Below are 55311 nucleotides of genomic sequence, written 5' to 3' on the forward strand. Positions count from 1 at the left end.
GGCCGCCGAGCTGAACGGCCGCCCACGCAAAACGCTCGGCTGGGAAACCCCAGCCGAGCGCCTGCATAAACTGCTCGCGGCCTGATCAACACGACCACGTGTTGCAACGACCCCTAGAAAGCGCCGAACGGGCGGGGCCTTCGTGCGGGTGCGAGGCCTAGGCCAGCAGCGCCGGGATGGTGTCCTCGTGGGCCTCGCGCAGCTCGGTCAGGGAGAGCGCGAACTCGCCCTGGACCTCCACCGAGTCGCCGTCGACGACACCGATACGGGCGACCGGAAGACCGCGCGCACCGCACATGTCGTTGAACCGGACCTCCTCCGAGCGCGGCACGGCGACGACCGCACGCCCCGCCGACTCGGAGAACAGGAAGGTGAAAGCGTCGAGCCCGTCCGGTACGACCAGCCGCGCGCCCTTGCCGCCGAGCAGCGCCGACTCGACGACCGCCTGGATCAGACCGCCGTCGGACAGGTCGTGCGCGGAGTCGATCATGCCGTCGCGGGAGGCGGAGATCAGGATCTCGCCGAGCAGCCGCTCGCGCTCCAGGTCGACCTTCGGGGGCAGGCCGCCGAGGTGGTCGTGGACGACCTGGGACCAGGCCGAGCCGCCGAACTCCTCACGGGTGTCGCCGAGGAGGTAGAGCAGCTGCCCCTCCTCCTGGAAGGCGACCGGCGTGCGGCGCGCCACGTCGTCGATGACGCCGAGGACCGCGACGACCGGGGTCGGGTGGATGGCCACCTCGCCCGTCTGGTTGTAGAGCGAGACGTTGCCGCCGGTCACCGGGGTGCCCAGCTGCCGGCAGGCGTCCGCCAGGCCGCGGACGGCCTCCGCGAACTGCCACATGACGGCCGGGTCCTCGGGCGAGCCGAAGTTCAGGCAGTCGGAGACGGCCAGCGGCTTGGCACCGGTCGTCGCCACGTTGCGGTAGGCCTCGGCGAGGGCCAACTGCGCGCCCGCGTACGGGTCGAGCTTGGCGTACCGGCCGTTGCCGTCCGTGGCGATCGCGACGCCGAGGCCGGTCTCCTCGTCGACACGGATCATGCCGGAGTCCTCGGGCTGGGCGAGGACGGTGTTCCCCTGCACGAAGTGGTCGTACTGCGAGGTGATCCACTTCTTGGAGGCCTGGTTGGGGGAGCCCACCAGCTTCAGGACCTGGTCCTTCAGCTCCTCGGGGGTCACCGGGCGCGGCAGCTTGTTCGCGTCGTCCGCCTGGAGCTCGTCCTGCCAGGACGGGCGGGCGTACGGGCGCTCGTACACCGGGCCCTCGTGGGCCACGGTCCGCGGGTCGACGTCGACGATCTTGCCGCCGTGCCAGTAGATCTCCAGGCGGTCGCCGTCGGTCACCTCACCGATGACGGTGGCGATGACGTCCCACTTCTCGCAGATCTCGAGGAAGCGGTCGACCTTCTGCGGCTCCACGACCGCGCACATGCGCTCCTGCGACTCGCTCATGAGGATCTCCTCGGGCGAGAGCGTGGAGTCGCGCAGCGGCACGTCGTCCAGCGTGACGCGCATGCCGCCGGAGCCGTTGGAGGCGAGCTCGGACGTGGCACAGGACAGGCCGGCCGCGCCGAGGTCCTGGATGCCGACGACCAGCTTCTCCTTGAAGGCCTCCAGGGTGCACTCGATGAGGAGCTTCTCCTGGAAGGGGTCGCCGACCTGGACGGCCGGGCGCTTGGAGGGCTTGGCGTCGTCGAAGGTCTCGGAGGCGAGGATCGAGGCGCCGCCGATGCCGTCGCCGCCGGTCCGGGCGCCGTACAGGACGACCTTGTTGCCCGCGCCGGACGCCTTCGCGAGGTGGATGTCCTCGTGCCGCATGACGCCGATGGCACCGGCGTTGACCAGCGGGTTGCCCTGGTAGCAGGAGTCGAAGACGACCTCGCCGCCGATGTTGGGCAGGCCCAGGCAGTTGCCGTAGCCGCCGATGCCGGCGACGACGCCCGGCAGGACGCGCTTGGTGTCGGGGTGGTCGGCGGCGCCGAAGCGCAGCGGGTCGACGACCGCGACCGGGCGGGCGCCCATCGCGATGATGTCGCGGACGATGCCGCCGACACCGGTGGCCGCGCCCTGGTAGGGCTCAACGTACGACGGGTGGTTGTGCGACTCGACCTTGAAGGTGACCGCGTAGCCCTGGCCGACGTCGACGACACCGGCGTTCTCACCGATACCGACGAGCAGCGCGTCGCTCTGCGGGGCCTTCTCGCCGAACTGGCGCAGATGCACCTTCGACGACTTGTACGAGCAGTGCTCGGACCACATGACCGAGTACATGGCGAGCTCGGCGCCGGTCGGGCGGCGGCCCAGGATCTCCACGATCCGCTCGTACTCGTCCTTCTTCAGACCGAGTTCGGCCCAGGGCAGCTCGACGTCGGGGGTCGCGGTCGCGTGCTCGACCGTGTCCAGAGGCGTCCGGCTCATGCGCCCACCAGCTTCTTGAGGATCGAGGTGAAGAACGGGAGGCCGTCGGTACGGCCCGTACCGATCAGCGGCTCGACGGCGTGCTCGGGGTGTGGCATCAGGCCGACGACGTTTCCGGCCTCGTTGGTGATGCCGGCGATGTCCCGCAGCGAGCCGTTGGGGTTGAAGTCCAGGTAACGGAAGGCGACCCGCCCCTCGGCCTCCAGCTTGTCGAGCGTGTACTCGTCGGCGACGTACCGGCCGTCCATGTTCTTCAGCGGGATGTGGATCTCCTGGCCGGCGCTGTAGTCGCTCGTCCAGGAGGTCTCCGCGTTCTCCACCCGCAGCTTCTGGTCGCGGCAGATGAAGTGGAGGTGATTGTTGCCGAGCATCGCGCCCGGGAGGAGATGGGCCTCGGTGAGTACCTGGAAGCCGTTGCAGATACCGAGGACCGGAAGTCCGGCCTTCGCCTGCTCGATGACGGTCTCCATCACCGGCGAGAAGCGGGAGATCGCTCCGGCCCGCAGATAGTCGCCGTAGGAGAAACCACCCGGCAGAACCACGGCGTCGACCTGCTTGAGGTCCTTGTCCTTGTGCCAGAGGGCAACCGGTTCGGCGCCCGCGAGGCGGATCGCGCGCTGGGTGTCCCGGTCGTCGAGACTCCCCGGGAAAGTGACGACGCCAATACGAGCGGTCACTTCGCGGCCTCCGCGACTTCCTCCACCTTGACGGTGAAGTCCTCGATCACGGTGTTGGCGAGGAAGGATTCCGCAAGATCGTGGATGCGGGCGAGCGCGGCCTCGTCGACCGGGCCGTCAACTTCCAGTTCGAATCGCTTTCCCTGACGTACATCGGAGACGCCTTCGAAACCCAGCCGCGGCAGTGCGCGCTGCACCGCCTGGCCCTGGGGGTCGAGGATCTCCGGCTTGAGCATGACGTCGACTACGACGCGTGCCACTGGCACTCCCGGTGTGTGGTGCTGAGCAGGTTCCTTCAGACTACCCGCACAAAATTTCTACGCGAGTAGAGTTGTAGGAAACTACGTGACGGGCATCACGATCAGGTGTCGAACGGGTGCCTTCACCAAAAAATCTGGGAAAGTTCGGCGGTCCACCCGTGGCAGCTATTGCGCCCGGACACGCGGGCGGATTTAGTCGGGCTTCACTTTGCATTGCCGGGCACTGTACAAATGAATTGGCAATAGCCGATACTTTGCCCAATAACAGGCGGACAGTCGACATCTCCCGGGCGTCTTGGCACGTCACCGCAGAGGGGTGTCGCACGAAGGGACCGATATTCGTGGCGCAGAAGGTCGTGGTCACTCTCTTTGACGACATCGACGGCTCGGAAGCGGCGGAAACGATCGCCTTCGGACTCGACGGCAAGTCGTACGAGATCGACCTCAATCAAGCCAATGCCAAGAAACTGCGTAAGGCTCTTGAGCCGTACGTGGCGGCCGGCCGCAAGAGGGCGAAGTCGGGCAAGACCTACCGGCAGACCGAGGTCGCTCCCGATCCCGCGGCCGTCCGCGCCTGGGCCCAGGCGAACAAGATGGACGTGCCCGCGCGCGGCCGGATCCCCAAGAAGGTCTACGAGGCGTTCAGCGCCGCGCAGTGACGCCCGCGAGGGGTGAGTCCTCAGGGTCCGTCACCGGACCCTGAGGACAGCCGACTTGGACGCCGTGAGCAACCGACTTGCGCTACCCCCCTGCTGATCAGCTAATGTCTGGAGCACGCCGAGGGGCGAGGCCGAAAGGCCGGATCCCACGGAGTACACGCGGGTGTAGTTCAGTAGCAGAACATCCCCCTTCCAGGGGGAAGGCGCAGTGTGCGATCCCTGTCACCCGCTCTGGCACCACTACCGTCCCAAGGAGTCTTGAGGATCAGGTAGGCTGGTGTTCGCACCGATCGGTGGGAGCCGGTCGGGAGCAGTGCGGACGTAGCTCAGTTGGTAGAGCGCAACCTTGCCAAGGTTGAGGTCGCGAGTTCGAGCCTCGTCGTCCGCTCCAGAGAAGCCCCGGTCTTCAGACCGGGGTTTTTTCGTGTGCCTTCCGCGAGCGTCCGTCTGACATTTGTCATGCCGAGTGATGACACCGCGCACTGCTGCCCGGCCCCGCCCGCCGGGACGCTGACTTCATGGACATCAACGAGCACGAGCACGTGATCGAGGTCACCGACCTCCGGCGTGTCTACGGGGGCGGGTTCGAGGCGGTGCGCGGAATCAATTTCTCCGTGGCCCGCGGCGAGATCTTCGCGCTGCTGGGCACCAATGGCGCGGGCAAGACGTCGACGGTCGAGCTGCTGGAGGGCCTCGCGGCACCGGCGGGCGGGCAGGTGCGGGTCCTCGGCCACGACCCCTACCTGGAGCGGGCCGCCGTACGGCCGCGCACCGGAGTGATGCTCCAGGAAGGCGGCTTCCCCTCCGAGCTGACCGTCGCCGAGACCGCGCGAATGTGGGCGGGCTGCACCAGCGGGGCCCGGCCGGAAGGCGAGGCGCTGGCGCTGGTCGGGCTGGCCGGGAAGGCCGATGTGCGGGTGAAGCAGCTGTCCGGGGGTGAGCGGCGGCGCCTGGATCTGGCGCTCGCGCTGCTGGGCGAGCCCGAGGTGCTGTTCCTCGACGAACCGACGGCCGGGCTCGACGTCGAAGGGCGCCGGGACACCTGGGAGTTGGTACGGGCGCTGCGCGAGACCGGCACCACCGTGCTGCTCACCACGCACTACCTGGAGGAGGCGGAGGGCCTCGCCGACCGGCTCGCGATCCTGCACGAGGGCCGCATCGCCGCCTCCGGCACGCCCGCCGAGGTCACCGCCGGCCGGCCCGCCCGCATCTCCTTCGAACTGCCCGAGGGCTACTTCCTCGGCGACCTGCCGCCGCTCGCCGCGCTGGCGGTGTGCGGGCACGAAGTGGCGGGCAGGACCGTCCGGCTGCGGACCCGGGAACTCCAGCGGACGGCCACCGGGCTGCTGGTGTGGGCCGAGCGGGCCGGGGTCGAACTGCGCGGCCTCGACATGCGGTCGGCCTCGCTGGAGGAGGCGTTCCTCGGGATCGCGCGGGAGCAGGAGCCCACGGCAGGAGCGGCGGCATGAGCACCCTGGCATCCGCACCGATGGCCCGGCGGCTGCGCGCCCTGGCCCGGGCCGAACTCACCCTGCTCGGCCGCAACCGCAGTGTCGTCCTCACCGCGCTGCTCATGCCGCTCGCGCTGCCGTTCAGCGTGCGGCCCGCGGTCGACCAGATCGACCTCAAGGCCGAGGGACTGACCATCGGCACGGTGATGCTGACGGCCGCGATCGGCTTCTCCTTCCTCTTCGCCGTGTACACCTCCCTGGTGAGCGCCTTCGTCGCCCGCCGCGAGGAACTGGTCCTCAAACGGCTGCGCACCGGCGAACTCGGCGACCTCGAGATCCTCGTCGGCACGTCCCTGCCGGCGGTGTCCGTCGGGCTCGCACAGGCGCTGGTGCTGTCCGTGGGCTGTGCGGTGCTCTTCGACGCGGGGACCCCCAAGGCGCCGTTCCTGACCGTGCTCGGCCTGCTGACCGGCCTCGTGCTGTGCGCCGTGCTCGCCGCCCTCACCTCGGCCTTCACCAGGACGCCGGAGAGCGCCCAGGTCCCCGCGTCGCCGCTGGCGATCGTGTCGATGATCGGCTCGGGCATCGCGATCCCCACCGAGCTCCTGCCCGACCGGTTCGCCTCCGTCTGCGAACTCCTCCCGCTCTCCCCCGCCATCCGTCTGGTCCAGGCCGGCTGGACCGGTCGGTTGAGCGCGTACGAGGCGCTGGGCGCCGTGGCGACCGCGCTGGCCTGGACCGTTCTGGCGGTGTTTGCTGTACGGCGGTGGTTCCGGTGGGAGCCGCGGCGCTGAGTACCGGGGAGCACATGGTGGGGCGGATACGGCGGTTGCATCAGCGTCACTGGCGGGAGCGCAGCAAGGCGGAGCGCGTCGAGCTGCAGAGCCTGGTCACCTGGCACGCCACCCTCTGGGGCCTCCCGCTCAGCTGGCTGATGCTGCCGCTGGTGGGCGGGCTCGACCGGCGGCCCGTGCCGATGGTGCTCGGCGTGCTGCTGGTCGCCGTGGACCTGCTGCAGTGCGCGGCCGCGAGCCGGCTCGTCCGGCCCGCGCTCGACCACTACCTGGGGCGCGCCGCACTGCCGCCCCGCTCCCAACGCGCCCCCGCCGTCCTGCTCGGCGTGGCGCTCGCCCTGATCACGGCGCTTGCCGCGGTCGACGGGACCGATCCGTTCACGGCCCGGCTGGCGATCGCGGCGGTGCTCATGCCGTTCGGGCTGCCGTACGCGCTCATCGTGCCCGTCCCGGTGTTCCTGCGCCGGTCCGGGGTCCTCACGGCGCTGATCGTGGGCGCCTTCGCGATCGTGCGCCTGGACGGTCTCGGTGTCCTCGCGACAACGGTGGTGTGCGGCTTCGCCACCGGCTTCGCCCTGATCGCCGCGCGCTGCGGCGCCTGGACCCTGTCCGTGCTCTGGGAGGCCGAACACGCCCGCGAGATCGAGGCCCGGCTCGCCGTCGCCGAAGAGCGGCTGCGCTTCGGGCGGGATCTGCACGACGTGCTGGGGCGGAACCTGTCCGTGATCGCTCTCAAGAGCGAGCTGGCCGTGCAACTGGCCCGGCGGGGGCGGCCGGAGGCGGTGGAGCAGATGATCGAGGTGCAGCGCATCGCGCAGGAGTCGCAGCGGGAGGTGCGCGATGTCGTACGGGGCTATCGGGAGGCCGATCTCGATGTCGAACTCGTCGGCGCGCAGGGTGTGTTGACGGCAGCCGGGATCGCCTGCGAGATCACCGGTGCCGCCGACGGGCTGCCCGCCGACGTGCAGTCCGCGCTCGGCTGGGTGGTGCGGGAGGCCGCCACCAACGTGCTGCGGCACGGGGACGCCGGGCGGTGTGCGGTGAGTCTGCGGGTGCTGGAGGGACGTGTGGTGCTGACGGTGGAGAACGACGGAGCGTCCGGAGCCCCCGACGGGAGTGGGGGTTCCGGACTCGCGGGGCTGCGGGAGCGGCTGGCCGTGGTGGACGGGACCCTGAAAGCGGGAACCGTCGGCGAGGACGGGTTCCGGTTGGTGGCCGAGGTGCCCTTGGCGAATGTGAGTGGAGTCACGTCATGAGTTCCCCGGTACGGCTGTTGCTCGCCGACGACGAGCATCTGATCCGCGGGGCGCTGGCCGCGCTGCTCTCCCTGGAGGACGATCTCGTGGTGGTTGCCGAAGCGGCGACCGGGCCCGAGGCGCTGGCCATGGCGCGGGCCCACGAACCGGACGTCGCGGTCCTGGATCTTCAGATGCCGGGCGCCGACGGTGTGAAGGTCGCCACATCCCTGCGGGCCGAACTGCCCGGCTGCCAGGTACTGATCGTCACCGGACACGGACGGCCCGGCCATCTGAAACGAGCCCTTGCGGCAGGTGTGCGCGGTTTCGTCCCGAAGACCGTCAGTGCCCAGCGGCTCGCGGAGATCATCCGTACCGTGCACGCCGGAAACCGCTACGTCGACCCGGAGTTGGCCGCCGACGCGATCTCCGCCGGGGACTCGCCGCTGACCGCGCGCGAGGCCGAGGTCCTGGAGCTGGCCGCCGACGGGGCACCGGTCGCGGAGATCGCCGAGCGGGCCGCGCTGTCGCCGGGGACCGTGCGGAACTACCTCTCCTCGGCCGTGATGAAACTCGGGGCCGAGAACCGCCATGCGGCGGTGCGTCTCGCACGGGAGCGAGGTTGGGTATAGTTGCTTTCGCGCGCAGCGCAATGCGGACGTAGCTCAGTTGGTAGAGCGCAACCTTGCCAAGGTTGAGGTCGCGAGTTCGAGCCTCGTCGTCCGCTCCAGCAGGGCCCCCGGTTTCCCGGGGGCCTTTTGCGTTACGCCCAGCTCGTGCCCGTCAGGCGCTCGTACGCCTCGACGTACTTCGCCCGGGTGGCGTCCACGACCTGCTGCGGCAGCGGCGGCGGGGGCTGCTCGCTCTTGCGGTCCCAGCCGGACTCGGCGGAGGTCAGCCAGTCGCGCACGAACTGCTTGTCGTACGACGCCTGCGCCCGGCCCGGCTGCCACTGGTCGGCCGGCCAGAAGCGGGAGGAGTCCGGGGTGAGGACCTCGTCGGCGAGGACGAGGGTGTCTCCCTCGAAGCCGAACTCGAACTTGGTGTCGGCGAGGATGATCCCGCGGTCACGGGCGATGTCCCGGGCACGGTTGTAGACGGCGAGGGTGGTCTGGCGCAGCTGGGCGGCGGTGTCGGCGCCGACCTGCCGGGCGACCTCCTCGTACGACACGTTCTCGTCGTGCTCCCCGACCTCGGCCTTGGTGGCCGGGGTGAAGATCGGGGCGGGCAGCTCGGAGCCGTCGACGAGCCCCTCGGGGAGGGCGAGGCCGCAGACCGTACGGGACTGCTGATACTCGGCGAGGCCGGAGCCGGTGAGATAGCCGCGGGCCACTGCCTCGACCGGGATCATCCGCAGGGACTTGCAGATCAGGGTGCGGCCCGCCCAGTCGGCGGGCGCGCCCGCGGGGAGCTCGGTGCTCAGGACGTGGTTGGGGGCCAGGTCGGCGAGCTGGTCGAACCACCACAGGGAGAGCTGGGTGAGGACGCGGCCCTTGTCGGGGATCTCGGTCGGCAGCACCCAGTCGTAGGCGGACATGCGGTCGCTGGCGACCATCACGAGGTCGCCCGCCTCGTTCTGGTACAGCTCGCGCACCTTGCCGGTGTGCAGATGCACCAGACCCGGAACCTGGATCGGCTCGGGCTTTTCGACGAATCCGGACACGGTTCCTCCCCGTGGTTCTGTCCAATGGCTCGATTGTCCCGTATCGGACATGGACCACGGACAGGGGGTCAGTCGCGCTTGCAGATTCGGTCCAACAGGTTGGCGGTGGCCCGCTGGATGCGGGGGTCCACGTGTCCCGGCCGGTCCAGGGCCGGCGACCAGGCAAAGGTCCCCGACGCGAAGACCAGGGCGCCGGAGGGCGCGCGGTACAGGGAGGTCTCCTGGTGGCGCAGGACGCCGTCGTTGTCGGTGTAGGGGGAGTGGGCGAGGAGGATGCGCTCCTCGTGGTCGGGGAGCGGGGTGCGCGGGAAGTAGCGGTCGGCCTCGCCGGCCACCAGGCCCGCCAGCTCGTCGCCCTCGCCGGCGCCGGTCGCCTCCCACAGCCAGTGGCCGGCGTTGCGGACGACCAGCGGATGGGGCTCGGGGACCCGGCCCGCGTACTGGATGCCGACCAGCTGCTGTTCGGGACGGTCGATCTCGCGCCAGAGCACCGGCCTGCCCGGTCCCTTGCGCTTGCGGCAGGTGAGCAGGCGGTCCGGGACGCCGGACGGGGCGGGGCCCAGCTCCACCTGCCAGTACATGGTGTTGGCGGAGAGGAAGACGAGCGAGGTGCCGCTCTCGCGTGCGATCTCCACCGTGCGGCGCATCTGGGTCGACCAGTACTCGTCGTGGCCGGGGAAGACCAGGCCCCGGTAGCGGGTGGGGTCGACACGTCCGGCGTGCAGATCGCGGGCGTCGGCGTAGGCGAGGTCGTAGCCGTACCGTTCCGCCCAGCGGATGAAGTCGTAGGCGTGGCCGACGTGCAGGGGCAGGCCCGCGCCCGCGTACGGGCGGTCGAAGGAGACCGTGGTCGCGGCGTCGGCCTCGCCGAGCAGCCGGCCCTTCACGTCCCAGGCGTGGTAGAGGCTGGCGCCGGTGTGGCCGTCCTCCGGATAGAGGTTGTAGGCCTGCCAGGTGATGTCGGGGAGCAGCAGGAGCAGATCCGCGGGGTGGCTGTCGCGGACCGTGAACGGCACGTGGGAGCGGTAGCCGTCGGCGGTGGTGAGCACGGCCACGTGGGCGCCGTTGCTCCAGTACGACGGGATCTGCAGCCGCCAGGACAGCCACCAGTGGTGGCAGGAGACCGTGCGGTCGGCGGTCAGCGGCGGGGGCTGGACGATCCCGGAGAGCCGGGGGCTGGTGGTGATCTTGGCGGCGCCGTCGCCGCCGTAGTGGCCGATGCGGTAGATGTCGACGCTGAACTGCTGGGGCGGGTCGACCGTGATGTGGAAGTCGACGGCCTCGCCGGGCGCGACCGCGCCGGTGGAGGTGAAGCCCTTGATCTGGCGGTGGACGTCGTCCGCCGAGCGGGGGCCGCCGGAGGGGCGCGGAGCCGGCACACGCGGCCTGCCGGTGCCCGCCGGGGGCGCGTGCTGCTGGGTTGCGTCCACGTACCAGGGGACGACATGGCCGGTGTCGTCGAAGTAGGTCTCACTGCCGCGCAGCCAGGGAACCGGTCCCTGGCCGAAGGGGTCCGTGACGGCGTGTGCCAGTGCCCCCGACTCCCAGCGGCGGATCTGCTCGGATCCCATGGTCGCTCCCCTCCCTCGGGCCCCCGTGCTGTGCGTGCGATGCGGCTGTCGTATGTCGTAAGCCCTTGCCATGTGCGCGATCGGTCCCAGCACATCACATAACGCACGCGCACGGTCACTATTCGTTGCGAATTGACCTGAAATGGAAGATGCCGCTCCGCTACGGCGGACCATCGTCCGAGGTCAGACAAGTCGTACCGGCTTCTCCGGGCGTATCCCCGACTCGATCAGCCAGGCTCGAAGGGGGTCCGGATCCCCTTCCTCGGTCAGGCTGAGCACCCGGGAGGTCAGATCCGCGGCCCGCTCGCCGTTGATGAGCAGGGACGGGCCGTCGAGCCAGTCGAGGCCCGGGACCGCGCCGGCCGTGTCCATCGCCGCGCAGCACACCATCGCCGTGACGTGGTCGGCGAGGAGCTCGCGGGCGGTACGCGGGGGCTGGAGGGGGAACAGGGGCAGGGCGCCGTCGTCCCAGAGGCCGGTGTCGGGGCCCTCACCGGGGCGGGCCGAGCCGGTAGGCAGTGCGGCGGAGGCGGACGCGGAAGCCTCCTCACGGGCCAGCTCGGCGCTGAGCCGCGCGGCGAGGGCGGCACCGCACTGGTTTTCGGAGTCGTCGTCGGGCTCGTCGTCGTACGCGGCGGTGCCCGGGAAGCGCCGGTCGTATCCGGCGTCTGTGCCGACTCCTCGGGCTCCTTCGGCTCCTTCGGCTCCTTCGGCGACCGCGCCCTCGGGCGGCTTGTCCACCGCGGGGCCCCCCTCCGCCTCGGCGCACGCACCGTCCGGCGAGGGGCAGCCGTCGGCCCCGCCCGGTGGATCCGACAGGTGGTCGAGGACACGGGACAGGGTGGGGCCGCCGGCGTCCGTGGCCGTGGGATCGGGGGCGGGGCGGACACCGAGGGAGTCCAGGACCCGGTGGAGACGGGCGGCGTCGGTGCGCCACTTACGATCCACGACCTCGTCCGGATACTCCTGCCAGTCCACCGGGGACCAGTCCGGACCCGGCTCCGCGGGGCCGCCGTGGAAGAGGCGGGCGGCGAGCAGGGAGGCGGCCTCGTCCACCACGCCGGGCTCTTCCAGCAGATCACAGGCGGGGCGCTCGCCCAGCCGGGAGGCGAAGCCCTCGGCCAGGCGATCCCGCCGGGACAGCTCGGTGAGCGCCGCGACGACACCCGCGTCCAGCCGGGAGGGCCAGCGGCCCATCCGCCAGGCCGGCAGCGCGACCCGGGTCAGCAGCCGGTCCCAGCCCGCGTACGCAAGCCCCACCTGCTCCTGGGCGACGATCCGCAGGCCGTAATCCACAGCCTGTGCACGCTCGGCGGCCGCGGCGGCCACGCCCCGCTCCATCTCGGCCGCATGGTCCCGGCAGCCGCGCAGCAGCAGCCGGGCCACCCAGCCGACGCCCGCGAGCACGGAGCGGGCGAGCGGGCCACGGCCGGGCGCCGAGGTCACGGCGACCGCCGCGTCCAGCCCCCGGACGAAACGGCGGGCGGCCGCTATGTCCGGGTGCGCCGAGGGGCCCGTACCGGCGACGACCGGGGCGAGCACCGCGCGCAGCTCGCCGACCCGCATCCACCACAGGAACGGGGAGCCGATGACGAGGACGGGCGCGGCCGCCGTGCGGCGATGGGTGCGCCGGCCCAGGTCCGCCAGCTCGTCGTGGTGCTCGGGCGGGGGCGGTCCGTGCGCGGGGTGGGTGCGGTCCTCCAGCCAGCTGTCGCAGTCCGGGGTGAGCGCTATGGCGGAGGGCGCGGGGACGTCGAGCCGGTCGGCGAGGTCGCGCACCATCCGGTACAGGTCGGGGGCGGACTCCTCCGGGATCGCGACCGTCGGGCTCACGGCCGGACGGGAACGGGCCACGATCAGCGCGATGCCCGCCGCGGCCAGCAGCACCAGCAGCGCGACCCCGCTCACGGTCCAGCGGGCGAGATCCCAGCCGCGGCCGGGCAGATGGCCCGTGGAACCGCCGGCCAGCAGGATCACGGCGGCCGCCGCGGGCAGCAGGGCCACGGCCACCGCCCGGCCGCGGATCCGCAGCACGGCGAGGGCCCGGGACCGCGCCGCCTGCGCGCCCGCCTCCACACCCATTCCGGTCACGACCGGACGTCACCCCCTCCCTGATGCCCTGGTGCTGTCCTGGCGTTGCTCACTCCCCCACTGTGGCACCCGCCGGGGACATCGCAATGCCGGTGGGCCAAGTGCCGGAACGCTTGCGCCGCACCCTAGTTGGGGCCTCGGCCCCCGTCAGCCGGATGGGGCATTGCTCACTCGATGGAATGGCTTTGGTCAGAGGTGTACGACAGAAAGCAATGATCAGGCCCCGGATTTCTCCGGGGCCCGAGGCATGGCACGAGGACGGCGGTCGTCCAGTGGTTGTACGGCGGTTACGCGCCCGCCGCGGCCTTCGCGGCGATGTCCGTACGGTGCTGTGAACCGTCGAGGCCGATGCGCTCCACGGCCGCGTACGCGCGCTCGCGAGCCTTGGTGAGGTCCTTGCCGGTCGCCGTGACGGACAGGACGCGGCCGCCCGCGCTGACGATCGCGTCGCCCTCGCGCCGGGTGCCCGCGTGCAGCACGTACGCGTGCGGGGCGTCCTCGGCGGCCACCCGGTCGAGGCCGGTGATCGGGTCGCCGGTGCGCGGGGTGCCGGGGTAGTTGTGCGAGGCGACGACGACGGTGACGGCCGCGTCCTCGCTCCAGCGCAGCGGGGCCAGGTCGGCGAGGGTGCCGTTCGCGGCGGCGAGCAGGATGCCGGCCAGCGGGGTCTTCAGACGGGCCAGGACCACCTGGGTCTCCGGGTCGCCGAAGCGGGCGTTGAACTCGATGACCCGGACACCGCGCGAGGTGATCGCGAGACCGGCGTAGAGCAGCCCGGAGAACGGGGTGCCGCGCCGGCGCATCTCGTCGACGGTGGGCCGCAGAACGGTCCGCAGGACCTCTTCCACCAGCCTGGGCTCGGCCCACGGGAGCGGGGAGTACGCGCCCATGCCGCCGGTGTTCGGGCCCTCGTCGTTGTCGAGGGCCCGCTTGAAGTCCTGCGCCGGCTGGAGCGGGACGACGGTCTCGCCGTCGGTGATCGCGAAGAGGGACACCTCGGGGCCGTCGAGGAACTCCTCGATGACGACGCGCCCGCACTCGGCCGCGTGCGCCTTGGCGGCCTCGATGTCGTGCGTGACGACCACGCCCTTGCCCGCGGCCAGTCCGTCGTCCTTGACGACGTAGGGGGCGCCGAAGGCGTCGAGGGCCTCGGTCACCTCCTCCGCGGTCGTACAGACGTAGGACCGGGCGGTGGGTACGCCGGCGGCCGCCATCACGTCCTTCGCGAAGGCCTTGGACCCCTCGATGTGCGCGGCCTCCTTGGAGGGGCCGAACACCGGGATGCCCGCCTCGCGCACGGCGTCGGCGACCCCGGCGACCAGAGGGGCCTCCGGGCCGACGACCACGAGGTCGGCCTCGAGGTCTGTGGCCAGCGCGGACACTGCCTTGCCGTCCAGGGCGTCCACCTGGTGCAGCTCGGCGACCTCGGCGATGCCGGCGTTGCCGGGGGCGCAGTGCAGCGCGGTGACGTCGGGGTCGAGGGACAAGGAGCGGCACAGGGCGTGTTCGCGGGCGCCGCTGCCGATGACGAGGACCTTCACGGGGTCAGCCTATCCGGCGCGGGCCGAGGTGTTTGTACGGGCTTCCGAAGGCCGGGAGCGGAGGACGCTGTACGTTCCTCCGAACGACCGGACCCGTGACCCGCTCCGCTGTCCCCGTCCGCTCGCGAACTCCTCTGTTCGCCCGCGAACTCCGCTATTCGTTCGAGAACTCCTCGACCACCGTCGCTCCCAGCTCCCGCACGATGAGTTCATGGCCGGAGAGGGCCGACTCGTCGAGGTCCGGGTCGTCGTCCTCCGGGATGTCGTCCTCGGGGGCCACCGCGGCCGGCTCGGGGGCGGCCGTCGACTGGGGTGCCGGGGACGGGGCCGCCTGGGCCGGGGGCTGGGCCTGGGGGGCCGCGGGGGACGGCTGGGGGGCGGCGGGGCGTTGCGCGGGGGCGCCCTGGCCACCGGCGCTCTGATTGCCGTAGCCGCCTGCACCGGAGCCGCCGTAGCCGCCGGCGCCGCCTCCGCCGTGCCCCGGGGAGCCGCCCGACGGCGGGGGCGCCGAACCGCCCGACGGGTCGACGATCGCCTCGACCTTCCACTGCACGTTGAACTGCTCGGCCAGGGCCTGCCGCAGCACGTCCTCACTGCCGCTGCTCGCGAAGTTGTCGCGGGCGCCGGCGTTGACGAAGCCGAGCTGGAGGGTGGTGCCGTCGAACCCGGCCACCTGGGCGTTCTGGCTGAGCAGGATCCAGGTGAAGCGGCGGCGGTTCTTGACCGCCTCCAGGATGTTCGGCCAGAGCATGCGCGGGTCGAGGCCGCCGGGAGCCGGGGCCGCGGGGGTGACGGGTGCCGCGGGAGCGGCAGGCGCTGCCGGGGGCGCGGAGGCCGCGGGGCCGGGGGCGGCCGGTGTCTGGGACGGCCGGCCGCTGCCCGCCGGGGCAGCCGTGGGCCAGCCGCCGGGGCGTCGGCCGGCGCCGGTGGGTGCGGCGGTGGGCCAGGCGCCGGCGGCCGGTGCCTGGGCAGCGGTGGGAGCGGGGGCCGGGGCGGGAGCGGATGGCTGCGGGGCGGCTGCCGCCGGGGGAGCCTGCGCCGGAGCGGGGGGCTGGACGCCCTGGTCACCGCCACCGGCCGCGCCGGGCGCACCGGCGCCCGCCGGAGCCGGAGCATCCGAACCGCCGCCGGTGGACCGCACTGCCGCCCTGGCCGCCGCCATGCCACCACCCGGCGGAACGGGCATCGCGCCGGCGGCCGGTGCCGCACCCATGTGCGCCTCGGGACCGGGAACGTAGCCCGCCGCGGGTACGCCACCGCCGCCGGAGAAGTTGACGCCCCGCTCGAGACGGTCGAGGCGGGCCATCACCGAGCGCTCGTCGCCGTAGGCGGCGGGCAGCAGCACGCGCGCGCAGATGAGCTCGAGCTGGAGGCGGGGCGAGGTGGCGCCGCGCATCTCGGTGAGGCCCTCGTTGACGAGGTCGGCGGCGCGGCTGAGCTCGGCGGCGCCGAAGATGCCGGCCTGGGCCTGCATGCGCTCGATGACATCGACCGGGGCGTCCATGAGCCCCTTCTCCACGGCGTCCGGGACGGCGGCGAGGATCACCAGGTCCCGCAGCCGTTCCAGCAGGTCGGCGACGAACCGGCGGGGATCGTTGCCGCCCTCGATGACACGGTCCACGACCTCGAACGCCGCGGCCCCGTCCCCTGTGGCGAACGCCTCGACGACGGAGTCCAGGAGCGACCCGTCCGTGTATCCGAGGAGGGAGGTCGCCATGGCATACGTCACACCGTCCGCGGCCGCACCCGCGAGCAGCTGGTCCATGACGGACATGGAGTCACGCACGGACCCCGCGCCCGCACGCACCACCAGCGGCAGAACACCGTCCTCGACGGGGATGTTCTCCTTCTGGCACACCTCGCCGAGGTAGTCCCGCAGGGTGCCCGGCGGGACGAGCCGGAACGGATAGTGATGGGTGCGCGAGCGGATGGTCCCGATGACCTTCTCGGGCTCCGTGGTCGCGAAGATGAACTTGAGATGCTCGGGCGGCTCCTCGACGACCTTGAGCAGCGCGTTGAAGCCGGCCGACGTGACCATGTGGGCCTCGTCGATGATGTAGATCTTGTACCGACTGCTCGCGGGGCCGAAGAAGGCCTTTTCGCGCAGCTCACGGGCATCGTCCACACCACCGTGCGAAGCGGCGTCGATCTCGATCACGTCGATCGATCCGGGCCCGTTCCTGGCCAGGTCCCGGCAGGACTGGCACTCACCGCACGGGGTCGGCGTGGGCCCCTGCTCGCAGTTCAGGCACCTGGCGAGGATCCGCGCGCTGGTCGTCTTGCCACACCCGCGCGGCCCGCTGAACAGGTACGCGTGATTGACCCGGTTGTTCCGCAGCGCCTGCTGCAGCGGGTCCGTGACATGCTCCTGCCCGATGACCTCGGCGAAGGACTCCGGGCGATAGCGGCGGTACAGCGCGAGAGACGACACGCATACGAGGTTATAGGCGCCCACTGACAACCAGCCCCGCCCGCAAACTCAAGCGCCCCCCACGCACCCGCCAGAGCCGACCTACCCTTGCTGCCTTCCGGCCCTGGGGGAGTTCAGTCAGATAGCGCCGCGTGAGGGGCTGCGCAAAGAGTACCCGATCCCGGCCAGCAGGAACGAGTTCGCGAGCACTCCCCTCGGTCATGTAATGTTTCCGGCGGAGGATTCGCCTAGAGGCCTAGGGCGCACGCTTGGAAAGCGTGTTGGGGGCAACCCCTCACGAGTTCGAATCTCGTATCCTCCGCCAGCTCAGAGGGCCGGACCATGAAAGTGGTCCGGCCCTCTGGCGTTCGCCCGTCTCACAGGTTCGGATCCTGCCGGGGGAACAGCCCCTCGGAGTGATCTCCGAGGGGCTGTTCCGTTGCCCCGGGGTACCAACGGGAGACTCAGTACTGCTCGGTCTCCATGAAACCCGTGCCCCCGTTGTCGTCCGCGTCGAAGGCGGCGGCGGTCGGGTCGAATCCGGGCGGGCTGTCCTTCAGGGCCAGGCCCATGCCGGCCAGCTTCGCCTTGACCTCGTCGATCGACTTCGCACCGAAGTTGCGGATGTCGAGGAGGTCGGCCTCGGAACGCGCCAGAAGTTCACCCACCGAGTGGACGCCCTCACGCTTGAGGCAGTTGTAGGAGCGGACCGTGAGCTCCAGCTCCTCGATCGGCAACGCCATGTCCGCGGCAAGGGCGGCGTCCGTCGGGGACGGACCCATGTCGATGCCCTCGGCGTCGATGTTCAGCTCGCGGGCGAGACCGAACAGCTCGACCAGGGTCTTGCCGGCCGACGCCATGGCGTCACGCGGACGCATGGCCTGCTTCGTCTCGACGTCGACGATCAGCTTGTCGAAGTCGGTGCGCTGCTCGACACGGGTCGCCTCGACCTTGTACGTGACCTTCAGCACCGGGCTGTAGATCGAGTCGACCGGGATACGGCCGATCTCCTGGCCCACCTGCTTGTTCTGCACGCCGGAGACGTAGCCGCGACCGCGCTCGACGGTCAGCTCCATCTCCAGCTTGCCCTTGCCGTTGAGCGTGGCGAGGACCAGGTCGGGGTTGTGCACCTCGACACCGGCCGGGGGCGCGATGTCGGCGGCGGCAACCAGACCCGGGCCCTGCTTGCGCAGGTACATCACGACCGGCTCGTCGTGCTCCGAGGAGACGACCAGCTGCTTGATGTTGAGGATCAGGTCGGTGACGTCCTCCTTGACGCCCGGCACGGTGGTGAACTCGTGCAGGACGCCGTCGATACGGATGGACGTGACCGCCGCACCCGGGATCGACGACAAAAGGGTGCGGCGAAGGGAGTTGCCGAGGGTATAGCCGAAGCCCGGCTCCAGCGGCTCGATCACGAACCGGGAGCGGAACTCATCGACGACCTCTTCGGTCAACGAGGGACGCTGAGCAATCAGCACGAGGTATTGCCTCCAGTGTTTGGCGCCCGCTATGTGACGCCGTAGACACCACGAAGGGTACGGGCGGTTCGGCCGTCCATGAGGCCGAACCGCCCGTACCCGCCCGTGTGCCGACCGGTCGGCGGACGCGGCGCTCACCGAAGTGAAGTGCAACGATCAACTACTCCTCCCCCTGAAGTCGGCCGCCAGTACAGTTCGTAGGCGCATACTGAGGGCGATGACAAAGCCTGCTGCACCGAAGCGTCATTTGCCCACCAGCCCCTTCAAGGCCCCGGTCACCCCGGCTCCCAAGCACTTCGCCTTGGGCGACCAGGTCACACACGACACGTACGGCCTCGGCCGGGTGATCGGCATCGAGGACGGAATCGCGGCACTCGTGGATTTCGGCTCTACGCAAATGCGGATCTTGAGCCCGTACGCCAAGATGACCAAGCTGTAGGACCGCTGTGCCCCGTCACGGCACGCCAGGCCCCTTCAGGGACCTGCAACCAAAGGGAGACCTCTCATCGATCCGACGTCGCTGTTCTCCGCCCTGGAAGGGCAACCCCGCTGTGCCACTGCAGCATCGCCGCCTCCGGCGACGAACCCCTTCCAGGCCCCGGACTTCGGGGAAGACGAGACTTTCCTGCACGAGGATGCACAGGAGCCCCCCTCGGGCATGCGTGCCACGCAACCCAAGGCGGCCTAGCTGTATTGATCACGAGTGCGGTGGGCCGGCTTCGGTGCTGTGAAGTGACATTCACCGCACGATCCGTACCGGCTTCGACACCGTCACCTGGTCCAGGTCCGACACCCGCACCGTGACGTTCATCGTCCAGGTGCCGGGGATCGGCAGGTTGAGGGAGGCGGTTCCCCAGTAGCCGCCCTTGTCGGTGATCTTGGCGTCGAGCGGGCCGATCTTCTGCGCGGTAAGGGTGAAGGAGAGGCGGAGTTCGGGAACGGTGGCCAGGCCGCCGTCGGGGCCGAAGACCACGGCCTCCACGGAGTTCCGGCCCACCCGGCCGGGGTCCAGGGTGATCTGGACCTTGCCGCCGTGGTTGCCCACCCGGAAGGGGACCATCGTGACGGAGGCGGCCGGTATGCCGGTCGCCACCGCGCCCGACTCCGCCGCCTCGGCCGCCGCCCGGCCCGGCAGGGTGCCGGTCAGGAAGGTCGTGATCACCAGCACCGCGACGCCGACCATCACCTCCGCGAGCACGGAGCGGCGCAGACCCCGGCGGACGGGATCCGGCTCGAAGGACGTCGCGTCGGACGGCTCCGGCGGTGCGGGCGGTGTCCCGGGCGCCCCTCCGACCGGCTCCGGTACGCGCTGCCGTACGGCCCCTGTCACCCGCGCGGCCACCAGCCGCGCCGTCCACCGTCGCGACCACCCCGCCGCCGCCAGCAGCAGCGCCACCGCGCCCAGCTTGGCGATCAGGAGACGGCCGTACGACGTGTCCGTGAGCGCGTTCCAGGAGCCCAGGCCGCGCCAGGACTGGTAGACGCCGGTCACGACCAGGACGGTCACGGAGGCGAAGGCGAGGCGGGAGAAGCGGGTGACCACGGCGGGCGGCACGGGTTCGGCGGCGCGGTGCAGCGTCGTGAGCAGGGCCGTGAGGCCGCCCAGCCAGACCGCCATCGCCAGGAGGTGCAGAAGGGACGAGGGCATCGCCACCGGCACCTGGATGCCCGCCGAGGCGTGCTCGGCGGCCGCCCAGGTCAGGGCCAGGCCGACGGAGAGGACGCCCGCCGCGGTCAGGGCCGGGCGGGACCAGCGCCTCACGCGCAGAAGCAGGATGGCCGCGACGAGCAGCAGCGCCAGGCGGGCCAGCAGGGCAAGTCCCGGGCGGCCGGTCGCCGTGCGGGCGAGGGCCGCGACGTCGAAGGCCGTCGTCGGGCCCCTGCCCTCCTCGTACGGAGCCCGGAGCACCAGCAGGACCACGGTGGCCCCGAACAGGGCCCACCAGCCCGTCACGACCGGCCTGCGCAGCGGGCCGGAGTCCGGCGGACGGCACAGGGCCAGGAACGCGAGCGTGCCGATGAGGAGGGCGCCGGCGCCGTACGCGACGTAGCGGACGATGTTGTAGAGGCCGACGGTCGTGGGGTCCTCGGTGGAGCCGTCGGTCACGGTCGCCGTGGTCGCGGAGGGCTTGCCCACGGAGAAGGTGAAGGCGCCGGAGACCGGGTGGCTGTCCGCCGAGACGACCCGCCAGGCCACGGTGAAGGTGCCGGTGCCGAGCTTGCCGGGCAGGCTGATCCGGGCGGTGTCGGAGCTGCCGGGAGCGTGCTGCGGTTCGCCGGTGCGGACCCGGTGGTTGGCGGGGTCGTACACCCGGAAGGAGTCGTCGAGCAGGGCGACGGACTCGGTGAAGGTCAGGGTGACGTACTCGGGTGCGGACTTGAGGACGCTTCCGTCCGCGGGGTCGGTGGACCGGAGGGCGGCGTGTGCCGAAGCGGGACCGGCTCCGCCGAGGAGGAGCAGGACCAGCATGGTGCCCAGCAGCACCAGCCCTTGAAGTCGCCGGTTACCACAGAAGACACCGCTACGCCCTTCGCCCACGTCCACCGCTCCGTCTTCGGACTCGTGCTCCCGGATACGTACGGACGAACCGTCCGCCGCGCTCACCAGTCTGCCCCCGCGCCCAGGTCGTCAGGAGTCGCCGGGGAAGGCCGCCTCCCGGGTGAGGAAGGCCAGTTGGGCGTGCTTTTCCGGCAGATACACGTCCGGGACGTCGATTTCCGGCAGGACGACCGCCGGGCCCCTCTCGAAGCCCTGCCGCACGAAACGGGCGATGGCCTTCTCGTTGCGCACGTCCGGGTCGACCACGATCCGGCGCCGGTCCAGACCGAGCAGGCAGTACGAGGCGAAGGCGGTCAGCAGCGCCGAGGTCCAGCCGGGCCGCGGGCCGTTCTGCCCGGCGGGTGCGACGAGCAGATGCATGCCGATGTCGCCGGGCCGGACCTCGTAGCACTCGGCGACCCGGTCGGCCTCCGGCTCGTAGGTCTGCAGGAGCGCGGCCGGTGCGCCGTCCACGGCCGCCAGGAAGGCGTGGTGGGTGGCGAGCGTGTCCATGTGGGCGTAGATCTCCCGGACCTGCTCGCGGTCGAGGCCGTTCATGCCCCAGAAGGCGGCCCGCTCCTCGCTGACCCAGGTGTGCAGGACGCCGGCGTCGGCCTGTGGGTCGAGGGGCAGGATGCGGACGGTCCCGAACCCGCTGATCGGCCGCACGTGGACGGCCTCGCGGGCGGGGGCGGCGTACGGGTCAGACATCGAAATCCCTTTCGAGGCGGTCCCAGTCGGTGACGACCGGGGCGAGCTGTCCCCCGAGCCACAAGGGGAGTTGGTCACGGTGGTGCGGTGAGCCGGGGACCCCGCAGGCGCCGAAGGGCACCACCCAGCGGCTGTCCTCGCGGCGGGCCAGGTCCCAGACGTAGCGGGCGGCCGGGCCGCGGGCGGCGAGGTCGGTGAGTCCGGGCACGGCGGAGGTGCACAGCACACAGTCGTGGTCGCCGGACAGACCGGGTTCGGCGGACGGGGAGTACGGCGCCCCGGGCAACGCCCGCCAGGGGGCGAGGCGGTGGGTGTCGGCCCAGGTGCCTGTCGGCCGGCCGGCGGCGACCTCCTCGAGGGCGGCACGGACGGTGGCGGGGCGGTCGATGCCGTACAACTCCTCGGCGCTCAGCAGGTGTTCGAGGGCGAAGCCAACGCGTGGGACGAGGGCCAGCCAGGGCAGCAGGACCTCCGGGTAGGCGGGCGGCTCGGTCAGCGCGGCGAACGCCGGATGCGCGGCGAGACGGCGTACGACCGCGCCGCGCACCGCAGCGAACACCGCCGCGTCGGCACTGTCCGCGTCCATCCGGCGGTTCCAGGCCAGGAGGCGGTCCCGGAGCCGCGCCGCCTCGGGGGTGAGGTCGTCGAGGGCGGCCGAGTGGTCCAGCAGGGGCGCGGCGGAGCCGAGACGGGTGTCCGTGTGGATCGCGGGCATGTCGGCGGCGGACCAGGTGCGGCGCTCGTCGAGGAGGGCGCGGATGCGGTCGGCGCGGTGGGGCGGGGCGAACTCGGTGCCGAGGGGGGTGGCCGGGCCGCGCTGGTTCGCCATCACCGCGATGCCGTCGGTCAGCCCGGCGCGGGGCGTCTCGTGCCAGCCGGTCCACTCGTGGCCGGCCACCCAGGCGGGCACCAGCCGCGTCCGGTTGGCCTCCGCCCGCACCGGCACCCGCCCGGCGACACGGTGCAGCAGACCGCCCTCGGTGTCGGCGGCCTGCACGACGTTGACCGGCTCGGCCCAGCCGTCGAAGGCCCGGTCGACGTCGGCGACGACACGGGCACGCAGCAGGGGGAGGAGGGCGCTGAAGCCCAGGTCCTCGGTGACCCGGGGCGGGTAGCGGAGGGCGAGAGCGGTGGGGACGGCGGGATCGCCGCCGTACGGGTGGGCGGGGTCACCGCCGTACGGGTCGGCGGGGTCACCGCCGTACGGGTCGGTGCCGTCCAGGCCCTCCGGTCCCCCGGCGATCACCGGACCCCGTTCCGTCTCGATCACCTCCACCTCGACCGGTGTCTCCCGGGCGACCTGCACGGTCTCCGTGTGCCGGACGACGCGCCGCCAGGTGCCGTCGGGGCCGAGGGCCTCGACCCCGGCGCCGGTGCGGCGCAGGCGTTCCCGGTACAGGTCCTGGTAGTCGGCCATGGCGTTGGTGATGGCCCAGGCGACCGTGCCGGTGTGGCCGAAGTGGGCGATGCCGGGGACGCCGGGGACGGCGAGGCCGACGACGTCGAACTCGGGGCAGGCCAGGCGGATCTGCTGGTAGACGCCGGGGTCCTCGATGAAGCGGTGCGGATCGCCCGCGATGACGGCATGCCCGGTGACCGTGCGCTCGCCGCTCACCAGCCAGCCGTTGCTGCCGGAGCCGCCGGGACCGTCGGCGGCGAACAGGGCGACCGCGTCCGGTCCGAGGTGCCGTGCGACCTGCTCCCGCCACAGCTTGGCCGGGAAGCCCGCGAACAGGATGTGGGTGCCGAGCCAGACGCCGAGCGGGGTCCAGGGCTGCCAGCGGCCGGGGGCGAGACCGGTGCCTGTGAACTCGGGGCTGCGGCGGGCGCCTTCGGCCAGGCCCTCGTTGACGCCGTCGACGTACGCCCGTACCCAGTCCGCGGTCTCCGGGTCCCGCTTCTCCAGGGTGGTGAAGCACCGCCGGGCGGTGTCGTCCAGGCGGGCGCGGCGGGCGAACACGTCCCAGGCCAGGGCAGAGGTGCCGAGGAAGGACGCGGAGGTGCCCCGGGACCGGTGCCGCTCGACCTCCAGCTGCCAGGCGCGGTCGAGCGCGGTGACCCGGCCCTGGGCGCGGGCGAGTTCGCGGGCGCTGCCGGCACGCACGTGCGGGATGCCCCAGGCGTCGCGGTAGATCTCGGTCGTCACCCCTGTGACACCCCTTTACTTTAGGTTAGCCTTGCCTAAGTTACCCGGTCAGGAATCGTACGCGAAGGGTGCAGCAGGTGGTGCACGCATCGGCGTACTGGCGCGCGGCCCGCGCCCGGGCGGGGGATCATCGAGCCATGGACGTCACCCTGCACCTCGCCCAGGACGCCGACGCCGACCGGCTGCTCGGCCGCAGTCCGCTCGCCGCGCTGACCGGCATGCTGCTGGACCAGCAGGTGCCGATGGAGTGGGCGTTCAAGGGCCCGGCGACCATCGCGGGGCGGCTCGGCGCCGACGACCTGGACGCGCACGAGATCGCGGCGCGGGACCCGGAGGAGTTCGCCGCGCTGCTCTCGCAGAAGCCCGCCGTGCACCGCTACCCGGGGTCGATGGCCCAGCGCATCCAGCAACTGTGCCAGTACCTCGTCGAGCACTACGACGGGGATGCCGAGGCCATCTGGCGGGGCGTCGGCAGCGGTCAGGAGCTCCTGAAGCGGCTTCAGGACCTGCCCGGGTTCGGCAAGCAGAAGGCACAGATCTTCCTGGCGCTGCTCGGCAAGCAGCTGGGCGTCCGGCCCGAGGGGTGGCGGGAGGCCGCGGGAGCCTACGGCGAGCCGGAGTCCTTCCGGTCCGTCGCCGACATCACCGGACCCGAGTCGCTGGCCAAGGTCCGGGCGCACAAGCAGGAGATGAAGGCGGCGGCCAAGTCGGCGAAAGCGGCGAAGTCCACGGGCAAGTGACCTCGCGGACGAGGTGGGTCAGCCGGGTGGACCGTCCGGAGTGGCGCGGGCCCGGGGCCCGTTCACAGCATGGAGCATGACCGAGCCATCGAGCAGCGGCTCCCCCGAGGGCCGGGAGTACGACGACCGCAAGGTCCACTCCGCCCAGCACGCCCCGCGCGGCCACCGCGAGCCCGAGCCGCCCTTCGAAGGGCCGCTGCACGCCCTGTCCCAAGCCGCCTGGCAGATCGTCCTGCTCACCGGCATCGCGTCCCTGATCCTGGGGGTCCTGGTGCTGATCTGGCCGGGGCCCTCCCTGCTCGCGGCCGGCATCCTCTTCGGCGTCTACCTCCTCGTCAGCGGCGTGTTCCAGCTGGTCTCCGCCTTCGGCACGCACAAGACGACCTCGCTGCGGGTCCTGGCGTTCATCAGCGGCGCGCTGTCGATCCTGCTGGGCCTGTTCTGCTTCCGCGGCCCCATGCAGTCGATCCTGCTGCTCGCCCTGTGGATCGGCATCGGCTGGCTGATCCGCGGCGTCACGCAGACGCTGGCCGCCGCCTCCGACAGCGGCGTCCCCGCCCGGGGCTGGCAGATCTTCCTCGGGATCGTGACCTTCATCGCCGGAATCGTGTTGATCGTGTCGCCGTTCAAGTCCATCGCCGTGCTCACCCTGATCGGCGGCATCTGGCTGATCGCGGTCGGCATCGTCGAGATCATCACGTCGATCCGGATCCGCAGCCACGCCGAGCAGGTTCCGCTCGCGCTGTGACCCGGCTCCGTACGCCGTGCGGGCGGAACTCGGCGCCGCTGCGACGAACGCCGTACCTCCTGCGGGGAGATGACCTTCCATGAGCAACAGGCGAAGCCTCCCGCGCGGCCGTGCCTGGCTGCGGGCGCTCGTGCTGCTGCTCGTCCTGCTGGTGCCGGGCGCCCGTGCCGAGATGCACGCGGCGCCGGTCGTGGCCGTCGACTTCGCCGACCACGACGTCCTGGACACGGCCCTGCGGCCGCCGTCCCGCACCGCCCCCCGTCCCGTCGAACCGGCGCGCACCGCGCCCCCGCCCGACCCCGCGCCCGACGTCCCGCAGGGCGGCTCCCCGCTCGCCACGCCGTGGCCGCCCTCCGCCCTGCCCGCCCTGCGCTCCGTGGTCCTGCGCTGCTGACAGACCCCTTCCCCCCGGCAAGGTCAGTCAGCACGACGCAAGGAGCACAGCCATGCCCTCAGATCCGTATGCGGTCCTGCGCGCCCTGCTGCGCGCGGAGGCCGTGCGCAGCGCGCCCAAACCGGAAGCGAAGAAGACGCAGGCGCAGCAGCCCCGGAAGGAAGGGGACCGCTAACCGGCCGGCGGAGGCGGGCCTACCGCCTCCGCCGGGCCGTACCGAAGAGCGAACGGGTGATCTCGCGGCCGAGCTGGGTGCCGATCGACCGTGCCAGGGACTGGAACATCCCGCTCCCGACGACCTGTTCGACGACCGACGGCCTCTCCTCGGCCCCGGCTCCGGGCTTCTTCCCGGTCTTCGCTCCGGACGTCATCTCGTCGGGCCCCTTGGCGCCGCGCCCGGCCGCAGTCATCTCGTCCGGCCCCTTCGCCCCGCGCCCGGCCGCCGTCAGCCTCTCGTACGCCGACTCTCGGTCCACAGCCTGTGCATAGCGATCGTGGAGCGGGGACTGCCGCACCGCCGCGTCCAGGACGGCCGCGCCGACGGGGCCCATCAGGGACTCCGGTGCGCGCAGCCGGGTCGCGGCGACCGGGGTGGGGGCGCCCTTCTCGCTCAGGACCGTCACGACCGCCTCGCCGGTGCCGAGGCCGGTGAGCAGCTCCTCCAGGTCGTACGCCGAGTTGGGGAACGTCTTCACCGTGGCCCGCAAGGACTTCTGGTCGTCGGGGGTGAAGGCGCGCAGAGCGTGCTGGACGCGGTTGCCGAGCTGGGCGAGGACGTCCGACGGCACGTCCTTCGGGGTCTGTGTGACGAAGAAGACGCCGACCCCTTTCGAGCGAATGAGGCGCACGGTCTGGGCGATCGAGTCGAGGAACGCCTTGGAGGCGCCGTCGAACAGCAGGTGCGCCTCGTCGAAGAAGAAGACCAGCTTCGGCTGATCGGCGTCGCCGACCTCCGGGAGGTCGTGGAAGAGGTCGGCCAGCAGCCACATCAGGAACGTCGAGAACAGCTGCGGTCGGTCCTGTACGCCGGGGAGTTCGAGGACGGAGACGATGCCGCGCCCGTCCGGTGCCGTCCGCAGGAACTCGCCCGTGTCGAACTCCGGCTCCCCGAAGAAGCCCGCCATGCCCTGCGCCTCGAAGGCGGTCAGGGAGCGCAGGATCACCCCGGCCGTGGCACTGGACAGGCCGCCGATGTTCTTCAGCTCGGTCCGACCCTCGTCGGAGGTGAGGAAGGCGACGACGGCCCTGAGGTCCTTGAGGTCGATCAGCTCCAGGCCCTTGGTGTCCGCGTAGTGGAAGATCAGCTCGAGGGACTGCTCCTGGGTCTGGTTGAGCCGGAGGACCTTGGACAGCAGCAGCGGGCCGAAGCTGGTGATCGTGGCGCGCAGCGGGGTGCCCTGGCCGATGCCGCCCAGGGCGAAGAACTCGGCGGGGAAGCCGGCCGGGGCCCACTGCTGGTGGACGTCCGCCGCACGGCCCCGCACCCGCTCGTTCGGCTGCCCGGGTGCCGAGATCCCGGACAGGTCGCCCTTCATGTCCGCCAGGAAGACCGGGACGCCCTGCGCCGAGAGCTGCTCGGCGATCAGCTGAAGCGTCTTGGTCTTGCCGGTTCCGGTGGCGCCCGCGACCAGGCCGTGGCGGTTGAGCATGGCGAGGGGGATGCGGATCTGTGCGTCGGGCAGGCACAGGCCGTCCCAGACGAGGGCGCCCAGATCCAGCGCAGGACCGGTGAAGGCATAGCCGGAGGCGATCTTCAGGGCCTCCTGCGGGAGGGCGGGAGCGCTGCCCGGTGCCTTGGGAGCGGTGGCGGGAGGCACGGTCTCGCTGTCACTCATCTCGGACCCCTGTTCCCCTTTTGCCCTGCTTCGTTGCGTCTTTTCCAGCGTCGCACTCGCTCGCCATGGCTGCGCCCGGAAGGTCTTGACCGGTAGGCTTTCCGTGTGATCTTCAAGCGCATCGGAAACGGCCGGCCGTACCCCGACCACGGCCGGGAAAGCACCCGGCAGTGGGCGGACGTCGCGCCGCGCCCGGTCCGCCTCGATCAGCTCGTGACGACCAAGGGGCAGCTCGACCTGGAAACCCTCCTCGCCGAGGACTCGACGTTCTACGGCGACCTCTTCGCGCACGTCGTGAAGTGGCAGGGCGATCTGTATCTGGAGGACGGCCTCCACCGCGCGGTCCGCGCGGCCCTGCAGCAGCGCCAGGTGCTGCACGCGCGCGTGCTCGAGCTGGACTGACGCCCCTCGGGCAGGTCCCCCGGACGGTCCCCTGAGGACACCCGTGCGGACACGCCCCGGTAACAGGTTGACCCTTTCGGGTTCTCCGGTACGGCGTCGAATGATCATCTAGTAGGAATCGTCGCCGGTCCGCACTACGCTGCGCCCATGAGCATGCTGACTCCCCCCGGCATGGGCGGCCAGTACCGGATCACGGGGGACAAGTACCCGCGGATGCGCCCTCCCCGGCGGCGCGGCAGGCTCGCGTTCCGGCTGGCGGCCTCCGTCGCCGTGCTCGGCCTGGTCGGCTGGGGAACCCTGCAGCTCATCGACGTCTTCACGGGCGGCGGCAAGAAGGCCTCGGCGGCCGGTTCCAAGGCGAACTGCTCGGCCAAGGCGAGTCCCTCGGCCACGCCCGCGGTCGCACTGCCCGAACCGGGCGGGATCACCGTCAACGTCTACAACGCAACGACCCGCTCCGGGCTCGCCAAGGCGACCGCCGACGAACTCAAGAAGCGCGGCTTCCGCATCGGCGAGGTGGGCAACGCCTCGTCGCAGCTCGACGGGAAGATCAAGGGCACCGGGCTACTGATCGGCCCCGCGTCCGCCCTGAACAGCTCGCTGCCCGTACTCGCCACCCAACTCGCCTCGGCGGAGCGGCGCACCGACGCCGGCCGCAAGGGCATGGACCTCGACCTCGTCATCGGCACGGGCTTCAAAACCCTCACGAAGCAGGCGGACGCCGACAAGGCCCTGGCCAAGCTGACCACGCCCCGCACGACATCCGCCGCATCGAAGAAGAACTGCTAGAAGAACCGCCCGAAGGCAGCCGCAAGCGCCGCCGAGCGGGTCGTACGGCCTACTCGGCCGCCCCGTACAGCCGGTCCCCCGCCTCCCCGCCTCGCCCCGCCGAAGCAGCGCACCGACACCGACCGCAAAGGCACAGACCCCGACCCCGGTCATCGGCACGGGCTTCAAAACCCTCACGAAGCAGGCGGACGCCGACAAGGCCCTGGCCAAGCTGACCACGCCCCGCACGACATCCGCCGCATCGAAGAAGAACTGCTAGAAGAACCGCCCGAAGGCAGCCGCAAGCGCCGCCGAGCGGGTCGTACGGCCTACTCGGCCGCCCCGTACAGCCGGTCCCCCGCGTCTCCCAGGCCGGGGACGATGTAGCCGTGCTCGTTGAGGTGGTCGTCGACGGCCGCCGTCACGACCGTCACCGGCGTGCCCGCGAGCTCGCGCTCCATGAGCTCGACGCCCTCGGGGGCGGCGAGCAGCACGACCGCGGTGACGTCGTCGGCGCCGCGCTTGATCAGCTCCTGGATCGCCGCGACCAGCGTGCCGCCGGTGGCCAGCATGGGGTCCAGGACGTACACCTGGCGGCCGGAGAGGTCCTCGGGCATGCGCGAGGCGTACGTGGAGGCCTGCAGCGTCTCCTCGTTGCGGATCATGCCCAGGAAGCCCACCTCGGCGGTCGGCAGCAGCCGGACCATGCCGTCCAGCATGCCGAGCCCGGCGCGCAGGATCGGCACCACCAGCGGACGCGGGTAGGAGAGCTTGACGCCGGTGGTGGGGGAGACCGGGGTCCGGATGTCGACGGCCTCGGTGCGTACGTCCCGCGTGGCCTCGTAGGCGAGCAGGGTGACCAGTTCGTCGGCGAGCCGCCGGAAGGTCGCGGAGTCGGTGCGCTGGTCGCGCAGGGTGGTGAGCTTGTGGGCGACCAGGGGGTGGTCGACGACGTGGAGACGCATGCCCATAACAGTAACCGCGGTGCGCCACACCTGGCTCTGGCATCAAACCGCCCGACCGGGGGAAAGTGGGAGGGACCGACTGGGGTGGTGAGCCGATGCCTGACCTGCCTGACCGCGACTCCGAGGCCTCCGGCGAGACCGGGGCGGGTGTGTCGCCGCCGGAGACGGACACCGAACGCCGGCGGCGCCGGGCGCGGTTCCTGCGCGAGCTCGCGGAGGCCCGGGAGCTCCGTGACCGCGTCCAGCCGCGCCGCGCCAAGACCGCCCGGCTCCGGCACGCGATGCGCATGCGGACGTTCCGCTGGTAGGAATCCGGTGGGGAAGATCGGGCGTTGGTGCCGCGTTCCCGGTAAGGCCGTGCGTGAGCGACACCCAAAGCCGCGTACGATCCGCAGGTGGCGGCAACAAGTGCGCCGGTGATACCTGCACGGACGCACGGGTTGGTCCTTTTGCGTCGTGCGATCAAAACTGCCGGACACAGGGAGCCGAAGACGTCCCCTGAACGCCTTGTTTCTGCCACGATTCCGAGTGGGTGGGGCTCGGAGCACAGCTCTCTCCGCCCAAAACCTCCGCCGGGGGGACCCCCAACCGGCACGCCTATGACCAGTGGGAGAGTCACGGTGTACTTCGCCGCACTGCTCGCGCGCACCGAAGACGGGTGGGAAGCGAGCGACACAGAGCTCGACGATGTGGAAACCCTGTCGGATCTGGCCGACCTGGCCCGGGAAGCCAATCCCGATGAGGACACGGTGCTCGTCCTGATCGAGCAGGAGGACGCCTGGTTCGGCGTCGTCCGCGTGGACGGCGAGGACGACCCTCGCATCTACGTCTCGGACGCCGCGGCCGCCGCGCGCAGCGCGTACGGCGAGCTGCTGCTCACGGACGAACTGCTGGGCCGCGAGCCCGGCTCCGACGGCCCCGACCTGGACTCCCTGGACCTCGACGGCACCGAGGACGGTGAGTCCGAGGACGAGGACGACGAGGACGGCACCTCCGGCGACGCGGTGCCGCACAGCCCCGTGGGCGACAGCGAGATCCTCGACGACCTGGGCGTGAGCGAGAAGGAGCTGCGCGCCCTGGACGCGGAGGACGCGCTGGGAGCGATCGCCGAGGCCCTGGGCGCCTCGGAGGTGCTGGAGACCGTCCGCTGACCGCCCCGGAGGCGGGCGGGGCAGCGGACCCGGTGCGCGACCGCTGGCGGGCCGCGATGCGGCTCGCCCTGGACGAGGCCGAGCAGGCCGTCCGGGGCGGGGACGTCCCCGTCGGCGCCGTCGTGCTGTCCCCGGACGGTACGACGGTGCTCGCGACCGGCCACAACGAGCGCGAGGCCACCGGTGACCCCACGGCCCACGCGGAGATCCTCGCGATCCGGCGGGCCGCCGCACGGCTGGGCACATGGCGGCTGACCGAGTGCACCCTCGTGGTCACTCTGGAGCCCTGCACGATGTGCGCGGGAGCGCTGGTCCAGTCCCGGGTGGACCGCGTCGTCTACGGCGCCCGCGACGAGAAGGCGGGCGCGGCCGGCTCCCTGTGGGACGTCGTCCGGGACCGCCGGCTCAACCACCGTCCCGAGGTCATCGAAGGCGTGCTGGCGGCGGACGCGGCCCGGCTGCTCACGGAGTTCTTCCGGGATCGGTGAAGCCCGGTTCCGGGGAGCCGGGAAACGGATTTCGGACCATGGCCCACCGTGCTGTAAGGTCTCCCTCGGTAGCGTGTCCGAGCGGCCGAAGGAGCTCGCCTCGAAAGCGAGTGTGGCGCAAGTCACCGAGGGTTCAAATCCCTCCGCTACCGCTGAAGATGGGCCCCGTCGAGAGACGGGGCCCATCGTGCATTCGGCAGAAAAACAAAGAACGTTACACTCACCGCCGGCAACAAGGGGCCCGAAGGCCCCGGCGAGCAGCAGAGACAGGGGAGGCCGCGGTGGCGGTGAACGGCAAGAAGATCGCCGTGTACGTGCTCGTGGTCTTCGTGCTCTATGTGATCATCACTGACCCGGCCAAGGCGGCCGACTACGTCCAGATAGGCTTCGAGGGCATATCGGACGCCGCCAAGGCCATCGGCGACTTCTTCACATGGATCGTCGACGGAGCAAAGAGCTGAGGGAAGAGCCCATGATCCGGCACCTGGTGCTGTTCAAGCTCAACGAGGGCGTCGAGCGCGACGACCCGAGGGTGGTGGCCGGCGTCGAGGCCTTCCGGGCGCTCGGCGGGCAGATCGAGGAGCTCCGCTTCTGGGAGTGCGCCTGGAACATCAGCGACCGGCCCATCGCGTACGACTTCGCGATCAACTCGGCGGTCGAGGACCAGGACGCCCTCAAGCGCTACCTGGAGCACCCGGCCCACCAGGCGGGCGTCGCACGGTGGCGGGAGTTCGCCACGTGGGTGATCGCCGACTACGAATTCTGAGCCGTACACCCCAGTGGCCCTCCGCCGGAACGGCGGGGGGCCTTTATGCGTCTCAAGTCCCAACTTGCCCTCAACACGGCGTTATGCGGTGCTTGCACACAGTGCACATGTCTTGTGATGCTATGACCGCTTTTGCCGGATGATTGACGGATGAAGAGGTGGCGTTGCCCGTGTCGGCCAGTACTGCGCCGCCCCAGGAAGAGGCGCCCGCCCCCGCATCCACGCCCACCGCCACGTCCACGCCCACCGCCACATCCACCTCCGCCGCCACACCCGCCCCGGCGCCCGCACACGCCCCCGAGAAGCGCCGCGGCGCCGACACCCGCGCCCTCACCCAGGTGCTCTTCGCACAGCTCAAGGAGCTCCAGCCGGGCACACCAGAGCACAACCGGGTGCGAGGAGCGCTCATCGAGGCCAATCTGCCGCTCGTGCGCTACGCGGCCGCCCGGTTCCGCTCCCGCAACGAGCCCATGGAGGACGTGGTCCAGGTCGGCACGATCGGCCTCATCAACGCCATCGACCGCTTCGACCCGGACCGGGGTGTGCAGTTCCCGACCTTCGCCATGCCGACGGTGGTGGGCGAGATCAAGCGGTACTTCCGGGACAACGTCCGCACGGTCCACGTACCGCGCCGGCTGCACGAGCTGTGGGTCCAGGTCAACAGCGCGACGGAGGACCTGACGACCGCCTTCGGACGCTCCCCCACCACCGCCGAGATCGCCGAGCGGCTGCGCATCAGCGAGGACGAGGTGCTCTCCTGCATCGAGGCCGGACGCTCGTACCACGCGACGTCCCTGGAGGCCGCCCAGGAGGGCGACGGGCTGCCGGGCCTCCTGGACCGCATCGGCTACGAGGACCCGGCCCTGGACGGCGTGGAGCACCGCGATCTGGTCCGCCATCTCCTGGTCCAACTCCCCGAACGCGAACAGAGAATCCTTCTCCTCCGCTACTACAGCAATCTCACCCAGTCTCAGATCAGCGCGGAACTCGGCGTGTCGCAGATGCACGTCTCACGGCTACTCGCGCGTAGCTTCCAGCGGCTGCGTTCGGCGAACCGGATCGACGCGTAACCGCAAAAACGATCGAGCCATCACCGGCGCGAGCGATTCGCTCACCAGGGCTGTTCCCGACAGTTGTGCGCCGAAAAACCGTCAGACCCCCTCTTTCCAGGGCTGATTCGTAACTCACATGTCGACATGTCACTACAGCGTGTTGCCGACATGTGACATTCTGCGGGAAGCGCGTTTGCCGTGGCTCCGGCTCCGGTATTCAGGTGAAGGCTGCGTTCCTCGAAAGGATCGCCGCCGCGACCGTCCCGCGACCCAAAGGGGGTGGCATGTCCGCAGACCAGGGCAGCTCGAAGGTGCTCACGCCCACGAAGAGCGAGGCAGCGCCCAAGGAGCTCGACGCAATCGACGTGCTCGACGACGTCACGGCCCTCCAGGCCCCTCCGGCCCCGGAGCTCCCGGCCGCCGCAGATGTCCCGGCCTTGCCGGGCTCGGCGGACATCGACACCCGCACCCTGTCCCGCTCCCTGTTCCTGCGGCTTGCCGCACTCGACGAACACAGCCCCGAGCGTGCCTACGTCCGGGACACCCTGATCGAGCTCAACCTCCCGCTCGTGCGCTACGCGGCGGCCCGCTTCCGCAGCCGCAACGAGCCGATGGAGGACATCGTCCAGGTCGGCACCATCGGCCTCATCAAGGCGATCGACCGCTTCGACTGCGAACGCGGCGTGGAGTTCCCGACGTTCGCGATGCCGACGGTCGTGGGCGAGATCAAGCGCTTCTTCCGCGACACGTCCTGGTCGGTCCGGGTTCCGCGCCGGCTCCAGGAGCTGCGGCTGGCCCTCACCAAGGCCAGTGACGAACTCTCCCAGAAGCTGGACCGCTCCCCCACGGTCGCCGAACTGGCCGCCGTACTGGGCGTGTCCGAGGAGGACGTGGTCGACGGCCTGGCGGTCGGCAACGCCTACACGGCCTCTTCACTGGACTCCCCGGCCCCCGAGGACGACGGCGGCGAGGGCTCGCTCGCGGACCGCCTCGGCTACGAGGACACCGCCCTGGAGGGCGTCGAGTACCGCGAGTCGCTGAAGCCGCTCCTGGCCAAACTCCCGCCCCGCGAACGGCGGATCATCATGCTCCGCTTCTTCGCCAACATGACCCAGTCCCAGATCGGCGAGGAGGTCGGCATCTCCCAGATGCACGTCTCCCGCCTTCTGACCCGCACCCTGGCCCAGCTGCGGGAGGGCCTCATCTCCGACTGATCCGCACGGAAACCCCGCACAGAGCTTCCTATTTGACGGAGCGTCAGCCACCATGGCGCGATGCTTCGGACGACATGGGCTCCATGGACGAGTGGCCGCCGAGGCGCCGTTACGGCAGCGTCGGCGGCCGTCGTCTGTCTCGGCGGACTGCTCGCGTCATGCGCAGGCGGCACCGGCGCCGGCGGCTACACGGCCGTGGGCCCGGCAGGCACGTCACCCCTGACGGCGGTGAGTCCGACCGGAAGGGTGACACTGACGCCGCTCGACGGACTGACGGGTGACGGGCACAACGCGCCACCCGCGCCCGGGACTTCCGCAGTGACCCCGTCCCCGGCCCCCGCCCTCGGCGACACCGCAGGCGGCGACATCCCCGGCTCCCCGAGCGCGGCCGGGACGCACCCCGGCCGCGGGACGGACCGGCGGACATCGCCTCCCCCGTCGACGCCCACTCCCGCCCCCGCTCCCGGCCCCACCGGGGCGCCCCCGTCCCCGGCGGCCCTCACCTGGGACACGCCGTCCCGCGAGGCCACGGACAAGCGCTGGTGCGAGAAGGTGACGGTGACCTTCCACAACTCGGGCGGAACCGCGGCCCGTTCGGGCGAGGTGACCTTCGGCACCCACGTCATCGGCGCCCTCGGCATCGACTGGGCCACGATCGAGTCGACGGAGAACCTGCCGACCCCGGTCGAAGCGGGCACGCAGAAGAAGCACACCTGGACGGTGTGCGTCGACGCCTGGCGCGTACCTCTGGGGATGCACATCGAGACGCGGGACGTGGCCGTCGACTGGAAGTGACGCGGGGCGCTGCGGCCCGAGCCCGGTCCTTCCGGTCACCGGTCCGCCCCGGCTCCCGCGGTGCGGGTTACTTCAGCGCCAGCCAGGCAACCGCTGCCACGACCGCCACCGCGACGATGACGCCGATGATCAGTCCGATGCGCGGGCCCGCCGGGGCGGACGCCTGCTGCCTGCCCCCCTGAGGGGCCTCGTCGACGAACGCGCGGAACATCTGGGTGTTGCCTGCGGGGTCGTAGTTGCCCTGGGGGCCCTGGGTGTTAGCCATGGCTCGAGACACTAGCGAATCCGGGGATGTGGCCCAAGTGGGGGGCCACCCGCATATGCGGGGCCTTCGGACCCATCCCCACCAGCGTATTTACGTTCGTAATACTTGCCTTTGCCAAGTTTTTATCCCCGACCACCCCAATTTGTTTGCCTGCAGCAACCAAGCATCCTACAGTTGCCTCAAGCAACGAACCTGGAGGTGTGATGGCGGAGCAGGCGCAGTTCGAGGAGCTGGCGCGCCAGCTCAGCGCCGTCGGAGCGGTCAAACGGGACCTGGGGCGGATCCTTCCGCACGACTGCCCGGCCGGTTCCGCGGCCGTGCTGACGCTGCTCGGCCGTCACGGGGACATGCGCATGAGCAAGCTCGCGGAGCTGCTGGCCGTGGACATGTCCGTGACCAGCCGGCATGTCGCGCATGTCGCGGAGCGGGGCTGGATCGAGCGGTCTCCGGACCCCGCCGACAAGCGCTCGCGCATCCTGCGCCTCACCCCGGCGGGCAGGGCCACCCTCGTCGAGCTGTCCCGGCGCAGTACCGAACTGCTGGCCGAGCGGCTGAGCGACTGGACCGACGAGGAGGTCACCCAGCTGATCCGGCTGATGACCCGGCTGCGGGCGAGCTTCGGCGACTGCCGGTCCGCCCATCCCCGCCTCACCGCCATCGCACCCGTCCTCGACACGACCACCCGTACACCCGCATAACCACGTAAGAGAAGGAAGCCCATGGCAACGACCACACCAGCCGGTGTGCGGGCCCACGCCAAGCACGGGGGAAGCCCCGGCCACGCCCCCATGACGCACCGGCAGATCATGGAGGCGCTCTCCGGGCTGCTGCTCGGCATGTTCGCCGCGATCCTGTCGTCCACGATCGTCTCCAACGCCCTGCCCGAGATCATCAAGGACCTCGGCGGCGGCCAGAGCGCCTACACCTGGGTCGTCACGGCCGCGCTGCTGGCGATGACCGCCTCCACCCCGCTGTGGGGCAAGCTCGCCGACCTGGTCAGCAAGAAGGCGCTCGTCCAGATAGCCCTGGTCATCTATATCGCGGGCTCGGTCGTCGCCGGTCTCGCGCAGAACCCGGGCATGCTCATCGGCGCCCGTGTCATCCAGGGTCTGGGCGCCGGCGGTCTGACCGCGCTGGCCCAGATCATCATGGCCGCGATGATCTCGCCCCGGGAGCGGGGCCGTTACAGCGGCTACCTGGGCGCCACCTTCGCCGTCGCCACCGTCGGCGGCCCGCTCGTCGGCGGCGTCATCACCGACACCGACTGGCTCGGCTGGCGCTGGTGCCTCTACGTCGGGGTGCCCTTCGCGCTGATCGCGCTCGTCGTGCTGCAGAAGACGCTGCACCTGCCCGAGCACAAGCGTGCGGTCAAGGTCGACTGGGCCGGTGCCTTCTTCATCACCGCCGCCGTCAGCCTGCTGCTGATCTGGGTCACCTTCGCCAACGACAAGTACGACTGGCTGTCCTGGCAGACCTACACGATGGTCGGCGGAGCGCTCGTGCTGGCGCTGATCTTCCTCCTCATCGAGACGAAGGCCGACGAGCCGATCATCCCGCTGCGCCTGTTCCGGAACCGCACGATCACACTGGCCTCGCTCGCCTCCCTGTTCGTCGGCATCGCGATGTTCGCCGGCACGGTCTTCTTCAGCCAGTACTTCCAGCTGGCGCGCGACAAGTCCCCGACGATGTCGGGCGTCATGACGATCCCGATGATCGCCGGACTGTTCGTCTCCTCCACCGTCTCCGGCCAGGTCATCACCAAGACCGGCAAGTGGAAGGCGTGGCTGGTCACGGGCGGTGTGCTGCTGACGGCCGGCCTGGGCCTGCTGAGCACCATGCGATACGACACCGACTACTGGAAGATCGCGATCTTCATGGCGGTCATGGGCCTCGGTCTCGGCATGATGATGCAGAACCTGGTCCTGTCCACCCAGAACCAGGTCGCCCCGCACGAACTCGGCGCCGCCAGCTCGGTCGTCACCTTCTTCCGGTCCCTCGGCGGTGCGATGGGCGTCTCGGCGCTCGGCTCCGTGATGTCCACCCGCATCACCCACTATGCCAAGGACACGATCGGCCAGCTGAAGCCCAAGGAGCAGCTGGCGGCCGCCAAGGCCACGGGCACCGGTCAGCTGCCGGACATGGACCTGCTGCCCGCGCACATCCGCAACTGGCTGGAGAGCGCGTACGGGCACGGCATCGCCGACATCTTCCTGTACATCACGCCGATCGCCTTCCTCGCCTTCCTGGTCACCCTGTTCATCAAGGAGGTCCCGCTGCGCACGGCGGGCGCCCTGGCCCAGGCCGCCGAGGCCAAGGCCGAGGCCGAGGCCCCGGCCGCCGTCGCCGCGGGGGCTCCCGCCGAGGAGAAGGTGCCGAGCTGGGCCGCCCCGGTCGTGGACCCGGAGGCCGGCACCGAGGCGGCCGCCACCCGGCAGCTCACCGCCGTCGCCGCCGTGCCCGCCCCGCAGCAGCCCGAGCCCGGCGGTGTCCCGGTCCACGGCTTCGTCCGCGGTGCCGAGAGCGCCCCGGTCGGGCAGGCCGCGGTCACCCTGATCTCCCTGTCCGGCCGCCAGCTGGGCCGCTCGGTCGCCCAGGCCGACGGTTCCTACGGGGTGGACGCGCCGGGCGCGGGCTCGTACGTCCTGATCGCCTCCGCGGACGGCTACCAGCCGCAGGCGTCCACGGTCGTCGTGGGTGACGACCCGGTGTCGTACGACATCCTGCTCAGCGGCACCAGCGGCCTGAGCGGTGCCGTCCGGGCCGCCGGGAGCGCGCTGCCGGTCAGGGACGCGATGGTGATCGTCACCGATGTGCGCGGGGACCTGCTGGCCACCGGGATCACAGGTGAGCAGGGCGAGTTCGGCTTCACCGAGCTGGTGCCGGGTGTGGTGACCGTCGCGGTGAACGCGGCCGGGTTCCGGCCCCGCGCCCTGCCGGTCGGGATCGGCGCCACCGGTGTCACCCGGATCGAGGTCGACCTGGACGCCGGCGCCCAGCTCCAGGGGGTCGTACGGGCCCCGCACGGCCCGCTGGCCGACGCCCGGGTGACCCTCGTGGACGCGGCGGGCAACGTGGTCGGCTCGGCCATCACCGGGACGGACGGGGCGTACGCCTTCGCCGACCTGAACGGCGGCGAGTACACCGTCATCGCGACGGGATACCCGCCGGTGGCCACGGCCCTCACGGTGAACGGCACCGGAGTCGACGGCCACGACATCGAACTCGCCCACCCCGGCGAGTAGTTCGGCCCCGGCCCGTGCCGGGCGCGCTCCGAGCGGAGGCGCGTCGGGCACGGGCCGGTCTCTCATTGACCAATTTATTATGCTTTGGGGAGAAAACGGGATGGCACTGACCGCGAGGATCCGTACCCGGGACGGATGGGCCGTGTCGCACGCGGTCGTCACGGTGGCCGATATGACGGGCGCGCAGGTGCTGCGCGCCGAGGCCGACGCGGAAGGCGCCGTACGGGACACCACCGGGCTCGCCCCGGGGGCGTACACGGTGATCGTCACGGCCGTCGGGTACGCGCCCGCCGCCGCCAGCGCGATCGTCACCGCGAGCGGGCACGCCGAGGTCGGCACGGTGACACTGGCGCGGCAGGGCGGCACCGAGCTGCCCCCGCCCGGCCCGTGGACCGTCGACCCGACCCACTCCAGCGTGGGCGCCATCGCCCAGCACCTCGGGATCTCCAGCGTGCGCGGCCGGTTCACGGAGTTCGCGGGCACGGTCGAGATCGCACCCGAGGACATCACCAAGTCCCGTGTCCAGGCCGTCATCCGGGCGGCCTCCATCGACACCGGCAACGACATGCGCGACACGCATCTGCGCTCCGCGGACTTCCTGGACGTCGAGCGCCACCCCGAGATCACCTACCGCTCGACGGGCCTCGCCGCGGCCGGCGCCGACCGCTGGACGGTCCACGGCGAACTGGCGATGCACGGTGTCGTACGCCCCGTCGACCTGGACCTCGCCTACCTCGGCACCGGCTCCGACCCCTGGGGCGGGACCCGCGCGGCCTTCCGGGCGACGGCGGAACTGCACCGCGAGGACTTCGCCATGAACTACAACCAGGTCGTCCAGGCGGGCATCGCCGCCATCGGCACGACGCTGAAGGTGGAGCTGGACATCCAGGCGGTGCAGGGCGGGTCACTACCGCAGGCGTAGGCACATCAGGGTCAGCCGGATCCGGGTCCGCTGCCTCTAGGCTGCCCCCATGGCACCGAACATCGCGACCAACACGTCCGTCTCCCTGGACGAGTTGCTGGACTTCGTACGCCCCCGTCACCGCGCCGTCCTGCTGACCCGGCGGGCCGACGGCGGGCCCCAGGGCTCACCGCTGACCTGCGGGGTCGACGACTCGGGGCGGATCGTGGTCTCCACCTACCCGGAGCGCGCCAAGGCCCGCAACGCCAAGCGGGACCCACGGGTGAGCCTGATCGTGCTGAGCGACGACTGGAACGGCCCGTGGGTCCAGATCGACGGAACGGCGGAGGTCATCGACTCCCCCGACTCGGTGGAACCGCTGGTCGAGTACTACCGCAACATCGCCGGCGAGCACCCGGACTGGGACGAGTACCGCGAGGCAATGCTCAAGCAGGGAAAGTCGATCATCCGGGTCACCCCGGAGCGGTGGGGCCCCGTGGCCACCGGCGGCTTCCCGGCCAGGCTCGTGACCGAGGACTGACCACCAGGGCCCGGCAAGCCGATCGCCCCGGTCACCCCGGAACGCTCGGGACCCGGGGCCACCGGCGGCTCCCCGCACGGCCCGCGGTGAGCCTGCTGGTCAGCCCCGGGCGACCATCGCCTCGATTCCGGCCACCAGTAGGTCCAGGGCAAAAGTGAAGTCGCGGTCGAGCATCTCCTCGACCGTGTCGCCGCCGCGCGCCGCCATGATGTCCTTGGACTCCTTGATCATGTCGGCGGTCTGCGGGGCCCCGGACACCGCGCTGATGGCGGTGCGGAAGTACTCGTCGGGGGTCAGGCCCGCGGCCTCGACCCGGGCGGCGAAGCGGCCCTCGATCGTGCCGTAGCCGTAGACGAACTGGAAGACTGCCGAGATGGCGCCCGTGACGCCGTGCGCGGGCAGCCCGGTCCGGCGGATGATCTGCCGCACCACCCGGGAGAACGCCAGCGAGTTCGGGCCGATGTTGAGATACCGCCCGGCGAGCGGTGACAGCCAGGGGTGGCGGACGAGAAGCACGCGGTATTCCGTGGCCAGCGCGCGCAGCTGATCGCGCCAGTCCTCGTCCCCGGCCTCCGGATCGGGCAGCCGCAGCCCGCCGAAGACCGCGTCCAGAGCGAGTTCCAGCAGGTCGTCCTTGGTGTCGACGTACCAGTACACGGACATCGCGGTGACGTTCAGCTCGGCCGCGAGCCTCCGCATAGAGAACTTGGCCAGTCCATCCGCGTCCAGCAGCCGCACGGTCACCTCGGTGATCCGCTCACGATCGAGACCAGAGGGCTGCCCCGCGCGCCCACCCCGGCGGACCTTGCCCTCCAGCCAGACGCTCGACCGCACCGACCGCTCGGCTGCCTTCACCATCGGCGCACCTTCCTCGAGAACTCCGGCCACTCATCAAAATGCTAGAACCGCAACACCCCCATAAGGGGCGCGGAAGTGCGCCGATGTGCGGCTCCGCCACACGGGCCCGAGCAGAACCCGAAGGGCGGGTGGCCGCAGCCACCCGCCCTTCTCCCGCTGATCCCACCGGCCGATCGTCAGCCGCCGGTCTTCTGCGTGAGGTCGTAGAAGGTGGCCGAACCGACCGTCACCTTCTTGAAGTTGCTCTGCACCCACGAGGTGATCTGCGCGGACGTACCGCTGGAGCTGCCGCCCATGCCTCCGCCCATGCCACCGCCGGAGATGAAGTAGTGGATCTTTCCTTCGGCCACGTACTTCTTGAACTGGGCCGGCGTCGGCGACGGGTCGGTGCCGTTGAAGCCGCCGATCGCCATCACCGGCTCGCCGGTGGCCAGCTGATAGCTCGCGGCGTTCTGGGAGCCGATGGAAGCGGCCACCCAGGTGTACTTCCCGGCGTCCGTCTCCAGCAGCTTCTTGACCTCGGAGGAGACGCTCGCGCCGTTGAGCAGGCCGCCGACGCCACCGCCGCCGCCTTCACCCATCGGACCGCCGCCGGGGAAGCCCTGACCCTGCTGCCCCTGCTGACCGCGCTGACCTTGCTGGTTCTGCCCCGGCATTCCGCCGCCGAAGCCGCCGGTGCCACCGCCCGGGAAGCCGTTGCCGTTCTGCTGGCCCGGCTGACCTTGCTGCCCCCGCTGGTTCTGGCCCGGCATGCCGCCGAAGCCGCCGTTGCCACCGCGCATCCCGCCGCCGGGACCGCCGCGGCCGCCGCCCATCGTGCTCGCGCCGGCCGGGCCGGCCGTGACGATGGAGCCGCTGTGGCCCTCCCGCAGCGTGCTGAGCGTGTACGCCGCAGGACCGGCCAGCGCGGCGACGAGACCGAGCGCGGCCGCACCGAGCGCCAGCTGCCGCGACACGCGGCCCGCGAAGACGAGGCCCAGGGCGGCGGTCAGGCCGCCGATCAGGACCAGCCACTTCAGCCAGGGCAGATAGTCGGAGGTGCGGTTGAGCAGGACGTAGCCCCAGGCCGCGGCCGCGACGACCGAGGCGGCGAGGGCGATCGACGCCCACGTCTCGGCGCGCTTCTCCCACAGCAGGCCGGCGCCCATGCCGATGACGGCCGCCAGGTAGGGGGCGAGGGCCACCGTGTAGTACTGGTGGAAGATCCCCGCCATGTAGCTGAAGACGACCATGGTCATCAGCAGCGAACCGCCCCAGACCAGGAACGAACCACGGGTGACGGAGGTCCGCTCCAGCCTGCGCGTGGCCACCAGGCCCGCGACGAGCAGGATCAGCGCGGCGGGCAGCAGCCAGGAGATCTGGCCGCCGATCTCGGAGTTGAACATCCGGTCCCAGCCGGTCTCGCCCCACATGCTCGCGCCGCCGCCACCGCCACCGCCACCGACGCTGCCGGTCTCGTCGCCGTTGAGACGGCCGAGGCCGTTGTAGCCGAAGGTCAGCTCCAGGAAGGAGTTGTTCTGCGAGCCGCCGATATAGGGGCGGGAGGACGCCGGCCACAGTTCGACGATCGCGACCCACCAGCCGCCGGAGACGACCAGCGCGACCGTGGCCAGGGCCAGCTGTCCGAAGCGCTTCCGCAGCGGCACCGGCGCGCACACCGCGTACACGATCGCCAGCGGCGGCAGGATCAGGAACGCCTGCAGGGTCTTGGCGAGGAAGGCGAAGCCGATCGCGACACCCGCCCAGAGCAGCCACTTGGTGCGGCCGTCCTCCAGGGCCCGGACGACCATGTAGCAGGCTACGGCCATCAGCAGCGCCAGCAGCGCGTCCGGGTTGTTGAACCGGAACATCAGCGCCGCGACGGGGGTGAGCGCGAGCACGGCGCCCGCGATCAGACCGGCCGCGGGACTGAACCGGCGGCGTACGGCCGCGTACACCACGGCGACCGTGAGGACGCCCATGATGACCTCGGGGACCAGGATCGCCCACGAGCTGAGGCCGAAGATCCGCACCGACAGGGCCATCGGCCACAGCGCGGCCGGAGGCTTGTCGACGGTGATGGCGTTGCCCGCGTCCAGCGAGCCGAAGAAGAGCGCCTTCCAGGACTTGCTGCCCGCCTGGACGGCCGCCGAGTAGAAGGAGTTGGCGTAGCCGGAGGCGCTCAGGTTGTACAGATAGAGCAGGAAGGTGGCGGCCAGCAGGCCGAGGAAGGCCGGGCGCACCCAGCGCGGGTCCTCGGGCCGGCCGCGCCACAGTCTCCGAACGAACGGCTGCCGGGGCTCGCCCGACCCGGGCGCGGGAGCCGTGGGCGTCGCCGGTTCCGTGGCGGGGATCCGCGGGGGAGCGGCAGTCGGCGGGGGGCTCCAGGAGGCGGCACCGCCGGGGTGGGTCGTCCGGTCGTAGTGGGTGGTCATCGGGGGTCCCCCGGGTCGGTGTCGTGAGGGCGCACCGGCTGCAACCGCATGGTGGCGTCCCTCCAGTTGCCGTCCGCGGCTTCACCGGCGCGGAACTGGGTGGTCTGGTACGGCGAGTGCTGCAGCGGGCGCTGCGGGAGCGGCGTGCCGCCCGGCTGGTACGGGACCGTCGTCGCGTGGGTCGGCGAGGACGGGTTGTGCGCGGCCACGACCGTCGACACCTGGTCGGTGTCGCCGCGGTCCGGGAAGACCCACGCACGGAAGAGCAGGAAGCGCAGCACCGTCGCCGCGAGGTTGGCGGCGATGAGCACCGCCAGTTCGGTGGAGTGCGCGGGATGGCCGGTGGCCGCGTTCAGGGCGGCCAGCGAGCCGCTGGTGAGGGCGAGGCCGATGCCGAAGACGACCAGGCCCTGCGCCTGGTGCCGGACGGCACCGCCGCGGCCGCGCACCCCGAAGGTCAGGCGCCGGTTGGCCGCCGTGTTCGCGACGGCCGAGACCAGCAGCGCGAGCGCGTTGGCGATCTGCGAGCCGGAGAACTGCCGGAAGCCGCTGTAGAGCAGCAGGTAGAAGAGCGTCGACAGTCCGCCGACGACACAGAACCCGACGAGCTGACGGGCCAGGCCCTTGGGCACGTCCTTGATGTCACGGTCGCGCGGGTCGTCGCCGAACGGCCGGGTGATCCGGTCCAGCGGCAGCGAGCCCGTGGCCAGGGCCTTGCCCACCCGCCACACCCCCTTGAGGTCCTCGGTCGCCGTCTTCACGATGTGCACCGTCGAGTCCGGGTCGTCGACCCAGTCGACGGGCACCTCGTGGATACGGAGCCCGGCCCGCTCGGCGAGGACCAGCATCTCGGTGTCGAAGAACCAGCCGGTGTCCTCGATCAGCGGCAGCAGCACCTGGGCGACGTCGCGCCGGATCGCCTTGAATCCGCACTGCGCGTCGGAGAAGCGGGCCTGCAGCGAGCCGCGCAGGATCAGGTTGTACGAGCGGCTGATGAACTCCCGCTTGGCCCCGCGCACCACGCGCGAGCTGCGGGCCAGCCGGGAACCGATCGCCAGATCGGAGTGACCCGAGATCAGCGGCGCCACCAGCGGCAGCAGCGCGTTGAGGTCGGTGGACAGATCGACGTCCATGTACGCGAGGATCGGGGCGTCCGAGGCGGACCAGACGGTCCGCAGCGCACGCCCGCGGCCCTTCTGCTCCAGCCTGAACGACCTCACCTCGCCGATCTCCGCCGCCAGCCGCGCCGCCACCTGCGGGGTGGTGTCCGTGGACGCGTTGTCCGCGACGGTGATGCGGAACGCGTACGGGAAGGTGCGCCTGAGGTGCTCGTGCAGTCTGAGCACACAGGGCCTGAGGTCCTTCTCCTCGTTGTAGACGGGGATCACTACGTCCAGGACAGGCGTACCGGCGTCTCCGGCCGGGAGGTGCTCCCGTGCCGGCAGAGTGCCGGGAGAAGAGTCGGTTCGCATGGGAACGACTCTGGTCAAGTGCCCTGTTGCACCCATGTGGTGGCGCTGTGCTGCACCTGTGAGTGCGATTGCCAGTTCGTTTCGGGGGCGGGCTGCGGCAGCAGGGGACCGAGCGCGGGCAGATGAACCGTGAACACGGTCCGCCCCGGGATGCTGTCGACGGTGACGGCACCGCCGTGCGCGGTCGCGACGGCCTGCACGATCGCGAGCCCCAGACCGGTGGACCCGGTGGACCGGGACCGCGCGGAGTCGCCCCTGGCGAACCGCTCGAAGACGTGCGGCAGCAGCTCGAGCGGAATGCCCTGGCCGTTGTCCTCCACATCGATGCACATCCACCGCCCGCGCCGCTGGACGCGTGCGGTGACCGTCGTACCGGGTGGGGTGTGCTTGCGCGCGTTGCCCAGCAGATTGACCAGCACCTGCTGGATCCGTGCCGCGTCCGCCGACACCAGCGCCGGTTCGTCGGGCAGGTCGAGCCGCCAGTTGTGGTCCATGCCGGCCGCACGCGAGTCGCTGATGGTGTCCACGACCAGCGGAATGAGGTCGGTGTGCTCGAACTGGAGCGGCCGCCCGGCGTCCAGGCGCGCGAGCAGCAGCAGGTCCTCGACGAGCAGTGTCATCCGGCCCGCCTCGGACTCGATACGGCCCAGGGCGTGCCGGGTGTCGGGCCCGACCTGCTCGCGTCCGCGCCGGGTGAGCTCGGCGTACCCGCGGATGGAGGCGAGGGGGGTCCTGAGCTCGTGGCTCGCGTCCGCGACGAACTGCCGTACCCGCATCTCGCTCTGCTGGCGGGCGTGCAGGGCACCGTGCACATGGTCGAGCATCCGGTTGAGCGCGGCACCGACCTGACCGACCTCGGTGTGCGGATCCGTCTCGGACTCGGGGACGCGTTCGCTGAGGTTCACCTCGCCGGTGTGGAGAGGGAGTTCGGAGACTCGGGTGGCGGTGGCGGCGACGCGGCGCAGGGGGCGGGTGGCCAATCCGACCAGCACGTAGCCGGCGATGACGGCGGCGCCGAGACCGGCGGCGGTGACGCTGACCTCGACGAGGATGAGGGTGTTGATGTTGTCGTCGGTGTCTTTGGTCGGCAGGCCGACGTAGTACGAGCCGCTGCCGTCCCGGCTCGGGGTGTACGCGACGAGGTAGCTCCCGAGCCCCGGGAGATCCGCGGAGTGCCCCTTGCCGTCCCTCGGCACGGTGGCGAGCGCCGCCTTCTGCGCCGCGTCGAGAGCGGCGCCGTTCATTTTCTTGAAGATGCCGTTGTTGTCGTTCTTCTGCTCGGCGATCGCGGCGCTTGTGATCTCGCCGTTCTCCACATACGCGGCCACGGTCTTGGGCTGCGTCGGCCCCTGCGTGACGAACCTGCGGACCTTGTCGCTCGCCGAGGTGGTGTCGTCCGAGGCGCTGGCGTCCCCGATGGGGGCGCCGGGGTCGGTGCCCGGCTTGTCCGGCAGACGGCCGCCCGAAGCGCGCATGGCGGTCTCGTGCAGCTTGTCGTCCAGCTGGTCGTACAAATGGGACCGCAACGCGAGCGTGGTCACGGTGCCGATCACCGCACACACCACCGCGATCAGCAGCACGGACGCGACGACGAGCCGCGCTCGCAGGGTCCGCGGCTGTCCCTGCCCCACTGTCAGCTTCGTTCGAGCGGGGGGACCCCCATGTCTCTTCTGCGCACGCGGCCGCCGTCGCCCGGTCATGACGCGGCGGGCTTGATCAGATAGCCGGCCCCCCGCCGGGTGTGGATCATCGGTTCCCGGCCGGCGTCGATCTTCCTGCGCAGATACGAGATGTAGAGCTCGACCACATTGGCCTGGCCGCCGAAGTCGTACGACCACACGCGGTCCAGGATCTGCGCCTTGCTGAGCACGCGCCGCGGGTTGCGCATGAGAAAGCGCAGCAGCTCGAACTCGGTGGCGGTGAGGTGGATGCTCTCGCCGGCCCGCGACACCTCGTGGCTGTCCTCGTCCAGGGTGAGGTCACCGACGACGAGCACGGAGTCGGACCGCCGGTCGGCGGCACCGGAGCGGCGGATGAGCCCGCGCAGCCGGGCCACGACCTCCTCCAGGCTGAACGGCTTGGTGACGTAGTCGTCGCCACCGGCGGTGAGCCCGGCTATGCGGTCCTCCACCGCGTCCTTCGCGGTCAGGAAGAGGACGGGTACGTCGGGCAGTTCGCGCCGCAGGCGCCCCAGCACCGCGAGGCCGTCCATGTCGGGCAGCATCATGTCGAGGACGACGGCGTCGGGCCGGAACTCCCGGGCCGTCTGGACGGCACCGTGGCCGTCACCCGCACTCCTGATCTGCCAGCCCTCGTAACGGAGGGCCATGGAAAGGAGTTCGGTGATCGACAGCTCGTCGTCCACCACAAGCACTCGGACGGGGCTCCCGTCCGGCCTCAGCAGTTCGGTGCGCCCCAGGGGCGAGGTCGTGGTCATGGGGACACCTTGTCGGGGTCCTCTGAGAACACGCTTTTACTAATCTGTGTTTTCCCTGAGAAACACACAGGCGTTTCTCAGGCAACGCCTGGGAAACGCTTGCCGGGAGATCAGGAACGGTCGAAGGTGTGACTCTGCTCGACCCGGGCGATGTGGATCGAGTACCGCTCGTACCAGTGCTCCCGACCGTACCGCTTGGCCTCCCGGTGGCGCGCGTCGTGGCGCCACGCCTCGATGCCGGCCAGGTCACGGAAGTAGGCGACGGAGATCGCCAGACCGCCGGGTGTACGGGCGGAGTCCTCGCCGAGGAAGCCGGGGATGCCCTTGACCAGTTCGCTCAGTCGCTCGGCGGTCCGCCGGTATCCGTCGTCGTCCTCCTCGGTGCGGACGGAGGTGAACACGACGGCGTAGTAAGGGGTTTCATGGGCCGGGACAGGTGCAGTGCGCTGATCGCTCATGTCATCGACGATCGACCACGGAAGTGGTTCGCGCCATGGACCTTGCCCAAAGGGATCCATAAGGGATCCGACTCTTGACCTTCAGAACAGCCCGTCCTGGACTCCCGCCTCCTCCTTGAACTCCCGCAGGGGAACGGTGAATCCGTCGCCCGCACCGGGGCCGGGGCGCAGCTCCCAGCCGGTCATCAGCCGTGTGTCGAGGACGACGACCCCGCGCGCGCCGGCCGCGATGTGCAGGTCGGGCCCGGCGGCCGCGACCAGTTCACCGCCAACGGTCCGGCCCGGGACCAGTTCCACGACCTCGCCGAAGGCGTCGGGCAGCCGTTGGAGCCCGAACACACCTACGTGGTCGACCGGTTGGCACGGTTCGCGGGAGAGCGACTCCGGCCAGCCGTCGAGGGCGACGGCACGCTCGTACAACTCCTCGATCTCACCGGCCCGTTCCGCCTCGGTCGCGGGCAGCACGGACCGTACGGCTCGCTTCTCGGCGTAGGGGATCCGGTCGGGCACGCCGAGCGCGGCGCGCAGCAGTTCCTCCGTCCGACGCGCGGCCATCAGCGGCCCGGCGCCGAGCCAGCTGAAACAGACGGCTCCCTGTTCGAGCAGGCGCGCGGACCCCCGCTCGACGGCGGTGATCCCGACCTTCACCATGCCGGGACCGAACCAGGCCAGGTACACGTGGTACGGCCGGGGATCGTCCGCGATGGTGTCGGCGGCCACGGAGTGCGCCCGGTCCAGGCGCGCGCACTCCTCACACCGCGCGCCGGTACTCCGCCCCGACACCACCGCCCGCACGGGACAGGGGTGCCCCCGGGCACCCGCACATGTCCGCACGCCCCCGTCCGCGACCCCGAAGGCGACCCGCTTCCCCCGAGGCAGCGCGCTCTGCCGCCCCCCGTCCCACACCAGCACGGGACCGTCCCCCGACCATCGCAGTCCCGAGCATTTCCACACCTGTGCCATCACTCTTGAGGGTAGGCGTGGGCACTGACAGCGGGGCGGGCGGCGGGAAGGCAGTACGGTATCGAAGGGCCCGAAGCCGCAACCTTGTTTTGCGGCTTCGGGCCTGTCTCGTCACCCGTTACGGAAGCACGTAAACCGGCGCCCCGTCCGCAGCACACCCGCTCTGCCGCATGCAACCCCGCTTGAGCAGCATGCGCACGCAGTCGTGGACACGGTCGAGCGTCAGCCCCGTGCTGCCGGCGACCTCCTCCAGCGGACAACGGACCGGCCCCCGCACCAGCGAGGGAGCGAGGTAGGCCGCCACCGCGTGCACGTCGTCCGTGACGACCAGGTTCTTCGCCCGCCAGATGCCCAGCAGCTGCTGGGGCGACATGGCCGGGGCCCCTTCCGCCTCGGCGGCGGGCTTGAAACGGTCGGCGATGAGGTCCAGGGAGTGGGCGATGCGGTGGAGGGCGTCGGCCATGGAATTCTGGGCCTTGGCCATGGAGTCGTGAGCCTTGGCCATGGAGTCCTGGGCCCTGGCCATGGAGTCCTGAGCCCTGGCCATGGAGTCCTGGTGGCGGCACAACTCCGCCTGCCGGGCGAGCAGCGCCTCGTCCGCCCGGATGTTCCGCTCTTCCAGACGGACGATCGCGTCGGCCACCTGCTCGGGCATGAGGTATGCGGTGCCGCCGCTGGGTGCGGGCTGTACCGGAGCCGGTTCGAGGCTGTAGGAACCGTCGCGCTGGATGGTTGCGATGACCTCGGAGACCCAGGCCTTGAAGGGTTCGCACTCGGGCTTGGTGCAGCCGTTGACAAGCTGGATCAGCCCCTTGAGGTTGACCAGCTTCATCGACCTCTGCAGTCTGTGAGCTGCAAGTTTGCTCAAGGTGTCTGCTGTACAGACGCCCTGTGCAATCTCCCGGAGAGTCCTCTGCCAGTTTGCAGACACATGCATGCTCAACGCCTGACGGGTGTTTGCGTACCCCAGTTTTCCGGCCACGTCCGCCGCCGGAAACCAGTGCTCCCCGTCCGGCAGCGTCAGCCTCCGCACCCGCGCCCCCGTGGCCGCGAACACGAAGTCGTTGACGTCGATCGCGTCCTGCTTCCGCTCCGCCGACTGTTCCGGCGGCGTGTCGTTGTGCTCGTACATCGAGCATCACCTCCACCACGGAAGCTAGGGATCTCCGCACACAACTCCCCCGCGTAGAAGGTATGTTCACCCAAAAGGTGACAGAGGGATCGATTCTGCCCAGTGCATGCGGCCCGCGCGAATCAGCCCCCGGGGTGGCCATCCCGTGCGCTCGTGTCCCGGATCCGCATCCCCCACTCCGCCCTAGGCCGGCGTCCCGGCGGCTTGCCCCAGCCGGTGAGGTGGAGGTACCAGGTGACGAGGACGGCGACGGCGACGATCGCCAGGCCCCCGGCGATCAAGGGGGCCGACACCATGACCACCCCGGCACCCACCCCCGTCGATCCGCCTGGAGAAGCTCAACCGGAACGACCCTCAGGAGGACTGCTGACCGTCCGCGGCCGGCAGCAGCTGCTCGGTCCAGATGATCTTTCCGGTGGCCGTGTAGCGCGTGCCCCACAGGTGGGTCATCTGGGCGATGATGAACAGTCCCCGGCCGCCTTCGTCGTCGCTCGCGGCGTGCCGCAGGTTGGGGGTGGTGTGCCCGGTGTCCGAGACCTCGCAGATCAGGGTCCGGTCACGGATCAGACGCACCTGGATCGGCCCGCCGACATAGCGGATGGCGTTGGTGGCCAGCTCACTGACGACGAGCTCGGTGGTGAACGACAGCTCGTGCAGTCCCCAGTCGTCTAGCTGCTTGCTGACGGTGGTGCGCAGCGAGCCGACCGCGGCCGGGTCCGGGGCCACCTCCCACTGGGCGAACTGGTTCCGGTCGAGCATCCGGGTGCGGACCAGGAGCAGCGTCGCGTCCTCGTCGACCGCCCCGGGCAGCAGGGTGGCCACCGCCTGGTCGCACAGTTCTTCCAGCGGCCGCCGGGGCTCGGCAAGGAGGTGGGCGAGCTGTCGCAGCCCGGCGGCGGAGCTGTCGGCCGACTGCAGGAGGCCGTCCGTGAGGAGGGCGACGAGGCTGCCCGGCACGAGCTGCAGTTCGGTGCTCTCGTAGGGCGGGCCGACGACTCCCAGCGGCGGCCCCGGCGGCAGTTCCGGGCTGTCGGTGGCGCCCGTGCGCGCATCGACGACCACCAGCGGCAACGGCCCCGCCCGCGCGAGGCTGCACTGTCCCGAGACCGGGTCATACACCGCGTACAGGCAGGTCACCCCCCGGGCCTCGTCGGTATGCGACCGTGCGTGGACGCGGTCGGGTCCGCGCTCGTGCGCGGTCTGCTCGACCAGGTCGTGCAAGCGGGTCAGGACCTCGTCCGGGGCCAGGTCCAGCCGGGCCAGCACCCGTACTCCCGTGCGCAGCCGCCCCATGGCGGCGGCGGCGTGCAGCCCATGGCCGAGGACGTCCCCGACGACCAGCCCGACCCGGGTGCCCGACAGCGGGATGACGTCGAACCAGTCGCCCCCGACACCGGACCCGCTGTCGGCGGGCAGATAGCGTCCGGCCGCGTCGAGGGCCGTCTGCGGCGGCAGATGGCGCGGAAGCAGGCTCCGCTGGAGCCTGAGGGCCGCCGTGTGCCCGCGGGTGACCAGGGGCATCAGCACGAGGCCGATCAGCAGCGCGCCCAGGCCCACGACCACGACCCCGCCCGTCGGTCCGATCAGCGGCACGTCGACGGTGGTCGCGCCGTACCCGGGCGCCGCATAGACGAAGACGGCATAGACGAAGAGGAGGAGCATCATCAGCCCGCCCAGCCCCGGCAACACACCCTTGAAGACCAGATCGTTGGGGCTGCGGCGGAGGATCTTGCGGTAGTACCAGAGGCAGGCGAAGCCGGTCAGGCCGTAGTGGAAGGTGATCGCGAGGCCGACCGAGTCGATCGAGTCCACCAGGACGTCCCCGCTGAACGACGTCAGCAGGACCAGAAAGGCGATCGAGGCCGCTCCCATCCCTATGGTCGACCAGGTCGGGGTGAGGAATCTGCGGTGGATCCGGGCGAACTGGGAGGGGAGGGCCTTGTGGACCGCCATGGAGAAGACGGTCCTGGCCAGGGGCAGGATGGTGGTCTGGGCCGAGGCCAGCGCCGAGGTCAGCACCATCAGGATCAGCAGTCTCAGCAGGACCAGCCCCGTGTCCTGGTTCCCGAACACGGCCTTGCCCAGTCCGGAGAGCACATCGTCCGAGTTGCCGGCATTGCCCAGCCCGATGCCCGAGCTGCCGACGCCCGCGAACGCCTGCGCCGCGGTGGACACCAGCGCGTACATGGCCAGCAGGATCACGGTGGACATGACCGCGGCACGCCCGGGGATGCGCGTGCTGTCGACGGTCTCCTCATTGACCGAGACGGCGCTGTCCCAGCCCCAGTAGATGAAGACGCCCGCGAGGATCCCGGAGGTCAGCGCCTTCGCCGAGGGCACCTCGAAGGGGTCGAACCAGGAGGCGGACACATGGAGCGCCGTCGCGGGAGGGTTGGTGTAGACACGGATCAGCGCGGCGATGGAGAACAGGATCAGCATCACCACTTCCATGCACAGCAGCACGCGCTGGATCGCGGCCGAGAACTCGATGCCGACGTAACAGACCACGGTCATCACGGCGATCCAGGCGATGCCCGCCACGGTGGTCCACAGCCGGTTCTCGGCCAGGTCGTCCAGGCCCACCAGCCGGAAGCTGTAGGCACCGGCGAGCACGGCGAGGTTCGCCATGACGATGATGTTGGCGACGATGAGGCCCCAGCCGCCCATCCAGCCGGTGCGTGGACCGAAGGCGCGCGTGGCCCAGGTGAAGGTGGTGCCGCAGTCGGCGTTGCTCGCGTTGAGCTCCCGGAAGGCATACGCGATCAGCAGCATCGGGACGAACGACAGCATGGTGACGACCGGGGCCTGCGGTCCGACCGCGGCCACGATGATGCCCAGCGTGGCGGCGATGCTGTACGCCGGGGCGGTGGAGGCCAGGCCGATGACGACCGAGGAGAACATGCCCAGTGCGTTGTTCTTGAGCCCTTTCCGGCCGGACCCCGTGCCTGGGGCGGGGCGGCCTGCGGACGCGGCGTCGCCGAAGAGCCTCACACTCGATTCCAACCCCGCGCCTCGCCCGTCCGCAACAGCAGGGTCGGCCGCACCCTTCGCCGGGGCACGCCCGTGAAACGCCAGAGGTCGGCCGGGGCCGAGGCGTGATGGATGACAGGGGTGCTCACGTCTCCGGAGCCAGCACCAGAACGCGGAACGGGCTGGTCGGCAAAGCCGTAAGGGCGTCGTCTCCGGCGCTTCGCCACCCCCAGGACCCCAGCGCCTCAACGGTCCCGTCGTCCCCGGAATCCACCAGCGTGACGCCGAGCACGGCGCCGCGGTCGGCGAGCAGTCGCCGCTGCAGGCGCCGGGCGAGGTTCCAGGCACGGTCCTGGTACTCCCGGCGCACGCGGGGCGGGACGACGATCTCGGAGACGACGAAGAGCCTCCCGGAGGCGGCGCGGCTGAGCAGATTCCCCGGAAGATGGCCGTCGAAGCCCTCCCACCACGGACCGGCGCTGCCCGCGGGGAAGCCGTAGGCGCATCCGGTCAAAGCGGTGGTCTCCGCGATCAGCAGCAAGAACCCCGGCCGTCGCGTGTCGGCCGCGAGATGCCGCAGAAAGACGGTACGCGCCTGGTTCCACGCCCATGGGCCGCCACCGGAGACCTCCGCATACAGGTCGCCCAGCTCCTGCAGGCGGTCCTCGACCTGGCAACGTGTCAGCGGGCGGAGACGTTCTCCCTCCTGGGGCGAGGATCCCTGCTCCCGCTTCGCTCGGCCCGGCGTGCGCGACCTGCCCGGTGCGGGTCGGGGCGCGGGGAGGTCCGAGGTCGTCGGGAGAATCGTGTGCGCGGTCATGGCGCGAACCCTGCCCCGGGCACGGGCGAAAGCCGCCCCGGCGTCGTCGGTCGCCGAGAGCGGCACCGGTGTCGGAGCCGGTACGCGGCATGCCCTCGGTGTCTCCACCGTACTCCCGGCCGGGCCCGCCGCGGTGGCACCGCGGTCGCCGACGACTGCGGCAGCCGACGCCGAGAAGGGCACCGGCCTTCCGTAAGTGTTCGCTGCTTTCCGGCACAGGCCGGCCCAGGCCCGCTCCGATCGGCCACGGGGGTCCGGCAGCCGGCCGGCGGCCGGACCCCCGGTCGGCCGTGGCACGCACGACCGCCCTCACCCGGCATACCCTTCAAAAAGGGCCCGCCGTGGAAACACGTCGCACCCGCGCCGTCGCCCGGCCTGCCGGGCAGCGACCGCTTCGTGCCCGTCGCCTGCCAGGAGGTCCGTATGGATCACGAGCCCTTGCCCTCCGAGGGCCACGCCGAGGTCCGCATCGTCGCCGCGACGCCGGAGGTAGCCCGTCGCGTCGCTGAAGTGCTCCGGCGCTGCTTCGCCTCGAACGAACAGCGCAGCTACCCCGTCGGCCGCGGAGGAGGAACCCGGCTCCATCTCACCCTCGACACCGCACACGCCGCGGAACCCGCACGGTCCTGGCTGGCGACCAGCGAATCGACAGGCCAGGACCAGACGCACGCCGACGAGGTGTGACCCGGGCCGTAAGGCCACCGCCCCGAGGGCTGCCCGACGAGGACCTCTTCGCCGCCTGCGCCCATCTCGCCGACGAGGGCCTGATCAGCGTGGACCGGACCGCGCAGAAGGAGGAACAGGAGAAGCAGGAGGAGCAGGAGGAGGCAGACAAGACACAGGCGGACGACTGACCCGCCCGCTTGTCCCCGACTGGGAGTAGCCTGACCACACCGAGAGCATTTCGCGCAGCGCGACCGGCGGTGCCGTTCCCGGCGATCGACGAAACGGGCAGTCGTCCCAGACTCCCGGGACGGGACCGCACGATGGAACCCAGCAGAACGCCGGCGGAAGGCGCGTCCGCGGACGACCCGCACACGTACCGCATGCCCCCGCCGCGCCTGACCCTCACCCCGGACGTCAGCCATGGCCCGCTGGACGGAGCCTGGTGGCCGCGCTGCGACGCGCTGGAACTCGAACTGCCCTCGCTCGTGGGCTCGTTGGAGCCGGCAGCGGGCACTACGGTACGAGTCACCGTGGACCCCGCCGAATGGCCCGACGTCCCGCACACGGTCATGGCGCCCGGCCGGGTGATCACCGTGGAGCCGACCGGACCCGGAAGCGACACACACGTCATCACTCTGGACTGCGGCACCGTGGGACGCTGGGCGCTCCTGGTCGTCCCGCCCGAGGAGCCCGCCGGAACAGCCGCCCGGCTGCTGGCCGCCGCGGCCGACCCCGAGAACCCGCTGACCGCCTCGCGGATGCTGGCGCTCGCCGAGACCAGTTGCCTCGGGGGCACGACAGGGGAGCTGGAATGAGGCAGGCGGCCCTTTGGGCGCCCACGGACGGGGCTGCCGGCCGACCTCAACCACCCTCGTCTCGCGAGCCGTTGACCACTCAAGACGAAAAGCCCGCGCTGTTCGAGGAGTGCCGCATCGTCCGCGCACACGGCGAGCTGGACGCGCAGACCGTGGCGCCACTCGTACGCGCACTGGCCGAAGCCCGCGCCGCCCGCCCCGGACGACTTCTCCTCATCGTGGATCTGAGCGAGGTGACCTTCACCGACTGCGGCATCCTGCCACCACTGTGCGAGGCGTGGTCCGACTGTCGTGCCCGGGACGGCTGGATACGCATCGTCCACGACAACCACACGACCGACCTGGTCTTCCGCTGCACCGGTCTCCTCGACCGCTTCCCCCGTTATGCCAGCGC

At 71.0% G+C, this 55311-nt stretch carries 54 protein-coding genes, 5 tRNA genes, 1 other RNA gene and 1 pseudogene (1 of these 61 only partly in view); 34 read left to right on the forward strand and 27 right to left on the reverse strand.

Annotated elements, in window-relative coordinates:
* Positions 1-157: 157 nt before the first annotated feature.
* Genes purL through purS form a run of 3 tightly spaced genes read right to left on the reverse strand, consistent with a single transcriptional unit; the run spans position 158 to position 3353 of the window.
* On the reverse strand, positions 158-2416 hold the full coding sequence (gene purL / locus Q8A52_RS29035) for a phosphoribosylformylglycinamidine synthase subunit PurL (protein WP_316756760.1): 2259 nt from the start codon (positions 2414-2416) through the stop codon (positions 158-160).
* Positions 2413-3093: a phosphoribosylformylglycinamidine synthase subunit PurQ gene (gene purQ / locus Q8A52_RS29040; RefSeq protein ID WP_316756761.1), complete on the reverse strand. Its 681-nt coding sequence runs from the start codon at positions 3091-3093 to the stop codon at positions 2413-2415. The genes purL and purQ overlap by 4 nt, the downstream gene beginning before the upstream one ends.
* Positions 3090-3353, reverse strand: a complete 264-nt coding sequence (purS, locus tag Q8A52_RS29045; RefSeq protein WP_030620556.1) for a phosphoribosylformylglycinamidine synthase subunit PurS — start codon at positions 3351-3353, stop codon at positions 3090-3092. The genes purQ and purS overlap by 4 nt, the downstream gene beginning before the upstream one ends.
* Before the next feature lie 341 nt (positions 3354-3694).
* On the opposite strand from purS, the gene Q8A52_RS29050 reads away from it, so the two are divergent.
* The 8 genes from Q8A52_RS29050 to Q8A52_RS29085 all read left to right on the forward strand — a co-directional run bounded on the left by Q8A52_RS29050 (position 3695) and on the right by Q8A52_RS29085 (position 8222).
* Positions 3695-4012, forward strand: a complete 318-nt coding sequence (locus tag Q8A52_RS29050) for a histone-like nucleoid-structuring protein Lsr2 (RefSeq protein WP_263210394.1) — start codon at positions 3695-3697, stop codon at positions 4010-4012.
* Positions 4013-4171: 159 nt separating this feature from the next.
* Positions 4172-4243, forward strand: a tRNA-Gly gene (locus Q8A52_RS29055).
* A gap of 84 nt (positions 4244-4327) precedes the next feature.
* Positions 4328-4403: transfer RNA gene (locus Q8A52_RS29060), tRNA-Gly, on the forward strand.
* Between the two features lie 127 nt (positions 4404-4530).
* Positions 4531-5481, forward strand: coding sequence for an ABC transporter ATP-binding protein (locus Q8A52_RS29065; RefSeq protein ID WP_316756765.1), 951 nt, complete (start codon positions 4531-4533; stop codon positions 5479-5481).
* Positions 5478-6257 carry an ABC transporter permease gene (locus tag Q8A52_RS29070; protein WP_316756767.1) on the forward strand — a complete coding sequence of 260 codons (780 nt, stop codon included), beginning with the start codon at positions 5478-5480 and terminating at the stop codon, positions 6255-6257. Before Q8A52_RS29065 ends, Q8A52_RS29070 begins: the two co-directional genes overlap by 4 nt.
* Positions 6258-6271: 14 nt before the next feature.
* Positions 6272-7513 carry a sensor histidine kinase gene (locus tag Q8A52_RS29075; protein ID WP_408649270.1) on the forward strand — a complete coding sequence of 414 codons (1242 nt, stop codon included), beginning with the start codon at positions 6272-6274 and terminating at the stop codon, positions 7511-7513.
* Positions 7510-8124, forward strand: a complete 615-nt coding sequence (locus Q8A52_RS29080) for a response regulator transcription factor (protein WP_316756771.1) — start codon at positions 7510-7512, stop codon at positions 8122-8124. Before Q8A52_RS29075 ends, Q8A52_RS29080 begins: the two co-directional genes overlap by 4 nt.
* Before the next feature lie 22 nt (positions 8125-8146).
* Positions 8147-8222, forward strand: a tRNA-Gly gene (locus Q8A52_RS29085).
* A gap of 33 nt (positions 8223-8255) precedes the next feature.
* Here Q8A52_RS29085 and Q8A52_RS29090 read toward each other — a convergent pair.
* The 6 genes from Q8A52_RS29090 to ffs all read right to left on the reverse strand — a co-directional run bounded on the left by Q8A52_RS29090 (position 8256) and on the right by ffs (position 16933).
* Positions 8256-9155: a phosphoribosylaminoimidazolesuccinocarboxamide synthase gene (locus Q8A52_RS29090; RefSeq protein WP_316756773.1), complete on the reverse strand. Its 900-nt coding sequence runs from the start codon at positions 9153-9155 to the stop codon at positions 8256-8258.
* A 68-nt stretch (positions 9156-9223) separates the two neighbouring features.
* The gene (locus Q8A52_RS29095) at positions 9224-10726 is read right to left on the reverse strand and encodes a N,N-dimethylformamidase beta subunit family domain-containing protein (RefSeq protein ID WP_316756775.1); all 1503 of its coding nucleotides are present in this window, start codon (positions 10724-10726) and stop codon (positions 9224-9226) included.
* Between the two features lie 183 nt (positions 10727-10909).
* Complete coding sequence (locus Q8A52_RS29100) at positions 10910-12808, reverse strand: hypothetical protein (RefSeq protein WP_316757213.1); 1899 nt, start codon at positions 12806-12808, stop codon at positions 10910-10912.
* 296 nt (positions 12809-13104) lie between these two features.
* Positions 13105-14358: a phosphoribosylamine--glycine ligase gene (purD, locus tag Q8A52_RS29105; RefSeq protein WP_316756777.1), complete on the reverse strand. Its 1254-nt coding sequence runs from the start codon at positions 14356-14358 to the stop codon at positions 13105-13107.
* Between the two features lie 154 nt (positions 14359-14512).
* Positions 14513-16789: a DNA polymerase III subunit gamma and tau gene (locus tag Q8A52_RS29110; RefSeq protein ID WP_316756779.1), complete on the reverse strand. Its 2277-nt coding sequence runs from the start codon at positions 16787-16789 to the stop codon at positions 14513-14515.
* A gap of 45 nt (positions 16790-16834) precedes the next feature.
* Positions 16835-16933, reverse strand: an RNA gene (gene ffs, locus Q8A52_RS29115) — signal recognition particle sRNA small type.
* A gap of 72 nt (positions 16934-17005) precedes the next feature.
* Here ffs and Q8A52_RS29120 point away from each other — a divergent pair.
* Positions 17006-17093 (forward strand) — tRNA-Ser (locus Q8A52_RS29120).
* 139 nt (positions 17094-17232) lie between these two features.
* On the opposite strand, the gene Q8A52_RS29125 is transcribed toward Q8A52_RS29120, so the two are convergent.
* A complete protein-coding gene (locus tag Q8A52_RS29125) occupies positions 17233-18249 on the reverse strand; it encodes a DNA-directed RNA polymerase subunit alpha (RefSeq protein ID WP_316756781.1) in 1017 nt (338 codons plus the stop codon).
* Positions 18250-18466: 217 nt separating this feature from the next.
* Between Q8A52_RS29125 and Q8A52_RS29130 the strand changes: the two genes are divergently transcribed.
* The gene (locus Q8A52_RS29130; RefSeq protein ID WP_316756782.1) at positions 18467-18688 is read left to right on the forward strand and encodes a hypothetical protein; all 222 of its coding nucleotides are present in this window, start codon (positions 18467-18469) and stop codon (positions 18686-18688) included.
* Between the two features lie 300 nt (positions 18689-18988).
* Here Q8A52_RS29130 and Q8A52_RS29135 read toward each other — a convergent pair whose 3' ends face one another.
* From Q8A52_RS29135 to Q8A52_RS29145, 3 genes are all read right to left on the reverse strand, one after another.
* A complete protein-coding gene (locus Q8A52_RS29135; RefSeq protein ID WP_316757216.1) occupies positions 18989-20734 on the reverse strand; it encodes a copper resistance CopC/CopD family protein in 1746 nt (581 codons plus the stop codon).
* Positions 20735-20878: 144 nt separating this feature from the next.
* Entirely contained in the window at positions 20879-21499 is a 621-nt protein-coding gene (locus Q8A52_RS29140) for a GNAT family N-acetyltransferase (RefSeq protein ID WP_316756784.1), read from the reverse strand.
* Positions 21492-23645 (reverse strand): penicillin acylase family protein, encoded by a 2154-nt coding sequence (locus tag Q8A52_RS29145; protein WP_316756787.1) that lies wholly within the window; start codon positions 23643-23645, stop codon positions 21492-21494. The genes Q8A52_RS29140 and Q8A52_RS29145 overlap by 8 nt, the downstream gene beginning before the upstream one ends.
* A 137-nt stretch (positions 23646-23782) precedes the next feature.
* On the opposite strand from Q8A52_RS29145, the gene Q8A52_RS29150 reads away from it, so the two are divergent.
* The 4 genes from Q8A52_RS29150 to Q8A52_RS29165 all read left to right on the forward strand — a co-directional run bounded on the left by Q8A52_RS29150 (position 23783) and on the right by Q8A52_RS29165 (position 25702).
* On the forward strand, positions 23783-24385 hold the full coding sequence (locus Q8A52_RS29150; protein ID WP_316757217.1) for an HhH-GPD-type base excision DNA repair protein: 603 nt from the start codon (positions 23783-23785) through the stop codon (positions 24383-24385).
* Positions 24386-24461: 76 nt separating this feature from the next.
* Positions 24462-25133 (forward strand): HdeD family acid-resistance protein, encoded by a 672-nt coding sequence (locus Q8A52_RS29155; RefSeq protein ID WP_316756789.1) that lies wholly within the window; start codon positions 24462-24464, stop codon positions 25131-25133.
* Positions 25134-25212: 79 nt separating this feature from the next.
* Entirely contained in the window at positions 25213-25527 is a 315-nt protein-coding gene (locus Q8A52_RS29160) for a hypothetical protein (RefSeq protein WP_316756790.1), read from the forward strand.
* A 52-nt stretch (positions 25528-25579) separates the two neighbouring features.
* Complete coding sequence (locus Q8A52_RS29165; RefSeq protein ID WP_316756791.1) at positions 25580-25702, forward strand: hypothetical protein; 123 nt, start codon at positions 25580-25582, stop codon at positions 25700-25702.
* Positions 25703-25721: 19 nt separating this feature from the next.
* Here Q8A52_RS29165 and Q8A52_RS29170 read toward each other — a convergent pair whose 3' ends face one another.
* On the reverse strand, positions 25722-27362 hold the full coding sequence (locus Q8A52_RS29170; protein WP_316756792.1) for a helicase HerA-like domain-containing protein: 1641 nt from the start codon (positions 27360-27362) through the stop codon (positions 25722-25724).
* A gap of 105 nt (positions 27363-27467) precedes the next feature.
* Here Q8A52_RS29170 and Q8A52_RS29175 point away from each other — a divergent pair, with 105 nt between their 5' ends.
* Both Q8A52_RS29175 and Q8A52_RS29180 read left to right on the forward strand, forming a co-directional pair.
* Positions 27468-27764 (forward strand): type II toxin-antitoxin system VapB family antitoxin, encoded by a 297-nt coding sequence (locus Q8A52_RS29175; RefSeq protein WP_003999914.1) that lies wholly within the window; start codon positions 27468-27470, stop codon positions 27762-27764.
* A 171-nt stretch (positions 27765-27935) separates the two neighbouring features.
* On the forward strand, positions 27936-28553 hold the full coding sequence (locus Q8A52_RS29180) for a LytR C-terminal domain-containing protein (protein ID WP_408649277.1): 618 nt from the start codon (positions 27936-27938) through the stop codon (positions 28551-28553).
* Between the two features lie 308 nt (positions 28554-28861).
* On the opposite strand, the gene upp is transcribed toward Q8A52_RS29180, so the two are convergent.
* The gene (gene upp / locus Q8A52_RS29185; protein WP_316756794.1) at positions 28862-29497 is read right to left on the reverse strand and encodes a uracil phosphoribosyltransferase; all 636 of its coding nucleotides are present in this window, start codon (positions 29495-29497) and stop codon (positions 28862-28864) included.
* 95 nt (positions 29498-29592) lie between these two features.
* On the opposite strand from upp, the gene Q8A52_RS29190 reads away from it, so the two are divergent.
* The 9 genes from Q8A52_RS29190 to Q8A52_RS29230 all read left to right on the forward strand — a co-directional run bounded on the left by Q8A52_RS29190 (position 29593) and on the right by Q8A52_RS29230 (position 34963).
* The gene (locus Q8A52_RS29190; protein ID WP_316756795.1) at positions 29593-29805 is read left to right on the forward strand and encodes a hypothetical protein; all 213 of its coding nucleotides are present in this window, start codon (positions 29593-29595) and stop codon (positions 29803-29805) included.
* 312 nt (positions 29806-30117) lie between these two features.
* Positions 30118-30648, forward strand: a complete 531-nt coding sequence (locus Q8A52_RS29195) for a tRNA adenosine deaminase-associated protein (protein WP_316757219.1) — start codon at positions 30118-30120, stop codon at positions 30646-30648.
* A gap of 56 nt (positions 30649-30704) precedes the next feature.
* Positions 30705-31136: a tRNA adenosine(34) deaminase TadA gene (gene tadA / locus Q8A52_RS29200; RefSeq protein ID WP_316757221.1), complete on the forward strand. Its 432-nt coding sequence runs from the start codon at positions 30705-30707 to the stop codon at positions 31134-31136.
* 67 nt (positions 31137-31203) lie between these two features.
* Positions 31204-31288: transfer RNA gene (locus Q8A52_RS29205), tRNA-Ser, on the forward strand.
* A gap of 129 nt (positions 31289-31417) precedes the next feature.
* Positions 31418-31597, forward strand: coding sequence for a hypothetical protein (locus Q8A52_RS29210; RefSeq protein WP_263210427.1), 180 nt, complete (start codon positions 31418-31420; stop codon positions 31595-31597).
* Between the two features lie 11 nt (positions 31598-31608).
* Positions 31609-31902, forward strand: a complete 294-nt coding sequence (locus tag Q8A52_RS29215; protein WP_316756797.1) for a Dabb family protein — start codon at positions 31609-31611, stop codon at positions 31900-31902.
* 164 nt (positions 31903-32066) lie between these two features.
* Positions 32067-32972 carry an RNA polymerase sigma factor SigF gene (locus Q8A52_RS29220; RefSeq protein WP_316757223.1) on the forward strand — a complete coding sequence of 302 codons (906 nt, stop codon included), beginning with the start codon at positions 32067-32069 and terminating at the stop codon, positions 32970-32972.
* Between the two features lie 266 nt (positions 32973-33238).
* Positions 33239-34168: an RNA polymerase sigma factor SigF gene (locus Q8A52_RS29225; RefSeq protein ID WP_316756799.1), complete on the forward strand. Its 930-nt coding sequence runs from the start codon at positions 33239-33241 to the stop codon at positions 34166-34168.
* Between the two features lie 246 nt (positions 34169-34414).
* Positions 34415-34963 (forward strand): hypothetical protein, encoded by a 549-nt coding sequence (locus Q8A52_RS29230; protein WP_316756801.1) that lies wholly within the window; start codon positions 34415-34417, stop codon positions 34961-34963.
* A 67-nt stretch (positions 34964-35030) separates the two neighbouring features.
* Here Q8A52_RS29230 and Q8A52_RS29235 read toward each other — a convergent pair whose 3' ends face one another.
* A complete protein-coding gene (locus tag Q8A52_RS29235; protein WP_316756802.1) occupies positions 35031-35228 on the reverse strand; it encodes a hypothetical protein in 198 nt (65 codons plus the stop codon).
* A 203-nt stretch (positions 35229-35431) separates the two neighbouring features.
* Between Q8A52_RS29235 and Q8A52_RS29240 the strand changes: the two genes are divergently transcribed.
* The 4 genes from Q8A52_RS29240 to Q8A52_RS29255 all read left to right on the forward strand — a co-directional run bounded on the left by Q8A52_RS29240 (position 35432) and on the right by Q8A52_RS29255 (position 39912).
* On the forward strand, positions 35432-35926 hold the full coding sequence (locus tag Q8A52_RS29240) for a MarR family winged helix-turn-helix transcriptional regulator (protein WP_316756804.1): 495 nt from the start codon (positions 35432-35434) through the stop codon (positions 35924-35926).
* 21 nt (positions 35927-35947) lie between these two features.
* Complete coding sequence (locus Q8A52_RS29245; RefSeq protein WP_316756806.1) at positions 35948-38470, forward strand: MFS transporter; 2523 nt, start codon at positions 35948-35950, stop codon at positions 38468-38470.
* 100 nt (positions 38471-38570) lie between these two features.
* Entirely contained in the window at positions 38571-39392 is an 822-nt protein-coding gene (locus Q8A52_RS29250; protein WP_316756808.1) for a YceI family protein, read from the forward strand.
* A gap of 49 nt (positions 39393-39441) precedes the next feature.
* Entirely contained in the window at positions 39442-39912 is a 471-nt protein-coding gene (locus Q8A52_RS29255) for a PPOX class F420-dependent oxidoreductase (protein ID WP_316756809.1), read from the forward strand.
* 99 nt (positions 39913-40011) lie between these two features.
* Here the strand turns inward: Q8A52_RS29255 and Q8A52_RS29260 are convergent, their stop codons facing one another.
* The 11 genes and pseudogenes from Q8A52_RS29260 to Q8A52_RS29310 all read right to left on the reverse strand — a co-directional run bounded on the left by Q8A52_RS29260 (position 40012) and on the right by Q8A52_RS29310 (position 53436).
* Positions 40012-40770 (reverse strand): TetR/AcrR family transcriptional regulator, encoded by a 759-nt coding sequence (locus Q8A52_RS29260; RefSeq protein WP_316756811.1) that lies wholly within the window; start codon positions 40768-40770, stop codon positions 40012-40014.
* Between the two features lie 176 nt (positions 40771-40946).
* On the reverse strand, positions 40947-43184 hold the full coding sequence (locus Q8A52_RS29265; RefSeq protein ID WP_316756813.1) for an ArnT family glycosyltransferase: 2238 nt from the start codon (positions 43182-43184) through the stop codon (positions 40947-40949).
* Positions 43181-44656 (reverse strand): bifunctional glycosyltransferase family 2/GtrA family protein, encoded by a 1476-nt coding sequence (locus Q8A52_RS29270; protein WP_316756815.1) that lies wholly within the window; start codon positions 44654-44656, stop codon positions 43181-43183. Before Q8A52_RS29270 ends, Q8A52_RS29265 begins: the two co-directional genes overlap by 4 nt.
* A gap of 14 nt (positions 44657-44670) precedes the next feature.
* Positions 44671-46356 carry a HAMP domain-containing sensor histidine kinase gene (locus Q8A52_RS29275; RefSeq protein WP_316756817.1) on the reverse strand — a complete coding sequence of 562 codons (1686 nt, stop codon included), beginning with the start codon at positions 46354-46356 and terminating at the stop codon, positions 44671-44673.
* Positions 46353-47093 (reverse strand): response regulator transcription factor, encoded by a 741-nt coding sequence (locus Q8A52_RS29280; RefSeq protein ID WP_316756819.1) that lies wholly within the window; start codon positions 47091-47093, stop codon positions 46353-46355. Before Q8A52_RS29280 ends, Q8A52_RS29275 begins: the two co-directional genes overlap by 4 nt.
* 110 nt (positions 47094-47203) lie before the next feature.
* Positions 47204-47551: an antibiotic biosynthesis monooxygenase family protein gene (locus Q8A52_RS29285; RefSeq protein WP_316756820.1), complete on the reverse strand. Its 348-nt coding sequence runs from the start codon at positions 47549-47551 to the stop codon at positions 47204-47206.
* Positions 47552-47632: 81 nt separating this feature from the next.
* Entirely contained in the window at positions 47633-48514 is an 882-nt protein-coding gene (locus Q8A52_RS29290; RefSeq protein WP_316756822.1) for a DUF2797 domain-containing protein, read from the reverse strand.
* Positions 48515-48632: 118 nt separating this feature from the next.
* Positions 48633-49646 carry a BRO-N domain-containing protein gene (locus Q8A52_RS29295; protein WP_316756823.1) on the reverse strand — a complete coding sequence of 338 codons (1014 nt, stop codon included), beginning with the start codon at positions 49644-49646 and terminating at the stop codon, positions 48633-48635.
* Between the two features lie 128 nt (positions 49647-49774).
* Positions 49775-49957: pseudogene (locus Q8A52_RS29300) on the reverse strand (HGxxPAAW family protein); the annotation flags it as partial.
* A gap of 43 nt (positions 49958-50000) precedes the next feature.
* Entirely contained in the window at positions 50001-52637 is a 2637-nt protein-coding gene (locus tag Q8A52_RS29305; RefSeq protein WP_408649271.1) for an amino acid permease, read from the reverse strand.
* A 124-nt stretch (positions 52638-52761) separates the two neighbouring features.
* A complete protein-coding gene (locus Q8A52_RS29310; protein WP_316756824.1) occupies positions 52762-53436 on the reverse strand; it encodes a hypothetical protein in 675 nt (224 codons plus the stop codon).
* Between Q8A52_RS29310 and Q8A52_RS29315 the strand changes: the two genes are divergently transcribed.
* The 5 genes from Q8A52_RS29315 to Q8A52_RS29335 form a co-directional block, all read left to right on the forward strand.
* Complete coding sequence (locus tag Q8A52_RS29315) at positions 53435-53632, forward strand: hypothetical protein (RefSeq protein WP_316756825.1); 198 nt, start codon at positions 53435-53437, stop codon at positions 53630-53632. The genes Q8A52_RS29310 and Q8A52_RS29315 overlap by 2 nt on opposite strands.
* Positions 53633-53859: 227 nt before the next feature.
* A complete protein-coding gene (locus tag Q8A52_RS29320) occupies positions 53860-54120 on the forward strand; it encodes a hypothetical protein (RefSeq protein ID WP_316756826.1) in 261 nt (86 codons plus the stop codon).
* Positions 54117-54290 carry a hypothetical protein gene (locus Q8A52_RS29325; RefSeq protein ID WP_316756828.1) on the forward strand — a complete coding sequence of 58 codons (174 nt, stop codon included), beginning with the start codon at positions 54117-54119 and terminating at the stop codon, positions 54288-54290. Before Q8A52_RS29320 ends, Q8A52_RS29325 begins: the two co-directional genes overlap by 4 nt.
* 132 nt (positions 54291-54422) lie before the next feature.
* Positions 54423-54917 carry a DUF5994 family protein gene (locus Q8A52_RS29330; RefSeq protein ID WP_316756830.1) on the forward strand — a complete coding sequence of 165 codons (495 nt, stop codon included), beginning with the start codon at positions 54423-54425 and terminating at the stop codon, positions 54915-54917.
* A 71-nt stretch (positions 54918-54988) separates the two neighbouring features.
* Positions 54989-55311, forward strand: partial view of an STAS domain-containing protein gene (locus Q8A52_RS29335; RefSeq protein ID WP_316756832.1) — the 5' portion only. Its footprint extends 121 nt past the window's final position; 323 of the gene's 444 nt are visible here — the first part of the coding sequence; its start codon is at positions 54989-54991; its stop codon lies off the right edge, out of view.

The sequence above is a fragment of the Streptomyces herbicida genome, from assembly GCF_032656585.1.
Classification (GTDB): Bacteria; Actinomycetota; Actinomycetes; order Streptomycetales; family Streptomycetaceae; genus Streptomyces; species Streptomyces herbicida.

Excerpts from the sequence above, each read along its gene's own strand:
- Q8A52_RS29255 (WP_316756809.1), top strand. The coding sequence starts at position 39,442 with ATGGCACCGAACATCGCGACCAACACGTCCGTCTCCCTGGACGAGTTG.
- Q8A52_RS29160 (WP_316756790.1), top strand. The coding sequence starts at position 25,213 with ATGAGCAACAGGCGAAGCCTCCCGCGCGGCCGTGCCTGGCTGCGGGCG.
- Q8A52_RS29310 (WP_316756824.1), bottom strand. The coding sequence starts at position 53,436 with ATGACCGCGCACACGATTCTCCCGACGACCTCGGACCTCCCCGCGCCC.
- Q8A52_RS29240 (WP_316756804.1), top strand. The coding sequence starts at position 35,432 with ATGGCGGAGCAGGCGCAGTTCGAGGAGCTGGCGCGCCAGCTCAGCGCC.
- Q8A52_RS29190 (WP_316756795.1), top strand. The coding sequence starts at position 29,593 with ATGCCTGACCTGCCTGACCGCGACTCCGAGGCCTCCGGCGAGACCGGG.
- tadA (WP_316757221.1), top strand. The coding sequence starts at position 30,705 with ATGCGGCTCGCCCTGGACGAGGCCGAGCAGGCCGTCCGGGGCGGGGAC.
- Q8A52_RS29275 (WP_316756817.1), bottom strand. The coding sequence starts at position 46,356 with ATGACCGGGCGACGGCGGCCGCGTGCGCAGAAGAGACATGGGGGTCCC.
- Q8A52_RS29260 (WP_316756811.1), bottom strand. The coding sequence starts at position 40,770 with ATGGTGAAGGCAGCCGAGCGGTCGGTGCGGTCGAGCGTCTGGCTGGAG.
- Q8A52_RS29290 (WP_316756822.1), bottom strand. The coding sequence starts at position 48,514 with ATGGCACAGGTGTGGAAATGCTCGGGACTGCGATGGTCGGGGGACGGT.
- Q8A52_RS29165 (WP_316756791.1), top strand. The coding sequence starts at position 25,580 with ATGCCCTCAGATCCGTATGCGGTCCTGCGCGCCCTGCTGCGCGCGGAG.
- Q8A52_RS29065 (WP_316756765.1), top strand. The coding sequence starts at position 4,531 with ATGGACATCAACGAGCACGAGCACGTGATCGAGGTCACCGACCTCCGG.
- Q8A52_RS29180 (WP_408649277.1), top strand. The coding sequence starts at position 27,936 with ATGGGCGGCCAGTACCGGATCACGGGGGACAAGTACCCGCGGATGCGC.
- upp (WP_316756794.1), bottom strand. The coding sequence starts at position 29,497 with ATGCGTCTCCACGTCGTCGACCACCCCCTGGTCGCCCACAAGCTCACC.
- Q8A52_RS29320 (WP_316756826.1), top strand. The coding sequence starts at position 53,860 with ATGGATCACGAGCCCTTGCCCTCCGAGGGCCACGCCGAGGTCCGCATC.
- Q8A52_RS29140 (WP_316756784.1), bottom strand. The coding sequence starts at position 21,499 with ATGTCTGACCCGTACGCCGCCCCCGCCCGCGAGGCCGTCCACGTGCGG.
- Q8A52_RS29265 (WP_316756813.1), bottom strand. The coding sequence starts at position 43,184 with ATGACCACCCACTACGACCGGACGACCCACCCCGGCGGTGCCGCCTCC.
- Q8A52_RS29315 (WP_316756825.1), top strand. The coding sequence starts at position 53,435 with ATGGCGCGAACCCTGCCCCGGGCACGGGCGAAAGCCGCCCCGGCGTCG.
- Q8A52_RS29270 (WP_316756815.1), bottom strand. The coding sequence starts at position 44,656 with ATGCGAACCGACTCTTCTCCCGGCACTCTGCCGGCACGGGAGCACCTC.
- Q8A52_RS29285 (WP_316756820.1), bottom strand. The coding sequence starts at position 47,551 with ATGAGCGATCAGCGCACTGCACCTGTCCCGGCCCATGAAACCCCTTAC.
- Q8A52_RS29295 (WP_316756823.1), bottom strand. The coding sequence starts at position 49,646 with ATGTACGAGCACAACGACACGCCGCCGGAACAGTCGGCGGAGCGGAAG.
- Q8A52_RS29170 (WP_316756792.1), bottom strand. The coding sequence starts at position 27,362 with ATGAGTGACAGCGAGACCGTGCCTCCCGCCACCGCTCCCAAGGCACCG.
- Q8A52_RS29070 (WP_316756767.1), top strand. The coding sequence starts at position 5,478 with ATGAGCACCCTGGCATCCGCACCGATGGCCCGGCGGCTGCGCGCCCTG.
- Q8A52_RS29095 (WP_316756775.1), bottom strand. The coding sequence starts at position 10,726 with ATGGGATCCGAGCAGATCCGCCGCTGGGAGTCGGGGGCACTGGCACAC.
- Q8A52_RS29100 (WP_316757213.1), bottom strand. The coding sequence starts at position 12,808 with ATGGGTGTGGAGGCGGGCGCGCAGGCGGCGCGGTCCCGGGCCCTCGCC.
- Q8A52_RS29280 (WP_316756819.1), bottom strand. The coding sequence starts at position 47,093 with ATGACCACGACCTCGCCCCTGGGGCGCACCGAACTGCTGAGGCCGGAC.
- Q8A52_RS29075 (WP_408649270.1), top strand. The coding sequence starts at position 6,272 with ATGGTGGGGCGGATACGGCGGTTGCATCAGCGTCACTGGCGGGAGCGC.
- Q8A52_RS29225 (WP_316756799.1), top strand. The coding sequence starts at position 33,239 with ATGTCCGCAGACCAGGGCAGCTCGAAGGTGCTCACGCCCACGAAGAGC.
- Q8A52_RS29250 (WP_316756808.1), top strand. The coding sequence starts at position 38,571 with ATGGCACTGACCGCGAGGATCCGTACCCGGGACGGATGGGCCGTGTCG.
- Q8A52_RS29150 (WP_316757217.1), top strand. The coding sequence starts at position 23,783 with ATGGACGTCACCCTGCACCTCGCCCAGGACGCCGACGCCGACCGGCTG.
- Q8A52_RS29080 (WP_316756771.1), top strand. The coding sequence starts at position 7,510 with ATGAGTTCCCCGGTACGGCTGTTGCTCGCCGACGACGAGCATCTGATC.
- Q8A52_RS29155 (WP_316756789.1), top strand. The coding sequence starts at position 24,462 with ATGACCGAGCCATCGAGCAGCGGCTCCCCCGAGGGCCGGGAGTACGAC.
- Q8A52_RS29245 (WP_316756806.1), top strand. The coding sequence starts at position 35,948 with ATGGCAACGACCACACCAGCCGGTGTGCGGGCCCACGCCAAGCACGGG.
- Q8A52_RS29130 (WP_316756782.1), top strand. The coding sequence starts at position 18,467 with ATGACAAAGCCTGCTGCACCGAAGCGTCATTTGCCCACCAGCCCCTTC.
- Q8A52_RS29330 (WP_316756830.1), top strand. The coding sequence starts at position 54,423 with ATGGAACCCAGCAGAACGCCGGCGGAAGGCGCGTCCGCGGACGACCCG.
- purL (WP_316756760.1), bottom strand. The coding sequence starts at position 2,416 with ATGAGCCGGACGCCTCTGGACACGGTCGAGCACGCGACCGCGACCCCC.
- Q8A52_RS29215 (WP_316756797.1), top strand. The coding sequence starts at position 31,609 with ATGATCCGGCACCTGGTGCTGTTCAAGCTCAACGAGGGCGTCGAGCGC.
- Q8A52_RS29235 (WP_316756802.1), bottom strand. The coding sequence starts at position 35,228 with ATGGCTAACACCCAGGGCCCCCAGGGCAACTACGACCCCGCAGGCAAC.